70 protein-coding genes, 1 tRNA gene, 1 rRNA gene and 2 other annotated features are annotated in these 55,981 nt (G+C 43.6%); all 72 genes read left to right on the top strand.

What is annotated here, in order from left to right:
• Positions 1-76: transfer RNA gene (locus tag CYL18_RS15620), tRNA-Ala, on the top strand.
• Positions 77-82: 6 nt separating this feature from the next.
• Positions 83-199 (top strand): 5S ribosomal RNA (gene rrf / locus CYL18_RS15625).
• Positions 200-660: 461 nt separating this feature from the next.
• Positions 661-1,122 carry a CtsR family transcriptional regulator gene (locus CYL18_RS15630; protein WP_104850462.1) on the top strand — a complete coding sequence of 154 codons (462 nt, stop codon included), beginning with the start codon at positions 661-663 and terminating at the stop codon, positions 1,120-1,122.
• 24 nt (positions 1,123-1,146) lie between these two features.
• Positions 1,147-1,704 (top strand): UvrB/UvrC motif-containing protein, encoded by a 558-nt coding sequence (locus CYL18_RS15635; RefSeq protein WP_104850463.1) that lies wholly within the window; start codon positions 1,147-1,149, stop codon positions 1,702-1,704.
• Positions 1,701-2,780: a protein arginine kinase gene (locus CYL18_RS15640; RefSeq protein ID WP_104850464.1), complete on the top strand. Its 1,080-nt coding sequence runs from the start codon at positions 1,701-1,703 to the stop codon at positions 2,778-2,780. Before CYL18_RS15635 ends, CYL18_RS15640 begins: the two co-directional genes overlap by 4 nt.
• Before the next feature lie 12 nt (positions 2,781-2,792).
• Complete coding sequence (clpC, locus tag CYL18_RS15645) at positions 2,793-5,234, top strand: ATP-dependent protease ATP-binding subunit ClpC (protein ID WP_104850465.1); 2,442 nt, start codon at positions 2,793-2,795, stop codon at positions 5,232-5,234.
• A gap of 278 nt (positions 5,235-5,512) precedes the next feature.
• Positions 5,513-6,892, top strand: coding sequence for a DNA repair protein RadA (radA, locus tag CYL18_RS15650; RefSeq protein ID WP_104850466.1), 1,380 nt, complete (start codon positions 5,513-5,515; stop codon positions 6,890-6,892).
• 4 nt (positions 6,893-6,896) lie between these two features.
• Positions 6,897-7,958 carry a DNA integrity scanning diadenylate cyclase DisA gene (gene disA / locus CYL18_RS15655; RefSeq protein ID WP_104850467.1) on the top strand — a complete coding sequence of 354 codons (1,062 nt, stop codon included), beginning with the start codon at positions 6,897-6,899 and terminating at the stop codon, positions 7,956-7,958.
• A gap of 203 nt (positions 7,959-8,161) precedes the next feature.
• Complete coding sequence (locus CYL18_RS15660; protein ID WP_104850468.1) at positions 8,162-9,256, top strand: PIN/TRAM domain-containing protein; 1,095 nt, start codon at positions 8,162-8,164, stop codon at positions 9,254-9,256.
• 24 nt (positions 9,257-9,280) lie between these two features.
• Positions 9,281-9,979, top strand: a complete 699-nt coding sequence (gene ispD / locus CYL18_RS15665) for a 2-C-methyl-D-erythritol 4-phosphate cytidylyltransferase (protein ID WP_104850469.1) — start codon at positions 9,281-9,283, stop codon at positions 9,977-9,979.
• The gene (gene ispF, locus CYL18_RS15670) at positions 9,972-10,448 is read left to right on the top strand and encodes a 2-C-methyl-D-erythritol 2,4-cyclodiphosphate synthase (protein ID WP_104850470.1); all 477 of its coding nucleotides are present in this window, start codon (positions 9,972-9,974) and stop codon (positions 10,446-10,448) included. Before ispD ends, ispF begins: the two co-directional genes overlap by 8 nt.
• 82 nt (positions 10,449-10,530) lie before the next feature.
• Complete coding sequence (gene gltX, locus CYL18_RS15675; protein WP_104850471.1) at positions 10,531-11,988, top strand: glutamate--tRNA ligase; 1,458 nt, start codon at positions 10,531-10,533, stop codon at positions 11,986-11,988.
• Between the two features lie 42 nt (positions 11,989-12,030).
• Positions 12,031-12,276: a binding site (T-box leader), on the top strand.
• A gap of 98 nt (positions 12,277-12,374) precedes the next feature.
• Complete coding sequence (gene cysE, locus CYL18_RS15680; protein ID WP_104850472.1) at positions 12,375-13,040, top strand: serine O-acetyltransferase; 666 nt, start codon at positions 12,375-12,377, stop codon at positions 13,038-13,040.
• Positions 13,021-14,418: a cysteine--tRNA ligase gene (gene cysS / locus CYL18_RS15685; RefSeq protein WP_104850473.1), complete on the top strand. Its 1,398-nt coding sequence runs from the start codon at positions 13,021-13,023 to the stop codon at positions 14,416-14,418. The genes cysE and cysS overlap by 20 nt, the downstream gene beginning before the upstream one ends.
• Before the next feature lie 4 nt (positions 14,419-14,422).
• Positions 14,423-14,827, top strand: a complete 405-nt coding sequence (locus CYL18_RS15690; protein WP_104850474.1) for a Mini-ribonuclease 3 — start codon at positions 14,423-14,425, stop codon at positions 14,825-14,827.
• Positions 14,828-14,832: 5 nt separating this feature from the next.
• On the top strand, positions 14,833-15,576 hold the full coding sequence (gene rlmB, locus CYL18_RS15695) for a 23S rRNA (guanosine(2251)-2'-O)-methyltransferase RlmB (protein ID WP_104850475.1): 744 nt from the start codon (positions 14,833-14,835) through the stop codon (positions 15,574-15,576).
• Position 15,577: 1 nt separating this feature from the next.
• Positions 15,578-16,090, top strand: coding sequence for an NYN domain-containing protein (locus CYL18_RS15700; RefSeq protein ID WP_104850476.1), 513 nt, complete (start codon positions 15,578-15,580; stop codon positions 16,088-16,090).
• Positions 16,091-16,159: 69 nt separating this feature from the next.
• On the top strand, positions 16,160-16,795 hold the full coding sequence (gene sigH, locus CYL18_RS15705; protein WP_104850477.1) for an RNA polymerase sporulation sigma factor SigH: 636 nt from the start codon (positions 16,160-16,162) through the stop codon (positions 16,793-16,795).
• Positions 16,796-16,898: 103 nt separating this feature from the next.
• Positions 16,899-17,051 (top strand): 50S ribosomal protein L33, encoded by a 153-nt coding sequence (rpmG, locus tag CYL18_RS15710; RefSeq protein WP_104850478.1) that lies wholly within the window; start codon positions 16,899-16,901, stop codon positions 17,049-17,051.
• 45 nt (positions 17,052-17,096) lie between these two features.
• Positions 17,097-17,279, top strand: coding sequence for a preprotein translocase subunit SecE (secE, locus tag CYL18_RS15715; protein WP_104850479.1), 183 nt, complete (start codon positions 17,097-17,099; stop codon positions 17,277-17,279).
• Positions 17,280-17,470: 191 nt separating this feature from the next.
• Positions 17,471-18,004 carry a transcription termination/antitermination protein NusG gene (nusG, locus tag CYL18_RS15720; RefSeq protein WP_104850480.1) on the top strand — a complete coding sequence of 178 codons (534 nt, stop codon included), beginning with the start codon at positions 17,471-17,473 and terminating at the stop codon, positions 18,002-18,004.
• A gap of 178 nt (positions 18,005-18,182) precedes the next feature.
• Positions 18,183-18,608 carry a 50S ribosomal protein L11 gene (gene rplK / locus CYL18_RS15725; RefSeq protein ID WP_146102855.1) on the top strand — a complete coding sequence of 142 codons (426 nt, stop codon included), beginning with the start codon at positions 18,183-18,185 and terminating at the stop codon, positions 18,606-18,608.
• Between the two features lie 96 nt (positions 18,609-18,704).
• Positions 18,705-19,394, top strand: a complete 690-nt coding sequence (gene rplA, locus CYL18_RS15730; RefSeq protein ID WP_104850482.1) for a 50S ribosomal protein L1 — start codon at positions 18,705-18,707, stop codon at positions 19,392-19,394.
• A 62-nt stretch (positions 19,395-19,456) separates the two neighbouring features.
• Positions 19,457-19,601 (top strand) — a sequence feature (ribosomal protein L10 leader region).
• 29 nt (positions 19,602-19,630) lie between these two features.
• Positions 19,631-20,131, top strand: coding sequence for a 50S ribosomal protein L10 (gene rplJ / locus CYL18_RS15735; RefSeq protein WP_104850483.1), 501 nt, complete (start codon positions 19,631-19,633; stop codon positions 20,129-20,131).
• 60 nt (positions 20,132-20,191) lie between these two features.
• Positions 20,192-20,554 (top strand): 50S ribosomal protein L7/L12, encoded by a 363-nt coding sequence (rplL, locus tag CYL18_RS15740; protein ID WP_049672557.1) that lies wholly within the window; start codon positions 20,192-20,194, stop codon positions 20,552-20,554.
• A gap of 159 nt (positions 20,555-20,713) precedes the next feature.
• Positions 20,714-21,319 (top strand): class I SAM-dependent methyltransferase, encoded by a 606-nt coding sequence (locus CYL18_RS15745; RefSeq protein WP_104850484.1) that lies wholly within the window; start codon positions 20,714-20,716, stop codon positions 21,317-21,319.
• 244 nt (positions 21,320-21,563) lie between these two features.
• Complete coding sequence (gene rpoB / locus CYL18_RS15750) at positions 21,564-25,127, top strand: DNA-directed RNA polymerase subunit beta (protein ID WP_104850485.1); 3,564 nt, start codon at positions 21,564-21,566, stop codon at positions 25,125-25,127.
• A 39-nt stretch (positions 25,128-25,166) separates the two neighbouring features.
• On the top strand, positions 25,167-28,760 hold the full coding sequence (gene rpoC / locus CYL18_RS15755) for a DNA-directed RNA polymerase subunit beta' (protein ID WP_104850486.1): 3,594 nt from the start codon (positions 25,167-25,169) through the stop codon (positions 28,758-28,760).
• A 170-nt stretch (positions 28,761-28,930) separates the two neighbouring features.
• Positions 28,931-29,179 carry a 50S ribosomal protein L7ae-like protein gene (locus tag CYL18_RS15760; protein WP_104850487.1) on the top strand — a complete coding sequence of 83 codons (249 nt, stop codon included), beginning with the start codon at positions 28,931-28,933 and terminating at the stop codon, positions 29,177-29,179.
• A gap of 102 nt (positions 29,180-29,281) precedes the next feature.
• Positions 29,282-29,704 carry a 30S ribosomal protein S12 gene (rpsL, locus tag CYL18_RS15765; protein ID WP_049672552.1) on the top strand — a complete coding sequence of 141 codons (423 nt, stop codon included), beginning with the start codon at positions 29,282-29,284 and terminating at the stop codon, positions 29,702-29,704.
• 41 nt (positions 29,705-29,745) lie between these two features.
• Positions 29,746-30,216 carry a 30S ribosomal protein S7 gene (rpsG, locus tag CYL18_RS15770; RefSeq protein WP_049672551.1) on the top strand — a complete coding sequence of 157 codons (471 nt, stop codon included), beginning with the start codon at positions 29,746-29,748 and terminating at the stop codon, positions 30,214-30,216.
• 49 nt (positions 30,217-30,265) lie between these two features.
• Entirely contained in the window at positions 30,266-32,344 is a 2,079-nt protein-coding gene (fusA, locus tag CYL18_RS15775) for an elongation factor G (protein WP_104850488.1), read from the top strand.
• Between the two features lie 123 nt (positions 32,345-32,467).
• Positions 32,468-33,655, top strand: a complete 1,188-nt coding sequence (tuf, locus tag CYL18_RS15780) for an elongation factor Tu (RefSeq protein ID WP_104850489.1) — start codon at positions 32,468-32,470, stop codon at positions 33,653-33,655.
• Between the two features lie 157 nt (positions 33,656-33,812).
• Positions 33,813-34,475 (top strand): hypothetical protein, encoded by a 663-nt coding sequence (locus CYL18_RS15785; RefSeq protein WP_104850490.1) that lies wholly within the window; start codon positions 33,813-33,815, stop codon positions 34,473-34,475.
• Entirely contained in the window at positions 34,472-35,869 is a 1,398-nt protein-coding gene (locus tag CYL18_RS15790) for an efflux RND transporter periplasmic adaptor subunit (RefSeq protein ID WP_104850491.1), read from the top strand. Before CYL18_RS15785 ends, CYL18_RS15790 begins: the two co-directional genes overlap by 4 nt.
• Positions 35,870-36,261: 392 nt before the next feature.
• Positions 36,262-36,570 carry a 30S ribosomal protein S10 gene (rpsJ, locus tag CYL18_RS15795; RefSeq protein WP_049672546.1) on the top strand — a complete coding sequence of 103 codons (309 nt, stop codon included), beginning with the start codon at positions 36,262-36,264 and terminating at the stop codon, positions 36,568-36,570.
• Between the two features lie 46 nt (positions 36,571-36,616).
• Positions 36,617-37,246, top strand: a complete 630-nt coding sequence (rplC, locus tag CYL18_RS15800) for a 50S ribosomal protein L3 (RefSeq protein ID WP_104850492.1) — start codon at positions 36,617-36,619, stop codon at positions 37,244-37,246.
• A gap of 26 nt (positions 37,247-37,272) precedes the next feature.
• Entirely contained in the window at positions 37,273-37,899 is a 627-nt protein-coding gene (rplD, locus tag CYL18_RS15805) for a 50S ribosomal protein L4 (protein ID WP_104850493.1), read from the top strand.
• Positions 37,899-38,183: a 50S ribosomal protein L23 gene (rplW, locus tag CYL18_RS15810; RefSeq protein ID WP_104850494.1), complete on the top strand. Its 285-nt coding sequence runs from the start codon at positions 37,899-37,901 to the stop codon at positions 38,181-38,183. The genes rplD and rplW overlap by 1 nt, the downstream gene beginning before the upstream one ends.
• Positions 38,184-38,210: 27 nt before the next feature.
• Positions 38,211-39,041, top strand: a complete 831-nt coding sequence (gene rplB / locus CYL18_RS15815; protein ID WP_104850495.1) for a 50S ribosomal protein L2 — start codon at positions 38,211-38,213, stop codon at positions 39,039-39,041.
• 60 nt (positions 39,042-39,101) lie between these two features.
• Positions 39,102-39,380 carry a 30S ribosomal protein S19 gene (gene rpsS, locus CYL18_RS15820; protein WP_104850496.1) on the top strand — a complete coding sequence of 93 codons (279 nt, stop codon included), beginning with the start codon at positions 39,102-39,104 and terminating at the stop codon, positions 39,378-39,380.
• A gap of 21 nt (positions 39,381-39,401) precedes the next feature.
• The gene (gene rplV, locus CYL18_RS15825) at positions 39,402-39,743 is read left to right on the top strand and encodes a 50S ribosomal protein L22 (protein ID WP_104850497.1); all 342 of its coding nucleotides are present in this window, start codon (positions 39,402-39,404) and stop codon (positions 39,741-39,743) included.
• A gap of 3 nt (positions 39,744-39,746) precedes the next feature.
• On the top strand, positions 39,747-40,403 hold the full coding sequence (gene rpsC / locus CYL18_RS15830; RefSeq protein ID WP_049672539.1) for a 30S ribosomal protein S3: 657 nt from the start codon (positions 39,747-39,749) through the stop codon (positions 40,401-40,403).
• Position 40,404: 1 nt separating this feature from the next.
• Positions 40,405-40,833 (top strand): 50S ribosomal protein L16, encoded by a 429-nt coding sequence (gene rplP, locus CYL18_RS15835; protein WP_049672538.1) that lies wholly within the window; start codon positions 40,405-40,407, stop codon positions 40,831-40,833.
• Positions 40,830-41,030, top strand: a complete 201-nt coding sequence (rpmC, locus tag CYL18_RS15840; protein ID WP_049672537.1) for a 50S ribosomal protein L29 — start codon at positions 40,830-40,832, stop codon at positions 41,028-41,030. Before rplP ends, rpmC begins: the two co-directional genes overlap by 4 nt.
• Before the next feature lie 18 nt (positions 41,031-41,048).
• A complete protein-coding gene (gene rpsQ / locus CYL18_RS15845) occupies positions 41,049-41,312 on the top strand; it encodes a 30S ribosomal protein S17 (protein ID WP_049672536.1) in 264 nt (87 codons plus the stop codon).
• 44 nt (positions 41,313-41,356) lie between these two features.
• Positions 41,357-41,725, top strand: coding sequence for a 50S ribosomal protein L14 (gene rplN / locus CYL18_RS15850; protein ID WP_049672535.1), 369 nt, complete (start codon positions 41,357-41,359; stop codon positions 41,723-41,725).
• Positions 41,726-41,765: 40 nt separating this feature from the next.
• Positions 41,766-42,077, top strand: a complete 312-nt coding sequence (gene rplX / locus CYL18_RS15855; protein ID WP_049672534.1) for a 50S ribosomal protein L24 — start codon at positions 41,766-41,768, stop codon at positions 42,075-42,077.
• A 26-nt stretch (positions 42,078-42,103) separates the two neighbouring features.
• Positions 42,104-42,643, top strand: a complete 540-nt coding sequence (gene rplE, locus CYL18_RS15860; RefSeq protein ID WP_104850498.1) for a 50S ribosomal protein L5 — start codon at positions 42,104-42,106, stop codon at positions 42,641-42,643.
• A gap of 24 nt (positions 42,644-42,667) precedes the next feature.
• Complete coding sequence (rpsN, locus tag CYL18_RS15865) at positions 42,668-42,853, top strand: 30S ribosomal protein S14 (RefSeq protein WP_008406949.1); 186 nt, start codon at positions 42,668-42,670, stop codon at positions 42,851-42,853.
• 29 nt (positions 42,854-42,882) lie between these two features.
• On the top strand, positions 42,883-43,281 hold the full coding sequence (gene rpsH / locus CYL18_RS15870) for a 30S ribosomal protein S8 (protein ID WP_104850499.1): 399 nt from the start codon (positions 42,883-42,885) through the stop codon (positions 43,279-43,281).
• Between the two features lie 33 nt (positions 43,282-43,314).
• The gene (rplF, locus tag CYL18_RS15875) at positions 43,315-43,851 is read left to right on the top strand and encodes a 50S ribosomal protein L6 (RefSeq protein ID WP_104850500.1); all 537 of its coding nucleotides are present in this window, start codon (positions 43,315-43,317) and stop codon (positions 43,849-43,851) included.
• A gap of 31 nt (positions 43,852-43,882) precedes the next feature.
• Positions 43,883-44,245 carry a 50S ribosomal protein L18 gene (gene rplR / locus CYL18_RS15880; protein WP_104850501.1) on the top strand — a complete coding sequence of 121 codons (363 nt, stop codon included), beginning with the start codon at positions 43,883-43,885 and terminating at the stop codon, positions 44,243-44,245.
• 23 nt (positions 44,246-44,268) lie between these two features.
• Positions 44,269-44,769, top strand: a complete 501-nt coding sequence (rpsE, locus tag CYL18_RS15885; RefSeq protein WP_049672529.1) for a 30S ribosomal protein S5 — start codon at positions 44,269-44,271, stop codon at positions 44,767-44,769.
• A 13-nt stretch (positions 44,770-44,782) separates the two neighbouring features.
• Positions 44,783-44,965: a 50S ribosomal protein L30 gene (gene rpmD / locus CYL18_RS15890; protein ID WP_104850502.1), complete on the top strand. Its 183-nt coding sequence runs from the start codon at positions 44,783-44,785 to the stop codon at positions 44,963-44,965.
• 33 nt (positions 44,966-44,998) lie between these two features.
• Positions 44,999-45,439: a 50S ribosomal protein L15 gene (gene rplO / locus CYL18_RS15895; protein WP_049672527.1), complete on the top strand. Its 441-nt coding sequence runs from the start codon at positions 44,999-45,001 to the stop codon at positions 45,437-45,439.
• Positions 45,439-46,731, top strand: a complete 1,293-nt coding sequence (gene secY, locus CYL18_RS15900) for a preprotein translocase subunit SecY (protein ID WP_104850503.1) — start codon at positions 45,439-45,441, stop codon at positions 46,729-46,731. Before rplO ends, secY begins: the two co-directional genes overlap by 1 nt.
• Positions 46,732-46,787: 56 nt before the next feature.
• Positions 46,788-47,441 (top strand): adenylate kinase, encoded by a 654-nt coding sequence (locus CYL18_RS15905; RefSeq protein WP_104850504.1) that lies wholly within the window; start codon positions 46,788-46,790, stop codon positions 47,439-47,441.
• Positions 47,438-48,184 carry a type I methionyl aminopeptidase gene (gene map, locus CYL18_RS15910; RefSeq protein WP_104850505.1) on the top strand — a complete coding sequence of 249 codons (747 nt, stop codon included), beginning with the start codon at positions 47,438-47,440 and terminating at the stop codon, positions 48,182-48,184. Before CYL18_RS15905 ends, map begins: the two co-directional genes overlap by 4 nt.
• 16 nt (positions 48,185-48,200) lie before the next feature.
• The gene (locus CYL18_RS15915) at positions 48,201-48,506 is read left to right on the top strand and encodes a KOW domain-containing RNA-binding protein (protein ID WP_104850506.1); all 306 of its coding nucleotides are present in this window, start codon (positions 48,201-48,203) and stop codon (positions 48,504-48,506) included.
• The gene (infA, locus tag CYL18_RS15920) at positions 48,506-48,724 is read left to right on the top strand and encodes a translation initiation factor IF-1 (RefSeq protein WP_040372572.1); all 219 of its coding nucleotides are present in this window, start codon (positions 48,506-48,508) and stop codon (positions 48,722-48,724) included. The genes CYL18_RS15915 and infA overlap by 1 nt, the downstream gene beginning before the upstream one ends.
• Positions 48,725-48,762: 38 nt before the next feature.
• Positions 48,763-48,876, top strand: a complete 114-nt coding sequence (gene rpmJ / locus CYL18_RS15925) for a 50S ribosomal protein L36 (protein WP_017473641.1) — start codon at positions 48,763-48,765, stop codon at positions 48,874-48,876.
• A gap of 23 nt (positions 48,877-48,899) precedes the next feature.
• Positions 48,900-49,265, top strand: coding sequence for a 30S ribosomal protein S13 (gene rpsM, locus CYL18_RS15930; protein ID WP_104850507.1), 366 nt, complete (start codon positions 48,900-48,902; stop codon positions 49,263-49,265).
• A gap of 22 nt (positions 49,266-49,287) precedes the next feature.
• The gene (gene rpsK, locus CYL18_RS15935; RefSeq protein ID WP_104850508.1) at positions 49,288-49,677 is read left to right on the top strand and encodes a 30S ribosomal protein S11; all 390 of its coding nucleotides are present in this window, start codon (positions 49,288-49,290) and stop codon (positions 49,675-49,677) included.
• A 182-nt stretch (positions 49,678-49,859) separates the two neighbouring features.
• Positions 49,860-50,804 carry a DNA-directed RNA polymerase subunit alpha gene (locus CYL18_RS15940; RefSeq protein ID WP_104850509.1) on the top strand — a complete coding sequence of 315 codons (945 nt, stop codon included), beginning with the start codon at positions 49,860-49,862 and terminating at the stop codon, positions 50,802-50,804.
• A gap of 48 nt (positions 50,805-50,852) precedes the next feature.
• A complete protein-coding gene (gene rplQ, locus CYL18_RS15945) occupies positions 50,853-51,215 on the top strand; it encodes a 50S ribosomal protein L17 (protein ID WP_049672519.1) in 363 nt (120 codons plus the stop codon).
• A 384-nt stretch (positions 51,216-51,599) separates the two neighbouring features.
• Positions 51,600-52,436 (top strand): energy-coupling factor ABC transporter ATP-binding protein, encoded by an 837-nt coding sequence (locus CYL18_RS15950; protein WP_104850510.1) that lies wholly within the window; start codon positions 51,600-51,602, stop codon positions 52,434-52,436.
• Positions 52,412-53,278, top strand: a complete 867-nt coding sequence (locus CYL18_RS15955; protein WP_104850511.1) for an energy-coupling factor ABC transporter ATP-binding protein — start codon at positions 52,412-52,414, stop codon at positions 53,276-53,278. The genes CYL18_RS15950 and CYL18_RS15955 overlap by 25 nt, the downstream gene beginning before the upstream one ends.
• The gene (locus CYL18_RS15960; protein ID WP_104850512.1) at positions 53,275-54,072 is read left to right on the top strand and encodes an energy-coupling factor transporter transmembrane component T family protein; all 798 of its coding nucleotides are present in this window, start codon (positions 53,275-53,277) and stop codon (positions 54,070-54,072) included. The genes CYL18_RS15955 and CYL18_RS15960 overlap by 4 nt, the downstream gene beginning before the upstream one ends.
• 12 nt (positions 54,073-54,084) lie before the next feature.
• Positions 54,085-54,825 carry a tRNA pseudouridine(38-40) synthase TruA gene (gene truA / locus CYL18_RS15965; RefSeq protein ID WP_104850513.1) on the top strand — a complete coding sequence of 247 codons (741 nt, stop codon included), beginning with the start codon at positions 54,085-54,087 and terminating at the stop codon, positions 54,823-54,825.
• Positions 54,826-54,994: 169 nt separating this feature from the next.
• Positions 54,995-55,432, top strand: a complete 438-nt coding sequence (rplM, locus tag CYL18_RS15970; RefSeq protein ID WP_049672515.1) for a 50S ribosomal protein L13 — start codon at positions 54,995-54,997, stop codon at positions 55,430-55,432.
• Positions 55,433-55,452: 20 nt separating this feature from the next.
• Positions 55,453-55,845 carry a 30S ribosomal protein S9 gene (rpsI, locus tag CYL18_RS15975; protein WP_049672514.1) on the top strand — a complete coding sequence of 131 codons (393 nt, stop codon included), beginning with the start codon at positions 55,453-55,455 and terminating at the stop codon, positions 55,843-55,845.
• Positions 55,846-55,981: the final 136 nt, after the last annotated feature.

The following is a 55,981-nucleotide window of genomic DNA, read 5'->3' on the forward strand; positions in this document are numbered from 1 at the left end:
GGGGCCTTAGCTCAGCTGGGAGAGCGCCTGCTTTGCACGCAGGAGGTCAGCGGTTCGATCCCGCTAGGCTCCACCATATAAGTCCGGTAATGATGGCGAAGAGGCCACACCCGTTCCCATTCCGAACACGGAAGTTAAGCTCTTCAGCGCCGATGGTAGTTGGGGCTCACGCCCCTGTGAGAGTAGGACGTTGCCGGGCACAAAGAGACCAGTTCATTATATGAGCTGGTTTTTTTGTGTTTTATTTACATAGAGAGAAATTCAGAAATGAACTGTACCTTATCTATAAAATGCTCTGGGATTATCTCTTTGGTTAATATGGCATAAGAAGGGGACGTCGTCAGAGAAGGTCTGCTAAAGGCCGTGCAAGGGGTATAAAGCGTGGACAAAGTGGAGTGCTTCATTTGGCATCCCCATACACAAGTGTATAGTTATCTCAACATTAGTTTTCTTGTGAAGATGCCCAGAAATGTTAGGAATGTAGGTTTCTAATCCTGCTAATGTGGGTAAAATTTTATTATTGGCTTTCTGTCTGTCTGCAAAAATTTGTATATACATAAAATTAATGTGTGGAGTAATTCGTTGTCAAAATGAGAAAACTTTTTTATAATTAAAGTCAAATATAGTCAAAGTCAAGGCAGCGAGAGGGGGAGTCAAGCGATGAAAAATATTTCAGATATTATTGAGGGTTATTTGAAGAATGTTTTAGAAATGAGCGAAAAGGAATTGGTCGAAATTAAGCGAAGCGAAATTGCTGACAAGTTTCAATGTGTCCCCTCTCAAATCAACTATGTTATTAACACCCGCTTTACTATTGAACGAGGCTATCTTGTGGAAAGCAAACGTGGCGGAGGCGGATATATTCGAATTATGCGGGTTCAGTCTCATGATAGGGCGCATCTTATCGAACAGATCAGCAATCTCGTTGGCGATCGGATTTCACAGAGTAATTCCGAGGCGCTGATAGGCCGTCTTGTTGAAGAAGAAGTAGTCTCTCTTAGGGAAGCGAAGATCATGATGAGCGTTATGGACCGATCGGTTTTGCATTATGATCTGCCTGAGCGTGATGAGCTCAGAGCAAGAATTTTGAAAGCCATGTTTATGACTTTACGATATAAGTAAGTGATCAGCAAATGAGGTGGAGAGATGCTTTGTCAGGAATGTAATGAGCGGCCGGCTACGCTTCAATTCACGAAGGTCATTAATGGGAAGAAGACGGAAGTGAATCTTTGTGAGCATTGTGCGGCGGAGAAGGGAGATATTTTTATGCTCCACGATGGCGGCAATTTGTCTTTCAATAATTTACTTTCAGGTCTTTTAAATATGGGACTTGGCATGACGTCGGCGAAGGCGAACCCTGGTTTTGGGGGAGATCAGCTGAAATGTCCTCATTGCCAGTTGACGTATCGCGAGTTCGTGAATAGCGGCCGTTTTGGTTGCCGGCATTGTTATGAAACATTTGCTTCTTATTTGGAGCCTGTAATAGGCAGGCTTCATGGAGGTAATGTAAATCATGTGGGCAAGATCCCAAAACGAGCTGGGGGTACCCTTCATATCAGAAAGCAGATTAATGATTTGAAGGCAGATTTGCAAGGATTGATTGAAAAAGAGGACTTTGAAAAGGCAGTCCATGTCCGTGATCAAATTCGTCTGCTTGAGAAGGAGATTGAGGAAGAGTCTCAAGAAGGAGGCAGCGAAGGATGACAATTGAGAACTTCATGAACAAGGCGATTAGCCCTTGGATGAATCAAGAAGGCCCCGCATCAGATATCGTAATGAGTTCAAGAGTCCGTCTGGCGCGAAATGTCAGGGATCTTTCTTTCCCAACTGTTTTTACTGAGGAAGAAGCGGGTAAGATGCTTCGAAAGGTAGAAAATCGACTTGGCGGCCAGTACTTGCCGGGACTTGGCACATTAGAGATGGTGAGGCTCAAAGAGCTTCAGCCGCTTGAGAGGCAAGTTCTTGTGGAGAAGCATTTAATCAGTCCGCTTCTAGCAAAGGAGTTTGAGATGGGAGGAGTCCTTATCACCGAGAATGAAGAGGTTAGTATCATGGTGAATGAGGAGGATCATATTCGTATCCAATGCTTGTTTCCTGGTCTCCAGCTGAGGGAGGCATTGGATGTGGCAAGCCGTATAGACGATTTGCTAGAAAATGAGCTTGATTATGCGTTCGATGAGAAGCTTGGCTATTTGACAAGCTGCCCAACTAATGTCGGCACAGGCTTACGTGCTTCGGTTATGTTGCATTTGCCTGGGCTGGTACTGACGAGACAAATAGATCGAATCATCTCCGCAATTAATCAGCTTGGACTTGTCGTGCGAGGCATGTATGGAGAAGGCAGCGAGGCGCTCGGAAATATTTTTCAAATTTCAAACCAAATGACACTTGGAAAGACAGAAGAGACTATCGCTGAGGACTTGGACAGTGTAGTAAAACAAATAATTATGCAGGAAAAGGTTGCACGTGACACATTGGTGCAATCTTCAAACATACAATTGGAAGATAGGGTATTCCGCTCATTAGGAATATTATCAAATGCCCGCATCCTCGAATCTAAGGAAGCGGCGAAGTGTTTATCAGATGTCCGCCTGGGAATTGATTTGGGCTTCATCCCTAATATAACGAAACATATATTAAATGAATTAATGGTCGTAACGCAGCCTGGTTTTTTGCAGCGCTATGCAGGAGGGCCGCTGAATCCAAAAGAAAGAGATATCCGAAGAGCTTCTCTCATTCGGGAAAGGCTAGCATTGGAAGATAAACCAAATGAAGAATAGGAGGAACTTATCATGATGTTTGGTCGATTCACAGAAAGAGCGCAAAAGGTGCTCGCACTTGCACAGGAAGAAGCTATCAGGCTCGGTCATAATAATATCGGCACGGAACATATCTTGCTTGGATTGGTAAGAGAGGGAGACGGAATTGCTGCTAAGGCCCTCTATGCCCTTGGGCTAAGTCCTGAGAAAATTCAGGAAGAGGTAGAAAATCTCATTGGAAAGGGTTCAGAAACCGTTCAAACGATTCATTATACACCGCGGGCGAAAAAAGTCATTGAGCTTTCCATGGATGAAGCAAGGAAACTTGGCCATTCCTATGTAGGAACAGAGCATGTTCTCCTAGGATTGATTCGAGAAGGTGAAGGTGTTGCAGCAAGAGTGCTGAATAACTTAGGTGTAAGCCTCAATAAAGCAAGACAGCAAGTATTGCAATTGCTAGGCAGCAATGAATCCGGGATTAATCAAGGCGGAGCCTCCTCTGCTGCAAGCACGCCTACACTCGATAGCCTTGCGCGTGATTTAACAGCCATTGCTAGAGAGGGAAGCCTTGATCCTGTTATCGGGAGAGGAAAAGAAATTCAGCGTGTTATCGAAGTGCTAAGCCGCCGCACGAAGAATAACCCGGTTTTGATTGGGGAGCCTGGTGTGGGTAAAACAGCCATAGCTGAAGGATTGGCTCAACAAATCGTCAATAATGAGGTGCCGGAGATCTTGCGTGATAAACGGGTGATGACGCTTGATATGGGTACGGTTGTTGCCGGCACAAAGTACCGGGGTGAATTTGAGGACCGACTCAAGAAGGTTATGGATGAAATCCGCGCTGCCGGCAATGTCATTCTCTTTATTGATGAGCTTCATACCTTAATTGGTGCTGGAGGAGCTGAGGGTGCCATTGATGCATCAAATATCCTGAAGCCATCACTCGCGCGCGGTGAGCTGCAATGTATTGGTGCGACAACACTTGATGAATACCGCAAATATATCGAGAAGGACGCAGCTCTTGAGCGCCGGTTCCAGCCGATCCAAGTAGATGAGCCGACCATTGAGGAGTCCATCCAAATCTTAAAAGGTCTTCGTGATCGTTATGAGGCTCATCACCGCGTCTCCATAACCGATGAGGCGATTGATGCAGCTGTGAAGCTTTCTGACCGCTATATTTCAGATAGATTCCTGCCGGATAAGGCGATTGACTTAATTGATGAATCTGGGTCAAAGGTTCGCCTTCGCTCTTATACTACACCACCTAATTTGAAGGAGCTTGAGGTGCGACTTGAGGAAGCCCGCAAGGAAAAGGATGCCGCTGTTCAAAGCCAAGAATTCGAGAAGGCTGCATCTTTACGTGATATGGAACAAAAATTGCGCGAAGAGCTTGAGAATACAAAGCGCAATTGGAAAGAAAAGCAGGGCAAGGAAAACAGCGAGGTTACGGTTAATGATATTGCCGATGTTGTCTCCAGCTGGACAGGAATTCCGGTTACGAAGCTTGCCCAAACGGAATCTGATAAATTATTGAATATGGAGGAAATCCTCCATAACCGTGTCATTGGCCAAGAGGAGGCTGTCAAAGCCATTTCGAAGGCAGTCCGCAGGGCGAGAGCGGGACTTAAGGATCCGAAGCGTCCAATTGGATCATTCATCTTCTTAGGGCCTACAGGTGTTGGTAAAACAGAGCTTGCAAGAGCGCTTGCTGAGTCCATGTTCGGAGATGAGGATGCCATGATCCGGATTGATATGTCTGAATATATGGAGAAACATTCAACTTCCCGTCTCGTCGGTTCGCCTCCGGGTTATGTCGGCTATGAGGAAGGCGGTCAATTAACGGAAAAAGTCCGACGCAAGCCTTATTCTGTTGTATTGCTCGATGAGATTGAGAAGGCGCATCCGGATGTATTCAACATTCTTTTGCAAGTATTAGAAGATGGAAGGCTGACAGATTCAAAAGGCCGAACAGTGGACTTCCGAAACACCATTCTGATCATGACCTCAAACGTTGGGGCTCATAGCCTTAAGAAGAACCGCTATGTTGGTTTCAATATGCAGGATCAAGGCCAGGATTACAAGGATATGAAAGGCCAAGTCATGGATGAGCTCAAACGGGCTTTCCGTCCAGAGTTCTTGAACAGGATTGATGAGATTATTGTCTTCCATGCTCTTGAGAAAAAACACTTAAAAGAAATCGTAACACTGCTTGGAGACCAATTAATTAAGCGCCTGAAGGAACAGGAAATTGAATTGGAGCTTTCAGAAGCTGCCAAGGAGAAAATTGCAGAAGAGGGCTATGATCCGGATTATGGAGCTCGCCCGCTTAGAAGAGCCTTGCAAAAACATGTAGAGGACTTCTTGTCTGAAGAGCTTTTAAGAGGCAATATAGATAAAGGAAAGCGAATTATCATTGATGTGGAAAATGGCGAATTCGCCGCGAAGGCTGGTGAAAAGAGCCTGGCAAGTAAGTAAGGCAAAATAAGAAGGGCACTTCCTGTATTTGGATTGTGCCCTTTCCTTTCATTGAAAAATAACTACCCTGTATGGATTAGAGGATGGTGCTTTTAGCTTTTGATAAGCGGGTATAATCTTTCTATCTCACCATACGGATCCGCACATAGCCAATTAGGGTCCTCATCTATATTTACTTCTAACACATATCATTGAGAAGACATTTCCATACGAGTATATGAATTGAAAAAGGGAGCGGGTAAAGCCTGCCTGCACCGTAAGAGAGGATACGTACATTTATGGCAAAGAAAAAAACGAAGTTCATTTGTCAGTCTTGCGGCTACGAATCTCCTAAATGGATGGGGAGATGCCCGGGGTGTAACGGCTGGAATACGATGACAGAGGAAGTTGAAATCACAGCTTCAAAAAATCAGCGCAGGACAGCTTTTGCCCATACAGATCAGCCGATGTCCAAACCAGTATCAATTATGACGGTTGGTACTGAGCAAGAACCAAGAGTCATGACAGATTCACGTGAGCTAAACCGTGTACTTGGGGGCGGCATCGTCCCAGGGTCATTATTGCTAATAGGGGGAGACCCAGGGATTGGAAAATCTACCTTGCTTCTTCAAGTGTCAGCTCAATTAGCGAGGAAAGATTATGATGTCTTATACATATCCGGAGAAGAATCTGTCAAGCAGACAAAGCTGCGTGCCGTCCGCTTGGGTGTCACATCTGACCACTTATTCGTTTATTCAGAAACTGATATGTCGATGATTGAACAATCGATTGAGGAGATCGACCCAGATTTCGTGATTATCGACTCCATTCAAACTGTCTTCCATCCAGATGTCACCTCCGCACCGGGTAGCGTATCCCAAGTGCGTGAATGTACAGCTGAACTGATGAGGCTGGCGAAGACGAAGGGCATTGCCATTTTTATTGTTGGTCATGTGACGAAAGAGGGCAATATAGCGGGTCCGCGTCTTTTGGAGCATATGGTGGATACCGTTTTATATTTTGAGGGAGAAAGGCATCACACATTCCGCATTCTACGGGCGGTCAAGAATCGTTTCGGCTCAACCAATGAGATGGGAATTTTCGAAATGAAGGAAGAAGGACTGGAAGAAGTCATGAATCCCTCCGAAATATTCCTTGAGGAACGCTCTCAGGGAGCGGCTGGGTCTACCGTCGTAGCCTCAATGGAAGGAACAAGACCCATTTTGGTTGAGATTCAAGCATTGATTTCCCCGTCAATTTTTCCAAATCCAAGGCGGATGGCAACCGGCATTGATCACAATCGCGTTTCCTTGCTGATGGCTGTTCTTGAGAAGAGAGTCGGACTGCTATTGCAAAACCAAGATGCTTACTTGAAGGTCACAGGAGGGGTAAAGCTTGGAGAACCAGCAGTTGACCTTGCTGTTATTGTCAGTATTGCTTCTGGGTTTCGTGATGTGCCGACCAAAGCAACGGATTGCATTGTCGGTGAGGTAGGACTTACAGGTGAGGTTCGCAGGGTTTCGCGAATAGAGCAACGAGTGAAAGAAGCGGCTAAACTCGGATTTGAACGTATTATCATACCAGCCAATAATTTGAGCGGCTGGACACCGCCTTCTGATATTGAGGTTATTGGTGTAAGTACAGTGAGTGAAGCATTGAAATATGCATTAGGAGGTTAAATAGATGGATAAAAAGGTAGTCGAACGGGATAAATCTCAGATTATACAGCTTGTAGCCCCGGGGACGCCGCTGAGAGAAGGCTTGGACAATGTATTGCGGGCCAATACAGGAGGCCTGATTGTTGTAGGCTATAATGATAAGGTGAAAGGCCTTGTCGACGGAGGGTTTAAGATTGGCTGCCCGTTTTCACCAAGCTATTTGTATGAGCTTGCGAAAATGGACGGGGCCATTATCTTGAATGATAAGATTGATACCATTATGTTCGCGAATGCGCATTTGGTCCCGGACAAGACGATTCCTTCTATGGAGACAGGTATGCGTCACCGGACGGCTGAGCGAATTGCAAAGGAAACAAAATCACTTGTAATTGCTATTTCACAGCGTCGCAATATCATTACTCTGTATCAAGGGAATTTCCGCTATGCGCTGAAAGAGCTGTCAGTCATTTTGACGAAAGCGAATCAGGCGATGCAAACGCTGGAAAAATATCGTTCTGTTCTGGAGGAAAGTATCCAAAACTTAACGAAGCTTGAGTTCGAGGAGCTTGTCACGTTTGGTGATCTCACACATGTGTTAAATCGCCTAATTATGGTGATTCGCATTAAAACAGAGTTATTATCTTATATGAATGAGTTAGGAGTAGAAGGAAGGTTGCTGCGTCTTCAACTGAAGGAAATGCTGAGCAGCGTTGAGCAAGAAGCGCTTCATATTCTTAAAGACTATCATCAGGACCCAGATGCCTGCTCTCCTGAGAAGGTGTTTGAGCTGTTAGGAGAAATGTCACAGTCTGAGGTCATTGAGGATACAGCCCTGATGAAGGCGCTGGGTTATCCGGGAGCTATGCCGCCTGAACAATCAGTAGCGCCATGCGGCTATCGTGCCTTGCATAAGATTCCTAGGCTGCCTCTTTCCATAATCCAAAATCTTGTTAAGACCTTTGAAACATTGCCTGGTTTAATGAAGGCCAGCGTTGAGAATCTAGATGAAGTAGAGGGAATTGGCGAAGTACGGGCGAAGAAGATTCATCAAGGGTTAAAAAATCTTAAAAGTGTCAATAAATTATAAAAGAGAGAATTGAGAGGTTTCTGACATATCACTGACATACAAGAGGGTATAATGAAAGAATATAAGCGGGAAAATATCAGTAACATCATGGATTCGGAAAATGTTACAGGCTGTTTACAAGACGTTTACAGGTTCGCTTTTCCAGGGAAATAAGTATGATGGGTATTACTGCTCGTTTATAATTAATATAGGAGGTGAAAAGAATGTTGAAAAGAATACTGCAAATCTGTTTCATATTCATAGGCGGGGCACTAGGTATGGCCACTTTTCCGGAGTTATTACCATTAATCAATGTCGATAATGAGTTTTTAACAAATCCGATCTCTTCTGCTATTTTAGGTGCAATTATATTCTATCTCATTACTTTTTGGTTGGTTGACTATGTTGCCCATTTTATTAAATGGATTGAGGAGCAATTATTGATTGCCCCTATAACAGATATTATTTTTGGAAGCCTCGGTTTATTAGTTGGGCTTTTGCTGGCATTTTTAATTACATTGCCGCTGAATTCCGTGCCTATTCCAATCTTAAATACCGTTTCACCAATTCTTTTGACATTAATATGCGGCTATTTAGGATTTCAGGTCGGATTTAAGAAAAGGGATGAGCTAACGAGACTTGTTACGAATCCTGTAAAGGCGAAGAAAAAAGGCTCTGAGCGAGATGGAGACAGCTTAGAAGAAACTCCGGTCAAGAGAAAGGTTCTTGACACGAGTGTCATTATTGACGGTCGTATCGCCGATATTTGTAAGACGGGTTTTCTAGAGGGACCGATTGTCATTCCGCAGTTTGTGCTTGGAGAGCTGCAGCATATTGCAGATTCGTCTGATGCACTGAAGCGGACTCGCGGGCGCAGAGGCTTGGATATCTTGAACAAGATTCAAAAGGAACTCCCAATCGAAGTGGAAATGTATGAGGGAGACTTTGAGGAAATCCCTGAAGTGGATAGCAAGCTTGTTAAATTGGCAAAAACGATTGATGGGATTGTGGTCACAAACGATTTCAATTTAAATAAGGTATGTGAATTTCAGAATGTCCAAGTATTGAATATCAATGAATTGGCCAACGCTGTTAAGCCGGTCGTCATCCCAGGCGAGGAGATGAATGTCCAGGTCATTAAGGACGGCAAGGAGCAGAATCAAGGAGTTGCCTACTTAGATGATGGTACAATGATTGTAGTCGAGGATGGACGGAATTATATTGGCAAGAGGATTGACGTTATCGTGACTTCGGTGCTGCAGACATCTGCTGGACGGATGATATTCGCGAAACCGAAATTATTAGAAAGAGCTCTTTGAGCAGAATCAAGGGGTAGAATCAGAATGAAGTATGAAGTTATTATTCCAGCCGCTGGGCAGGGGAAGAGGATGAAGGCGGGCCGAAATAAGCTCTGGATTGAGCTTGAGGGAGAGCCCATCATATCTCATACATTGCGCCGTTTTAGCACAGACGAAAACTGTCTGCGAATCCTTCTTGTTGTGAATTCTTCTGAAGAGAATGACTTTCGGGAGCTGATAGAGCAATTAGAACTGCCCGTTCCAATTGAGCTTATCCATGGAGGGAGCGAGAGACAATACAGCGTAAAGAATGCAGTTGATTCCCTAACGGAAGATACCGGGATTGTCCTAGTCCATGATGGAGCAAGACCATTCATTTCACGGGAGTTGATTACAGAGCTTACGAAGGATGCCGCTCTTCATGGAGCAAGCGTGCTCGCCGTTCCGGTAAAGGATACCATTAAACAGGCAGGCGGAGCATTTATTACGCAAACAATTGAGCGTTCAAGCTTGTGGGCTATTCAAACCCCACAGGCTTTTCGTGTGTCATTGCTAAAACATGCTCACAGGCAAGCCGAAGAAGAGAGGTTCCTTGGGACAGATGATGCGAGTCTTTTAGAGCGGCTAGGTATGCCGGTGGCAATCACAGAAGGAAATTACGATAATATCAAAATTACAACTCCAGAGGATTTATATTTTGCAAAGGCTATTCTGGAGAAGGATAAAGGAGTCCAACATGATTAGAATAGGGCAAGGTTTTGATGTACATCAATTAGTGGAAGGCCGTCCATTAATCATCGGAGGTATAACGATTCCTTATGAAAAAGGGCTGCTTGGCCATTCAGATGCAGATGTTTTGTTACATACTGTAGCAGATGCTGTGTTAGGAGCACTGGCAGAGGGGGATATCGGCAAGCATTTCCCTGATACGGATATGGCGTTTAAGGATGCTGATTCAAAGGTACTCCTCAAAGAGGTGTGGAAGATTGCCAAGGAAAAAGGCTATAAGCTTGGCAATATTGATTGTACGATTATTGCCGAGCGTCCGAAAATGCGTCCGTACATTGATCAGATGAGAGAAGTGATCGCAGGGCTGCTAGAGGCTTCTGTTGAACAGGTGAATGTGAAGGCGACAACAACAGAAAAACTCGGTTTTCCGGGAAGAGGAGAGGGAATTGCCTCGCAGGCGGCTGTCCTTTTAGTAAAAGAATGAGGTCGAGCGGTTTTCTTCCTTTATGAATTAGTGTTAAAATGAACCCACATTAGTTACTTTATCTTTTTGGGAGGAAAAAAGAATGACAAGCAGTATTCGTGTTCGGTATGCGCCAAGTCCAACCGGGCATCTTCATATCGGTAATGCCAGAACGGCATTATTCAATTATTTATTTGCGAGAAGCCAAGGCGGAAGCTTCATCATCCGCATTGAAGATACAGATCAAAAGAGAAATATCGAAGGCGGCGAAGAGAGTCAATTAAAATATTTAAAATGGCTCGGCATGGACTGGGATGAAAGTGTTGACCGCGAGGGAGCTTATGGCCCTTACCGTCAGTCTGAACGTCTCGATATTTATAAACAATATTATACAGACCTCATCGACAGAGATATGGCTTACAAATGCTATTGTACAGAAGAGGAATTAGAGCAGGAGCGTGCCGCTCAAATGGAACGCGGCGAAACACCGGCTTATTCGGGAAAATGCCGCCATTTGACAAAAGAGCAGCAGGAAGCTCTTGAAGGTGAAGGCAGAAAGCCGAGCGTCCGTTTCGTTGTTCCTAAAGGGAAAGTGTATACGTTCAATGATATGGTTAAAGGCGAAGTTTCCTTTGAGTCAGACGGTATCGGTGACTTTGTCATCATCAAGAAGGATGGCATCGCGACGTATAACTTTGCAGTAGCCATTGACGATCATCTTATGGAAATCTCCCATGTTCTTCGTGGAGACGATCATATTACGAATACACCGAAACAATTAATGGTTTATGAGGCATTTGATTGGGAACCGCCTGTATTTGGTCATATGACATTAATCGTTAACGAAAGCCGCAAGAAACTAAGCAAGCGTGATGAATCGATTATTCAATTTATTGAACAATACGAGGAATTGGGCTACTTGCCAGAGGCGCTGTTTAACTTTATTGCATTGCTTGGATGGTCCCCAAGCGGTGAAGAAGAGCTCTTCACGAAAGATGAGTTCATCTCTATCTTCGATGCTGATCGTTTATCTAAATCTCCAGCATTGTTCGATAAGCAAAAGCTTACATGGATGAATAACCAGTACATGAAGAAGGTTGAAACTGAACGTGTCCTTGAGCTTGCTCTTCCGCATCTTGTGAAATCAGGCCTTGTGTCTGAGAGCATGACGGATGAAGAACGACAATGGGTGTATAAGCTTGTTGAGCTTTACCAAGAACAAATGAGCTTCGGAGCGGAAATTGTGGAGCTTTCTGGATTATTCTTTAAAGACGAGCTTGTTTACGATGAAGAAGCGAAGGAAATACTAGCAGATGAAACAGTTCCTGAAGTTCTTAGTGCATTCCTCAGTGAAGTAAACAATTTGCCTGAGTTTACGGACACAGAGATTAAGGCTGCTATCAAGCGCGTTCAGAAGGAAACAGGTCATAAGGGCAAGAAGCTGTTCATGCCAATCCGTGTTGCGGTGACAGGGCAAGCTCATGGTCCGGACCTTCCAAAAGCGATAGCTCTTCTCGGTCATGAGAAAGTGAAGATGCGTTTAGAGGGACTTTTACGTTAACAATTGAGCCAAAATATAATATAGTATAGATAAACCTAATAGGATAAAGCGTTGAGCGGGGAAAAGTAAGATTAAGGCTTGAGGTTTGACAGAGAATAACCATCATTGGCTGAAAGTGGTTAAAACCGTCATCTAATCTGAATGCGCCCCTGAGTCCTTCTTTGAACACCGCAAAAGGCGGATTAGTAGGAGAAGGCGGCATACCAATGTCGTTATAAAAAGGAAAGTTGGGGTTCTGCAGTTAAGAGCCCAAACAGAGTGGAACCGCGCCATAATAGCGTCTCTGTCCTTCGATGACAGAGGCGCTTTTTTATTTGGAAAAGATGGGGGAAGGTTCAAAGTGGCTTTAGGCGTATGCCGTAGTCATATAAAAGGGGGTTAAGTACATGTGGAAGCGAATGAAAGAGGATATAGAGGTCATATTTGAGCAAGATCCGGCTGCGCGTTCTGCGTTTGAAATTATTTTAACGTATTCAGGCTTGCATGCGATTTGGAATCATCGCATCGCTCATGCCTTATATAAACGCGGGTTTAAGTTTCTCGCGCGGGCTGTATCCCAGATGAGCCGCTTTTTCACAGGCATTGAGATTCATCCGGCGGCGAAGATTGGGCGGCGCTTTTTCATCGATCATGGTATGGGTGTCGTGATAGGGGAAACTTGTGAAATCGGAGATAATGTCATTGTCTATCAGGGTGTCACCTTAGGAGGAACCGGCAAGGAGGGCGGCAAGCGCCATCCGACAATAGAGGATAATGTGTTAATTGCTACCGGAGCGAAGGTTCTCGGCTCCATTGTCATTGGGGAGAATTCAAAGGTTGGAGCAGGGTCAGTTGTCTTAAAGGATGTGCCGGCTAATTCAACGGTTGTCGGTATTCCGGGCAAGGTCGTCATAAAGGATGGAGTTCGGCTGAAGCAGGACTTGAATCATCGTGACTTGCCCGATCCAGTCGAGGATCAATGTCAGCAAATGCAGCAGCAGATTGATGAGTTGAAGCTAGAATTAGCGGTATTACGAAAGGAGCTTAAAAAGCATGAGCATTCAAATTTATAACACGCTTACGAGAAAAAAGGAGCTTTTCCGGCCAATAGAGGAAGGAAAAGTGAAGATGTATGTATGCGGTCCGACTGTATATAATTATATCCATATAGGAAATGCGCGTCCGGCCATCGTTTTTGATACGGTTCGGAACTACTTGAAATATAAGGGGTATGACGTTAAGTATGTATCCAATTTTACAGATGTAGATGATAAATTAATCCGGGCTGCACGTGAGCTGCAAGAAGATGTACCAGCCACAGCGGACCGATTCATTCAAGCTTATTTCGAGGATGTAGGTGCCTTAGGCTGCCAAAAGGCAGATGTTCATCCGAGGGTCATGGAAAATATGGATTTGATTATTGAATTCATTCAAGCCTTGATTGATAAGGGGATGGCATATGAATCAGGCGGGGATGTCTACTTCCGTACAAGAGAGTTTGACGGATATGGCAAGCTTTCTCACCAGTCCATTGATGAGCTCCGTGTGGGCGCACGTATTGAGGTTGATGAAAGAAAGCAGGATGCACTTGACTTTACTTTATGGAAGGCGGCAAAAGAAGGGGAGATTTCCTGGGATAGCCCATGGGGCAAAGGACGACCTGGCTGGCATATTGAATGCTCCGCTATGGCGAAAAAGTATTTAGGCGATACCATTGATATCCATGCTGGCGGTCAGGACTTGGCATTCCCTCACCATGAGAATGAAATCGCTCAGTCAGAGGCGTTAACAGGCAAGCCGTTTGCAAACTATTGGATGCATAATGGTTATATCAATATAGATAATGAGAAGATGTCCAAGTCATTGGGCAATTTTGTTACTGTTCACGATATCATCAAGCATCATGACCCAATTGTCTTGCGATTCTTTATCCTTTCTGTCCATTACCGCAACCCGATTAATTATAGCGAAGAATTGCTAGAGGCGACGAAATTATCATTCGATCGTTTGAGAACCACTTATGAGAACTTGAAGCATCGTCAAAGCGCAAGCACAAATATCACTGCTAATGACGATGAATGGGTGGAGAAAATTAAGGGACTTCATATGGCATTTGAAGAGGCGATGGATGATGACTTTAACACAGCAAACGCGATTTCCGTCCTATTCGAGCTTTCTAAGCTAGGCAATCATTATTTGCTTGAGAAGGTAACTTCTGCTGACGTAATTGAAGCCTTCTTAAATGAATTCAGAGTGTTATTCGGTGTTCTTGGAATGCCGATTGAAGTGGAAGAGACGCTGGATGAAAAAGTTGAAAAATTAATTGAGGAGCGCAACCGCGCGAGAAAAGAACGCAACTTCGCCCGGTCAGATGAAATCAGGGATCAATTAAAAGAGATGAACATCATTTTGGAGGACACTCCTCAAGGCACGCGCTGGAAACGGGGATAAGAGAATGTTTGATTTAAAGGAGTTAGATGTAAAAGGATTGGGAAGCTTGGCCCTGGCTTATATGGGTGATGCCATCTATGAGGTGCATATTCGGCATCATCTCTTGCTTTCAGGGCAGGTCAAGCCTAATAAGCTTCATAAGGAAGCAACGAATTATGTATCGGCGAAAGCCCAAAGCGCGGTGCTTCATTATTTGCTTGATGAGAAGCTGTTGAGCGAGGAAGAGGAGGCGGTTGTGCGCCGGGGAAGGAATGCGAAATCGGGAACTGTTCCCAAAAATACGGACGTTCAGACCTATCGCTATTCGACTGCCTTTGAAGCGCTGCTTGGCTATTTGTATGGGAGTAAACAGGAGGAACGTTTGAATGAGCTTATCAGGATATCTATTCAATACAGAGAAGGGAAGTGAAAAAGATGAGCAATGATTTAATTATGGGACGCAACACAGTGCTTGAGGCATTGCGCTCGGAGCGGGATATTCATAAAATTTGGATTGCCGAAGGGGCGACAAAGGGACAGATTCAGCAAGTGGTTGCCGTGGCAAAAGAGAATAAAGTCATGATCCAGGTCGTACCGAAGAAGAAGCTCGACCAAATGGTGGAAGGAAATCATCAAGGGGTCATCGCCCAAGTAGCCGCTTATCAATATGCAGAGCTTGACGATATCTTCCGGAAGGCTGAAAAGAAGCAGGAGGACCCGTTTATCCTCTTGCTTGATGAGCTAGAAGATCCCCACAATCTCGGGTCGATTCTGCGTACGGCAGATGCATCTGGTGTACATGGTATCATCATACCGAAGAGGAGATCGGTTGGGCTAACGGCAACCGTAGCAAAATCATCTACTGGAGCGATTGAGCATGTGCCGGTCGTGCGTGTGACCAATCTTTCCCGGACAATCGAGGAATTGAAAGAACGCGGTGTATGGATTGCGGGAACGGATGCAAAAGGAAGCCAGGATTACCGTAGAATGGACGGGTCCATGCCGCTTGGAATTGTTATCGGAAGTGAAGGTCGCGGGATGAGCCGCATCATCAAAGAAAAATGTGATTTCCTCTTCCATTTGCCAATGGTCGGTCATGTAACCTCCCTTAATGCCAGTGTTGCGGCAAGTCTGCTTATGTATGAAGTTTACCGTAAGCGCCATCCTCTAGGGGAATAACATGAAAACCATACTGGTTGTGGATGGTTATAATATCATTGGCGCCTGGCCTGACCTAAAAAGACTGAGAGACCTTGACTTAGCTGCCGCTAGAGATCGGCTAATTGACATGATGGCTGAGTATCAAGGTTTCTCAGGCCATCAGGTCATCATTGTTTTTGACGCCTACTTTGTCCAAGGGACAGAAAAAAAGTACAACAATTCAAAGGTTGAGGTTATTTTCACAAAAGAAAATGAGACGGCGGATGAGCGGATTGAACGCTTGGCTTCAGAATTAATCAAAATAAATACAAGGGTATATGTCGCGACTTCTGATTATACGGAACAAAGGACAATATTCGCGCAAGGCGCGTACAGAAAATCTGCAAGAGAATTATTGCAGGAAATGGGCTATATACAAAAAGAAATCGACAAAAAGCTAAATGAAAAAATAGAAAAACGCCCTAGTTCGCGCATTCAGCTAAGTAGAGAAGTGTCGGAAATATTCGAAAAATGGCGACGAGGAAATCTGTGAGGACATTGACGCTATAAAAACGCTTACTGTATAATATTTCTATCTTTGGTATCCTACGGAGGGATCGATGTGGCAATTTCTATCGGGGTAAGCTTGAGTGGCGACTATGGTCTTTTGGATGATGAATTGTTGGTTGACCGTGTGCATAAGGGAGATAGCGAAGCCCTGGATTATTTGATCCACAAATATAGAAACTTTGTTAGGGCTAAAGCAAGAACGTACTTTTTGATTGGTGCAGATAAAGAGGATATTGTTCAAGAAGGAATGATTGGCTTATTTAAGGCCATTAGGGACTACAGGGAAGATAAGCTTACTTCTTTTAAGGCATTTGCCGAGCTGTGCATCACAAGGCAGATTATCACAGCGATTAAGACAGCGACAAGGCAGAAGCATATTCCGCTTAATTCCTATGTTTCTTTGGACAAGCCTATTTATGATGAGGAATCGGACCGTACGCTGATGGATGTCATAACCGGAGTGAAGGCTATGGACCCGGAGGAGCTGTTTATTAATCAGGAAGAGTTTGATTATATAGAGCTTAAGATGAGCGAGCTGCTAAGTGACCTTGAAAGAAAGGTTCTCTCACTGTATCTGGATGGACAATCTTATCAGGAAATATCAGAAGAGCTGAATCGGCATGTGAAGTCGATTGACAATGCTTTGCAGCGGGTCAAACGTAAGCTTGAGCGATATTTAGAAGTCTGATAGTAAAATATAAGCTGATGAACAGGCTGTCAATAGTTTTATTGACAGACAATTTTCTACATGATAAATTTGTTAGTGAATTGTCATGAATATAGGTGTAATTATGAATAAAAAAGTTATAATTGCTTGTACGAAGTGTGGCTCGAGGAATTATTCTACAAATTACAAACAAGCTGAGGAGAAGGCGCTCAGACTTGAACTGAATAAATTTTGTAAAACCTGTAATACTCACACACCTCATAAACAAACAATCTAATGTTTAGGTTCCTGAGAATACTGTAGGTTGGAGGTTTCATATTAAATGCGACGCATTCTAGAGTTCTTCCGAGGCGTATCACGTGAAATGAAAAAAGTTAGCTGGCCTAAGAGAAAAGAGCTAACAACGTACACGATTACAGTTATCGCAACTGTCGTTATTATGTCCGTATTTTTTGCAGTAGTTGATTTAGGTTTATCAGAACTTATTCGTCTTATTCTTGGATAGTGAATAAAGAGAGTAAAACATGGTATAATGGAAATTAGCATAAACAAACGTTACTAAGAAGCCCGGAGACGGGTTTTTTAATTTGTCTAAAAAACGCCCTATGTTAAGAAATGGTTTTGATGATTTATATAATAGTTATTTCCATGAAATAACCGTTTACAAGGAGGGAAGGACATTAAGTCCTAAAGAAAATGGAGAAAAATTGGTATGTTGTTCATACGTATTCCGGTTACGAGAACAAGGTAAAAGCAAATTTGGAAAAACGCGTTGAATCAATGGGGATGCAAGATAAAATCTTCCGTGTCATTGTGCCGGAAGAGGAAGAGACTGATATCAAAAACGGCAAGAAAAAGGTCGTAAAGAAAAAAGTATTCCCTGGTTATGTTCTCGTTGAGATCGTTATGACAGACGATTCCTGGTACGTTGTTCGTAATACGCCGGGTGTAACTGGATTCGTCGGGTCAACCGGCTCAGGCTCCAAGCCAATCCCGTTGATGCCAGAGGAAGCAGCTGTCATCCTCAAACGGATGGGCATGGATGAAAAACGAATTGAAATTGATTTGTTCATTGGAGATGCCGTGAAGGTTAAGGAAGGTCCTTTTGCAGAATTTGCAGGTTCGATAGAAGAGCTTGATAAAGCGAAGGGTAAATTAAAGGTGCTTGTTAATATGTTTGGCAGGGATACGCCGGTAGAATTGGATTTCGATCAGGTGGAAAAATTATAATCCCGAAAAACTTGCCTTTCAAATTAAAAAGTGATAAGATTTCAAAGGTCAGTATGTCTCAATAAGAGACCTGAACTAATGGTATATTCTTTATGGACGAATAAAGAATGATTGTATATTTGAGTGGGAGGGCAAAATGCCCATTTACCACATCACGGACGATAAGGAGGTGTGTCTCGTGGCTAAAAAAGTAATTAAAATCGTGAAATTGCAGATTCCTGCAGCAAAAGCTAATCCAGCTCCACCAGTTGGTCCTGCACTAGGTCAAGCCGGTGTTAACATCATGGGCTTCTGTAAAGAGTTCAACGCTCGTACAGCAGAACAAGCAGGTCTAATCATCCCTGTTGAAATCACAGTATTTGAAGACCGTTCTTTCACTTTTATTACGAAAACTCCTCCAGCAGCTGTTCTTCTTAAGAAAGCGGCAGGAATCGAGTCTGGTTCTGGTGAACCTAACCGTAATAAAGTTGCAACAGTTAAACGTGACAAAGTACGTGAAATCGCTGAATCAAAAATGCCTGACTTAAACGCAGCAAACGTTGAAGCAGCTATGCGTATGGTAGAAGGTACTGCCCGCAGCATGGGTATTGTCATCGAAGACTAATTGTTGTATGAAGGTTGCGAATGTACGGTACACTCGCAACCTTTTTCGTGGGAGGTCAAATTCCGTTATAACCACAATATTAGGAGGAAATAAATAATGGCTAAGAAAAGCAAAAAATATGCTGAAGCACTTCAGCTTATCGATCGTACAAAAGCATATTCCGTAACAGAAGCAGTAGAATTAGCTAAGAAAACAAACTTCGCTAAATTCGACGCAACTGTAGAAGTAGCATTCCGTCTTGGGGTTGACCCTAAGAAAGCGGACCAACAAATCCGCGGTGCGGTTGTTCTTCCAAACGGTACTGGTAAAACACAACGCGTATTAGTATTTGCAAAAGGCGAAAAGCTTAAAGAAGCTGAAGCTGCAGGTGCTGATTTCGTTGGCGATACTGACTACATCAACAAAATCCAACAAGGTTGGTTTGATTTTGATGTTATCGTTGCAACTCCTGACATGATGGGTGAAGTTGGTAAATTAGGCCGTGTCCTTGGACCAAAAGGTTTAATGCCAAACCCTAAAACAGGTACAGTTACATTCGATGTTACAAAAGCAATCAATGAAATCAAAGCTGGTAAAGTTGAATACCGTGTAGATAAAGCTGGTAACATTCACGTGCCAATCGGAAAAGTTTCTTTCGAAGACAGCAAGCTAGTTGAAAACTTCACAACTATTTTTGAAACACTTCAAAAAGCGAAGCCAGCAGCTGCTAAAGGCACATACATGAAAAATGTTGCTATCACTACTACTATGGGACCTGGCGTTAAAGTAGACCCATCTTCTTTCTAAGCTTGATAAAATATATTTGACAACCCGATGATTATTTTATATAATTTGTCAGGTGTTATTAATAAAACTTAACATTTATGCCATAGACAGCAGGTGCTAATAAGCTTAATTTCCTGCCGAGGTATTCGATCATAATAGAACTATTTTGTTCGGACTATCATCGTACCTCCATGTCTAGTTTAGATATGGAGGTTTTTTACGGGTGTGAATGGTAACATTCTACAGGAGGTGTTAATATGAGCAGTGCGATTAACGCAAAGAAACAAATTGTTGACGAAATTGCTGGCAAACTGAAAGACAGTGTTTCCACAGTCGTTGTTGACTACCGTGGATTAAACGTTGCAGAAGTGACAGAACTTCGTAAACAACTACGTGAAGCAGGCATCGAGTTCAAAGTTTACAAAAACTCCATGACTCGCCGTGCAGCAGATCAAGTTGAACTTTCTGGCCTTAACGAAGCTCTTACTGGTCCAAATGCGATTGCATTCAGTAACGAGGACGTTGTAGCTCCGGCTAAAATCTTGAATGACTTCGCGAAAAAACACGAAGCTCTAGAAATCAAAGCAGGTGTTATCGAAGGTAACGTTGCATCTGTTGAAGAAGTCAAAGCACTTGCAGAACTTCCATCTCGCGAAGGTTTGCTTTCCATGTTGCTCAGCGTGCTTCAAGCACCTATCCGCAACTTGGCGCTTGCTACAAAAGCTGTGGCAGATCAAAAAGAAGAACAAGGAGCTTAATCGCTTCTTGATAAGCAATGCGTATATCATGATTTACTAAAATTAAGGAGGAACTTTATAATGACTAAAGAACAAATCATTGAAGCAGTCAAAAATATGACTGTTTTAGAACTTAACGATCTTGTAAAAGCAATTGAAGAAGAATTCGGCGTAACTGCAGCTGCTCCTGTAGCTATGGTTGGTGCTGCTGGCGGAGAAGCTGCAGCTGAAAAAACTGAATTTGATGTAATCCTAGCTTCTGCTGGCGATCAAAAAATCAAAGTTATCAAAGTGGTACGTGAAATCACAGGTCTTGGTCTTAAAGAAGCGAAAGAACTTGTTGACAACACTCCAAAAGCTCTTAAAGAAGGCGCTTCTAAAGAAGAAGCTGAAGAAATCAAAGCTAAACTTGAAGAAGTTGGCGCTGGCGTAGAAGTTAAGTAATTTAACCTTTGCCATCAGAAAGCTCGCTGTATTTGCAGCGGGCTTTTTTTATCCTTTATGAGTATAAGGCGCGCTTGGGCGTGCATACTATAATGATTTGACGTTTTGGAATAAGCAAGAAGAGAATTTGAAAATGTGGTTGCTTAGGAGGAGATATGTATGACGAATCATTATTACTCCCGTAATCCTGAGGTCGAAAGCAAGCCGGATCAATGGAGCTTCACGCTTAGAGGAAAGGAATATCGCTTTAAGACGGATGCTGGTGTCTTTTCCAAACGAGAGGTTGATTTTGGTTCAAGATTATTGATTGAGGCATTTGAATGCGAACTGCAGGATGACCGGCCGATGATTGATATCGGCTGCGGATATGGCCCAATTGGTTTATCGATCGCAAGCCTGAACCCGAACAGAACAATTCATATGGTGGACGTGAATGCGAGAGCTATTGACCTATCAAAAGAAAATGCACAAGTAAACGGAATTCGTAATGTGAAGGTTTATGAGAGTTCTGTATTCAGTGAAGTGAAGGAAACGGATTTTGCGGCTGTCATTTCAAACCCTCCGATTCGTGCCGGGAAGAAAGTTGTGCATGAAATCCTGGAGGAAAGCAAAAAATTCTTAGGTCTTGGCGGTGAGCTTTGGATTGTCATCCAGAAGAAGCAAGGTGCGCCAAGTGCCATGGCGAAAATGGAAGAAGTATTTGGAAATGTAGAGGTCATTTTGAAGAAAAAAGGCTACTATATTCTCAAATCTAAAAAAGTTTGACTTGACAATATGCCTATGTTAATATTATAAAATGCAAATATATAATTTGGGACACCCTGCACATTTTCAAGTATGAATAAATTTATGTGTATATGTTCTGGATAATATGGAAAAAATAAACCAATACTATGCGTTTTTGAGATTGTGGTTTTCAGTGTGAAACCCTTTTTCTTTTTTGTTCAACCGTCGATTTTTGGCGGAGTGATAAATTAATTATAAACGCTTTATATGAGGGGTGAATCAGTTGACAGGTCAACTTGTTCAGTATGGACGACATCGCCAACGCCGGAGCTATGCGCGTATTAGCGAAGTGCTCGAATTGCCGAATTTAATTGAAATTCAAACCTCTTCCTATCAATGGTTTCTTGATGAGGGCTTAAGAGAAATGTTCCAGGACATTTCCCCTATCGAGGATTTTACAGGAAATCTGTCTCTGGAATTTATCGATTACAGTCTCGGAGATCCGAAATACCCTGTGGAAGAATCTAAGGAGAGGGACGTAACCTACTCCGCCCCATTACGGGTTAAAGTAAGGCTTGTAAACAAAGAGACGGGTGAAGTTAAAGACCAAGATGTCTTTATGGGTGATTTCCCTCTCATGACAGAAACGGGAACGTTTATCATAAACGGTGCCGAACGCGTTATTGTATCGCAATTGGTGCGCTCCCCAAGCGTGTACTACAGCGGAAAAGTAGATAAGAACGGTAAGCAAGGCTTCACTGCGACCGTTATTCCGAACCGTGGTGCATGGCTGGAGTATGAAACGGATGCGAAGGATGTCGTATACGTCAGAATCGATCGTACAAGAAAGCTGCCGGTAACGGTTCTTTTGCGTGCCCTTGGATTCGGCTCTGATCAAGAAATCATCGATTTAGTCGGTGATAACGAATATATCCGCAATACGCTTGAAAAAGATAATACAGAAAGCACAGAAAAGGCTTTACTTGAGATTTATGAGCGTCTTCGCCCAGGTGAACCGCCTACGGTTGAAAATGCGAAGAGTTTGCTTGTTTCACGTTTCTTCGATCCGAAGAGATATGACCTTGCTAATGTTGGACGCTATAAAATCAACAAAAAGCTTCATATAAAAAATCGTTTATTCAACCAGCGTGTAGCTGAAACTTTGGTAGACCCAGAGACAGGCGAAATCCTTGTTGAAAAAGATGCTATTCTAGATCGCCGTACGCTTGATAAGATCATCCCTTACCTTGAAAACGGGATTGGCTTTAAAACGTACAACCCTGCAGGCGGAGTGGTAGAGGAAGAAGTTCTTATTCAGAACGTAAAGATTTACGCTCCGAATGATGCAGAAGGCGAGAAGGTCATCAATGTTATCGGCAATGCCTATGTTGAGAAGAAAGTGAAAAATATCACGCCTGCAGATATCGTGGCATCAATCAGTTATTTCTTTAACTTATTGCATGGTGTCGGCGATACGGATGATATTGACCACTTAGGAAACCGCCGTCTGCGTTCTGTCGGCGAGCTTCTACAAAACCAATTCAGAATCGGTCTTTCCCGTATGGAACGGGTTGTGCGCGAGAGAATGTCTATTCAAGATACGAATACAATCACACCGCAGCAGCTCATCAATATCCGTCCGGTGATTGCGTCCATTAAAGAGTTCTTCGGTAGCTCTCAATTGTCTCAGTTCATGGACCAAACAAACCCGCTTGCTGAATTGACGCATAAGCGCCGTTTATCTGCTCTTGGACCTGGTGGTTTGACAAGGGAACGTGCCGGAATGGAAGTGCGTGACGTTCACTACTCTCACTATGGCCGTATGTGTCCAATCGAAACACCAGAGGGTCCGAATATCGGGCTAATCAACTCCTTGTCTACATTCGCGAAGGTTAATCCGTATGGCTTCATTGAAACGCCATACCGCCGTGTTGATCCTGCGACAGGAAGAGTAACCGACCAAATCGATTACTTGACTGCTGACGAGGAAGATCTATATGTAGTAGCACAAGCGAATGCCCCATTAACCGAAGATCGCGCGTTCCAAAATGAGGAAGTTGTTGCGCGTTTCCGTGGTGAGAACACGGCTGTTAAACGCGATCGCGTCGATTATATGGACGTATCGCCTAAACAAGTTGTGTCAGCGGCGACAGCTTGTATCCCGTTCTTAGAAAACGATGACTCCAACCGTGCACTTATGGGAGCGAACATGCAGCGTCAAGCTGTCCCTCTCATCAGACCGCAAGCACCGCTTGTCGGAACAGGGATGGAATACGTGTCCGGCAAAGACTCCGGGGCGGCTGTCATCTGTAAACATCCGGGTATTGTTGAACATGTTGAAGCAAGAGAAATCTGGGTAAGACGCATCAGCGAAGTGGATGGCCAAGAGGTTAAAGGTAATCTTGATAAATACCGTACCCTTAAATTCATCCGTTCTAACCAAGGTACTTGCTACAATCAACGCCCAATCGTTAAAGCCGGAGACCGTGTTGTCAAAGGCGAAATCCTTGCAGATGGACCTTCCATGGAACTTGGCGAATTAGCACTTGGTCAAAACGTGCTTGTTGCCTTCATGACATGGGATGGTTATAACTATGAGGATGCCATCATTATGAGTGAACGTCTTGTAAAAGACGATGTCTATACATCTATTCATATTGAAGAATATGAATCCGAAGCCCGTGATACGAAACTAGGGCCTGAGGAAATCACACGCGACATTCCGAACGTTGGGGAAGATGCTCTTCGCAACCTCGATGAGCGCGGCATTATCCGCATTGGTGCGGAAGTAAAAGACGGTGACCTTCTTGTTGGTAAAGTAACGCCTAAAGGTGTAACAGAACTGACTGCCGAGGAAAGACTGCTTCATGCAATCTTCGGCGAGAAAGCCCGTGAAGTTCGTGATACATCCCTTCGCGTGCCACATGGCGGCGGCGGTATTGTCCACGACGTAAAAGTCTTCACACGTGAAGACGGCGATGAACTGCCACCAGGCGTTAATCAATTGGTGCGTGTGTACATCGTACAAAAACGTAAAATCCATGAAGGAGATAAAATGGCCGGCCGTCACGGTAACAAAGGGGTAATTTCCCGTATCTTGCCGGAAGAGGATATGCCATTCCTTCCAGATGGAACACCTGTAGATATCATGTTGAACCCATTAGGGGTACCATCACGTATGAATATCGGTCAGGTATTAGAGCTTCACCTCGGTATGGCTGCCAGAAAACTTGGTATCCATGTAGCAACACCTGTATTTGACGGTGCGAGGGAAGAAGATGTTTGGGATACTATCGAAGAAGCAGGTATGGCTCGTGATGCCAAAACGATTCTTTACGATGGAAGAACAGGAGAACCATTCGACAACCGCGTTTCTGTTGGTGTCATGTACATGATCAAACTGGCGCACATGGTTGATGATAAACTCCATGCCCGTTCAACTGGGCCATACTCACTTGTTACGCAGCAGCCTCTTGGCGGTAAAGCTCAATTCGGCGGTCAGCGTTTCGGTGAGATGGAGGTTTGGGCGCTTGAAGCTTATGGTGCTGCATACACTCTTCAAGAGATTCTTACAGTTAAATCCGATGATGTTGTCGGCCGTGTGAAAACATACGAAGCTATCGTCAAAGGCGACAATGTTCCAGAGCCTGGTGTTCCTGAATCCTTCAAAGTATTGATCAAGGAACTTCAAAGCTTAGGTATGGATGTGAAGATTCTTTCTGGTGACGATCAAGAAATCGAGATGCGTGATCTAGAAGATGATGAGGATATCCACCAAGCAGACACATTAACCATTGATCCAGATGTGAAAAGCCCTGAATCAGAGACGGTTGGAACGATAGAGTAACCAGAGTGAGATTGGGATACAGAAAGGGAGGTAGGCCCCTTGTTGGATGTAAATAATTTTGAGTATATGAAAATAGGCCTTGCTTCACCGGATAAGATTCGCTCTTGGTCTTTCGGAGAAGTGAAAAAGCCAGAAACAATTAACTACCGTACACTAAAACCTGAAAAAGATGGTTTGTTCTGTGAGCGCATTTTCGGTCCTACAAAGGACTGGGAATGCCACTGCGGTAAATATAAAAGAGTACGTTACAAAGGTGTTGTATGTGACCGCTGTGGCGTAGAGGTAACTAGAGCAAAGGTGAGACGTGAGCGCATGGGTCATATTGAATTGGCCGCTCCTGTCTCCCATATCTGGTACTTCAAAGGTATTCCTAGCCGTATGGGCCTTGTTTTAGATATGTCCCCGCGTGCGCTTGAAGAGGTTATCTACTTCGCTTCTTACGTTGTAACAGAAGCAGGCGATACTGCTCTTGAGAAGAAACAGCTTCTTTCTGAGAAAGAATACCGTGCTTACCGCGATAAATACGGCAGCAAATTCCAAGCTGGAATGGGTGCTGAATCCATTAAAAAGCTTCTTCAAGACGTAGACCTCAACAAAGAAGTAGACGCATTGAAAGAGGAATTGAAAACAGCTCAAGGACAGCGTCGTACACGTGCAATCAAACGCCTTGAAGTATTGGAAGCATTCCGTAACTCAGGAAATGAGCCTTCTTGGATGATTCTTGACGTGCTTCCGGTTATTCCGCCGGAGCTTCGTCCAATGGTTCAGCTTGACGGCGGTCGTTTTGCGACAAGTGACTTGAACGATCTATATCGTCGTGTCATCAACCGTAACAACCGTTTGAAACGCCTTCTTGACTTAGGCGCTCCTAGCATCATCGTTCAAAACGAAAAACGTATGCTGCAGGAAGCAGTTGATGCCTTAATCGACAATGGACGCCGCGGCCGTCCGGTAACAGGACCAGGTAACCGTCCGCTTAAGTCTCTTTCCCACATGCTTAAAGGGAAACAAGGCCGTTTCCGTCAGAACTTACTTGGTAAACGTGTTGACTACTCCGGACGTTCCGTTATCGTCGTAGGTCCGAACCTTAAAATGTATCAATGCGGTCTGCCTAAAGAAATGGCGATTGAGCTATTCAAGCCTTTCGTAATGAAAGAGCTAGTTGAAAAAGGATTGGCACACAACATTAAATCCGCTAAGAGAAAGATCGAAAGACATTCTCCGGATATTTGGGATGTGCTTGAAGAGGTTATTAAGGAGCATCCAGTTCTTTTAAACCGTGCCCCTACGCTTCACCGTTTGGGTATCCAAGCGTTTGAGCCAACATTGGTTGAAGGTCGTGCGATCCGTCTGCATCCGCTCGTATGTACAGCGTACAACGCTGACTTCGACGGTGACCAAATGGCCGTTCACGTACCTTTATCTGCAGAAGCTCAAGCTGAAGCTCGCCTTCTTATGCTAGCAGCCCAAAACATCCTTAACCCTAAGGATGGAAAACCGGTTGTTACGCCATCTCAGGATATGGTTCTTGGTAACTACTATCTAACGATGGAAAGACCAGGCGCAGTGGGCGAGGGTATGATCTTCAATGATACAAATGAAGCCATCCTTGCTTACCAAAATGGATATGTTCACTTGCATACACGTGTAGCTGTACATGCAAGTTCTTTAAATAACCAAACATTCACGGAAGAACAAAACAAACAATTATTGCTGACAACTGTCGGTAAATTGATTTTCAATGAAATTCTTCCTGAAACATTCCCGTATATCAACGAGCCGACTCGCTCCAATCTGGAAGAAAAAACGCCAGAGAAGTACTTCGTTGAAAAGGGTGCAAACGTGAAGGAAATCTTCGCAGAGCGCGAAAGAATCCAACCGTTCAAGAAGAAAATTCTCGGAAACATCATCGCGGAAGTATTCAAGCGTTTCAAAATCACTGAAACGTCCAAAATGCTTGACCGCATGAAGGACCTAGGATTTAAATACTCTACTCGTGCCGGTATTACGGTAGGGGTTGCAGATATCGTCGTATTACCAGAGAAACAAGAGATTCTTGATAAAGCTCAAACAAAGGTTGACGGTGTCATGAAGCAATTCAGACGTGGTCTTATCACGGAAGAAGAGCGTTATGATCGTGTTATCTCCATCTGGAGTGAAGCGAAGGATGATATCCAAAGCAAGCTGATGGCATCCTTGCACCACTTGAACCCAATCTTTATGATGAGTGACTCCGGTGCCCGTGGTAACGCGTCTAACTTCACGCAGCTTGCTGGTATGCGTGGTTTGATGGCCAACCCGGCTGGTCGTATCATCGAGCTCCCTATCAAGTCAAGTTTCCGTGAAGGCTTAACCGTATTGGAATACTTCATCTCCACTCACGGTGCGCGTAAAGGTCTTGCCGATACAGCGCTGAAAACAGCTGACTCCGGTTACTTAACAAGACGTTTGGTTGACGTTGCACAGGATGTTATCGTTCGCGAGGATGACTGTGGAACAGACCGCGGCTTGGTTGTTAAAGCCTTGAAAGATGGCACAGAGGTTATTGAACGCCTTGAAGAGCGTCTAGTCGGACGTTATGCAAGGAAGAAAGTTAAACATCCTGAAACAGGTGAAGTGCTCATCAATGAGAATGAAATCTTTACAGAAGATCTCGCTCAGAAGATTGAAGAGCTTGGCATTGAAGAAGTGTCCATCCGCTCTGCCTTCACATGTAATACGCGCCACGGCGTATGTAAGAAATGTTATGGACGCAATCTTGCAACTGGCCAAGAGGTTGAAGTTGGAGAAGCTGTTGGTATCATCGCGGCTCAATCCATCGGTGAACCAGGTACACAGTTGACAATGCGTACATTCCATACGGGCGGGGTTGCCGGAGACGATATCACACAAGGTCTTCCGCGTATTCAGGAGTTGTTTGAAGCACGTAATCCTAAAGGGCAAGCTGTTATCTCCGAAATTGAAGGAACAGTTGTTTCTATTAATGAGATTCGTGACAAACAACAAGAAATCACGATTCAGGGTGCAGTGGAAAGCCGTTCATACACAGCTCCATACTCTGCCCGCTTGAAAGTGAATGTCAACGATATGGTTGTTCCGGGTCAAGAGCTTACAGAAGGTTCAATTGATCCGAAAGAGCTTCTCAAAGTGACAAATGTACGTTCTGTACAAGAGTACCTCTTGAAAGAAGTTCAAAAAGTATACCGCATGCAAGGGGTAGAAATCGGCGACAAACACGTAGAGGTAATGGTTCGTCAAATGCTTAAGAAAATCCGTGTCATCGATGCAGGTGAAACGGATGTGCTTCCAGGCACGCTGCTAGATATTCATCAATTCACGCAAGCAAACCGGGATGCGCTTCTTAAAGGCAAGAACCCAGCTACTGCTCGTCCAGTATTGCTCGGTATTACAAAAGCATCTCTTGAAACTGATTCCTTCTTGTCTGCTGCATCCTTCCAAGAAACAACTCGTGTTCTTACAGATGCTGCAATCAAAGGAAAACGTGATGAGTTGCTCGGTCTCAAAGAGAACGTTATTATCGGTAAGCTGATCCCTGCTGGTACAGGTATGCAACGCTATCGCAAAGCAGTTCCTGTATTAACAGAGAAAGAAGAAACCGTTACGGCTGAATAAGTCATATGACTGGAGATCAGCAGCCAGATTTTCGAATCTGGCTGCTTTTATTCCAGCCAACAATCAAAAACATCAAGTTTTTTTGGTGCGGTTGTTGACATGAACGATTTGAAAGTGTTACTATAGCAAAGGTGCTCCTATTAACCTGTTACTTTGGAGGATATACATCAATGTCTTATGAAAAAGTATCTCAGGCCCAAAACCTGATAATAGGGACGAAACAAACAGTGAAAGCTCTGCGCACAGGTAATGCAGAAGCAGTCGTGATCGCGCTTGATGCGGATTCACGTGTCACAGCAAAAGTCATCGATACTGCTAATGAGTACTCAGTGCCAGTCGAATATGTAGACTCAATGAGGTTGCTCGGAAAAGCATGCAAAATTGATGTTGGAGCAGCAGCTGTTGTCATTATGAAATAGAAAACTGTTTTTGCAGTTGATGCAAAAACTTTGTTTTTACCCTTTTATGAACCACCTGGATGTGTGGGACTAGGGGAACCAATTTTGAAGGGAGGAAACATCATGCCAACTATTAACCAATTGGTACGTAAGCCACGTAAATCTAAAGAAGAAAAATCAAAGTCTCCAGCTTTGAATAAAGGCTACAACAGCTTCAAAAAATCCCAAACTAACGTATCATCTCCACAAAAACGTGGGGTATGTACTCGTGTGGGTACTATGACTCCAAAGAAACCGAACTCCGCGCTTCGTAAATATGCGCGTGTACGTTTGACTAATGGAATCGAGGTTACTGCTTACATTCCTGGTATCGGCCACAACTTGCAAGAACACAGCGTTGTACTTATCCGCGGAGGACGTGTAAAAGACCTTCCGGGTGTACGTTACCATATCGTACGTGGTGCTCTTGATACTGCTGGTGTTAACAACCGTATGCAAGGTCGTTCTAAATACGGTACTAAAAAACCTAAAGCAGCGAAAAAATAATTCACAAAAAATAACCACTTCTTTGAAAGGAGGAACAAAATATGCCTCGTAAAGGACCTGTTTCAAAAAGAGATGTATTACCTGATCCGATTTATAATTCCAAGCTTGTAACTAAATTGATCAACAAAATGATGATCGATGGAAAAAGAGGAACTTCCCAAAAAATCCTTTATGCTGCTTTCGATATCGTAAGCGAGCGTACTGGTAAAGAGCCAATGGAAGTTTTCGACCAAGCGCTTAAAAATATCATGCCAGTTCTAGAAGTTAGAGCACGCCGTGTGGGTGGCGCTAACTACCAAGTACCAGTTGAGGTTCGCCCTGACCGCCGTACGACTCTAGGACTTCGCTGGTTAGTAAACTATGCTCGTCTTCGTGGTGAAAAAACGATGGAAGAGCGTTTAGCTAACGAAATCATGGATGCAGCTAACAACACTGGCGCTTCTGTGAAAAAACGCGAAGATACACACAAAATGGCTGAAGCTAACAAAGCTTTCGCTCATTACCGTTGGTAATTTTTAATCTACTAAAAATCTATATATCAGAAGGAAGGAGAAAGACCCAATGGCTAGAGAGTTCTCCTTAGAAAATACTCGTAATATCGGTATCATGGCACACATTGATGCCGGTAAAACGACTACTACTGAGCGTGTATTGTATTACACTGGTCGTATCCACAAAATTGGTGAAACACACGAAGGTGCTTCCCAAATGGACTGGATGGAACAAGAACAAGAACGCGGTATCACAATTACATCTGCTGCAACAACTGCACAATGGAAAGGTCACCGCGTAAACATCATCGACACTCCAGGACACGTAGACTTCACAGTTGAAGTTGAACGTTCCCTTCGTGTACTTGATGGTGCAGTAGCTGTACTTGATGCGCAATCCGGTGTTGAGCCGCAAACTGAAACAGTTTGGCGCCAAGCTACTACTTACGGAGTACCACGTGTTGTTTTCGTCAACAAAATGGACAAAATCGGTGCTGATTTCTTATACTCCGTAAAAACTTTGCATGAGCGTCTTCAAGCGAATGCACACCCAATTCAGCTTCCAATTGGTGCTGAAGATGACTTCGAAGCGATCATCGACCTTGTTGAGATGAACGCAGTATTCTACGGCAATGACCTTGGAACAGACATCGAAGTTCGTGAAATTCCTGAAGAACATATGCCACTAGCTGAAGAATACCGTGAAAAGTTAATCGAAGCAGTTGCAGAAATTGACGAAGAATTAATGGAAAAATACCTTGGCGGTGAAGAAATCACTAAAGAGGAATTGAAAGCAGCTATCCGTAAAGGTACTGTTAACGTTGAATTCTACCCAGTTATCTGTGGTTCTGCCTTCAAAAACAAAGGTGTTCAATTAATGCTAGATGCAGTTATCGACTATCTTCCATCTCCATTAGATGTACCTGCAATCAAAGGTACTCTTCCGGATTCAGATGAAGTAGTGGAACGTCATTCTGATGACAGCGAGCCTTTCTCAGCGCTTGCTTTCAAAGTTATGACTGACCCTTATGTCGGTAAATTGACATTCTTCCGTGTATACTCTGGTACTTTGAACGCAGGTTCTTATGTACAAAACTCTACGAAGGGTAAACGTGAACGTGTAGGTCGTATCCTGCAAATGCACGCTAACTCTCGTCAAGAGATCAGCCAAGTATACGCTGGAGATATCGCGGCTGCTGTAGGTCTAAAAGATACTACAACTGGAGATACTTTATGTGAAGAGAAGAACCTAGTTATCTTGGAATCCATGGAGTTCCCAGAGCCAGTTATCTCCCTTTCAATCGAGCCAAAATCTAAAGCAGACCAAGACAAAATGTCTACTGCTCTTCAAAAACTTCAAGAGGAAGATCCTACTTTCCGTGCTCACACTGACCAGGAAACTGGCCAAACGATCATCGAAGGTATGGGTGAGCTTCACTTAGATATCTTAGTAGACCGTATGCGTCGTGAGTTCAAAGTAGAAGCAAACGTTGGTGCTCCTCAAGTTGCTTACCGTGAAACATTCCGCGGTACTGCACAAGTTGAAGGTAAGTTTGCTCGCCAATCTGGTGGTCGTGGACAATACGGTCACGTTTGGATTGAGTTCTCACCTAATGAAGAAGGAAAAGGCTTCGAATTCGAAAACGCAATCGTTGGTGGGGTTGTCCCTCGTGAATACATCCCAGCTGTACAAGCAGGTCTTGAAGACGCGCTTGATCGTGGTGTAGTAGCAGGATACCCATTAATCGACATCAAAGCGAAACTATTCGATGGTTCTTACCATGACGTTGACTCCTCTGAGATGGCGTTTAAAGTTGCTGCATCCATGGCTCTTAAAAATGCAGCTTCTAAATGTAACCCAGTTATCCTTGAGCCGATGATGAGTGTAGAAGTTGTAATCCCTGAAGAGTACATGGGTGACATCATGGGTAACATCACTGCTCGTCGCGGACGTGTAGAAGGTATGGAAGCACGCGGTAACGCACAAGTTGTTCGTGCAATGGTACCTCTATCTGAAATGTTCGGTTACGCAACTACATTGCGTTCCAACACTCAAGGTCGCGGTGTATTCTCTATGACTTTCGATCACTACGAAGAAGTTCCTAAGAGCATCGCTGAAGAAATCATCAAAAAAAATAAAGGTGAATAATTGATTTTCACGCTTTATTAAAGTATAACTACTTATGTAAGCCAAGATAACGACTGCGGTCGTCATCTTGGCACACATAGTATTAATAATCAATTTTCTTATACTAAAGGAGGAAATCCTAAAATGGCAAAAGCTAAATTTGATCGTTCTAAACCACACGTTAATATCGGAACTATCGGTCACGTTGACCATGGTAAAACTACTCTTACAGCTGCAATCACTTCTGTACTTGCTAAATCTGGCCAAGCAGAAGCACGTGCATATGACCAAATCGACGGTGCTCCAGAAGAAAGAGAACGTGGTATCACAATCTCTACTGCACACGTTGAGTACGAAACTGACAACCGTCACTACGCACACGTTGACTGCCCAGGACACGCTGACTATGTTAAAAACATGATCACTGGTGCAGCTCAAATGGACGGCGGTATCCTTGTTGTATCCGCTGCTGACGGCCCAATGCCACAAACTCGTGAGCACATCCTTCTTTCTCGTCAAGTAGGTGTACCTTACCTTGTTGTATTCATGAACAAATGTGACATGGTAGACGACGAAGAACTTCTTGAACTAGTAGAAATGGAAATCCGTGACCTTCTTTCTGAATACGATTTCCCTGGCGATGACATCCCTGTTATCAAAGGTTCTGCTCTTAAAGCTCTTGAAGGTGAAGCTGAGTGGGAAGAAAAAATCAAAGAACTTATGAGCGCTGTTGATGAGTACATCCCAACTCCAACTCGTGACACTGAAAAACCATTCATGATGCCAGTAGAGGACGTATTCTCTATCACTGGTCGTGGTACAGTTGCAACTGGCCGTGTAGAACGTGGTCAAGTTAAAGTTGGTGACGTTGTTGAAATCATCGGTCTTGCTGAAGAACCAAAATCTACAACTGTAACAGGTGTAGAAATGTTCCGTAAGCTTCTTGATTACGCTGAAGCTGGTGACAACATTGGTGCCCTTCTTCGTGGTGTATCCCGTGAAGAAATCCAACGTGGTCAAGTACTTGCTAAACCAGGTACTATCAACCCACACACTAAATTCAAAGCAGAAGTTTACGTATTGTCTAAAGAAGAAGGCGGACGTCACACTCCATTCTTCTCTAACTACCGTCCACAATTCTACTTCCGTACAACTGACGTAACTGGTGTTGTTAACCTTCCAGAAGGAACTGAAATGGTTATGCCTGGCGACAACATCGAAATGTCTGTTGAACTTATCGCTCCAGTTGCGATCGAAGAAGGAACTAAGTTCTCTATTCGTGAAGGCGGACGTACTGTAGGCGCTGGCGTAGTTTCTACAATCACTGAATAATAATAGCTAACGCTATTAAAGCAGGCAGTCATTATGACTGCCTGCTTTTTTTTATGCTCAAAACAAACTAAGGCTGTCAATAAGCTATAGCTTTCTCCAATCTAAAAATTGAGATACAATAACATAGAAGGATAATTTTGGATTATGGAGGATCGCAATGTTAGAGACGATTCGATCAGCAATTACCCCGTATGAATATAAACGGGAAATAAGACAACCAATGTCCATACGTCAATACAGTACTTATTTTACTTCCCTTATCCTCTACAGCCTTCTTCTTGCTGGTTTCAGCGGTTATTTAGGGGTGGGGAGCGAATCTTTTTCAGCTGTGATGGAGCAGACTGCTGAGGGCAGATGGGAAACGGCCAAGGGAATATTTCTGCTGGGAAAGGCAACAGCTGGTATCCTTGCACCGCTGTGCTTCACGCTTTTTTTCTCAATCCTCATCTGGCTTGTTTTTGAAGAGCTGAATTATGGGGCGGTGTGGCGTATGCAATTGATGCCGCTTGTGATCATGCTGCTTGGGAAGACCGTCGAGTTAATTATGATGATTCTGCTTCGTGTGCCCGAGCATTCATCACCACTTGGCCTGGGTGTAATCGCCCAATCACTGATAGGGCAGACATTTTGGATTATGCTAGGTGCAGAAATGACAGTATTCGTCATCTGGGCCGCGTGGAGTCAATACAGGCTTCTTTATAAAGGAATGGGCTTTAATAGGAGGAAAGTATTCGCGGCAATTAGCCTCTCCTGGATTATTTACATACTATTCACAACTGCTACAAGTACACTTATTCATACGTTGAAGGTGAGCCTATGAAACGTAAACATTACTTATTGATTACCTTACTAATTATTCTGTTCCTGACCGTCAACATTGTTTTGCTTGAGAGGGATAGCGATGTAGACCGCACTGTTCTTATTTCTGAGCCAATATCTCCAAAGGAGAAGACCTTAAAGACCACTTTTGGGACAGATGGAGTTATTGAGCCATCTTCTGTTAGCTATGTATACGCAGAGAATGAGAGAGGCGAGATTAAATCAGTCCTTGTAGAGGAGGGCCAGCATATTGAGGAGGGCACACCGCTTGTTGAGTATGTGAACGAGTCATCACAAGCAGAAGCGGACGCCCTGAAACATGCAAACGATGAATTAGAGTTAAAAAAGGAAAAGCTTCTTGAGGATAAAGCTGTGCTGGAAGAGGAGATGAGCGAGACTGAGTCATTGCCTGATATTGATGGGCAAGATGAGGACGATCAGCATGTCCATCCTTCTTATGACCAAACACGCCCTATCCAATATGAAATTAATAATATAGAGTACAGTGTGAAGCAGATTGAATTAGAGCAAGCCAATAATCAGGCAAAGATTGATGCTCTAACGGAAGCCTCTTCGGAAACAGTTGTTGAAAGTGAAGTTGCTGGAATCGTTACAAAGGTGCATGGCACAAGCCGTTCTGACGGAGAACCGATATTGACGATTGCCTCAATCAATCCTTTATGGGCGATTGCCTATGTTGGGGAAGAGCATATCCATCAGGTGGAGGCAGGACAATCTGTTATGCTTTACCCTGAATATCTGAGGTCTAACAGCGTTCTTGGAACCGTTATTGACGTGGGTACATACCCGGAAGACCTGGCTGATAGCGATGGACAAAGTCAATATCCAGTGACCATTGAGATTGATGAAGGGGCAGCTGCTGGTGAGGACGGGACCTTAGATGAACCAACAGATGAAGATGATACAGGTCAATCAGCGGAAGGTTCGAATGAGGATGGAAATGAAGAACCGAGTGGGGAATTGAAAGCGGAGGGAGAGGTCCCTGAGTCTGCCCCTAATGAAGAAGCAGCAAGGGCTGAGACTGAGACTGTGCCCATCCGTATTGGTGCTCATATGAACGCAGATATAACCTTAAAGGAAATGACAGGTCCAACGATTCTTGACAAGGCGGTAAAGCATAACAAGGCAATCGTACTCGAAAAGGGTATGCTTAAACAGCAAAAAGTTGCGATTGGTCTTCATGCAGATGAACAATATGTCATCGCAAAAGGATTGAAAGCAAAGCAGCTGTTGTTGCGAGAGGCTGACCTCACAATACATACAGGGACAAGCTATATTACGAGGGCAGATTGGAACGCGCTCACAAAGAAACGAATTAAGCAATTCTCAGGCAAAGAGTTCTCTCTTTTATACCTTCATGGCTTCCTCCAATAAATATACTTTATTATAGAAGGAACTCGTATTTCTGTCAGTTATATATGAGAGTATTCATAGCCGTATCTAAGCGATGCGGTTCTTTTTTTGAAGGCCTCTAGCTAAAGGGAATTATCCTTATTTCGCCCTCTCTTAGTAGAATGTTGGAAAGCATACAGAAAACTTGATTATGAAGATATGAGCATGTATACTTATAAAAGTGTTGAGACCGAAATTGATATTTAGCTATTGCATAATTGATATACATTAGGTATAATAGACAATGTTGGTCTTTTCATTGCGATGATGTGGAAGGTTGCTGACACACCCGGCCGCTTTGCCATGGCGAGTGTGTGAGGAGATTTCCGCGGAGAATGTCTATTACAAAAATAGGCGATAAAGGAGGGAAAATAATGGCAAAACAAAAGATTCGCATCCGTTTAAAAGCTTACGATCACAGGATTCTTGATCAATCCGCTGAGAAAATTGTAGAAACTGCAAAACGTTCTGGTGCAGCCGTTTCTGGTCCGATTCCACTTCCGACTGAAAGAAACGTATACACGATCCTACGTGCGGTTCATAAATACAAAGATTCTCGTGAGCAATTCGAAATGCGTACGCACAAACGTCTAATCGACATTGTGAACCCTACACCACAAACTGTAGATTCTCTAATGCGTTTAGATTTGCCGTCTGGCGTCGATATCGAAATCAAATTATAATCGCTTGATCAAATAAAACAAACATACTTACAGGAGGTGTGACGAAATGACCAAAGGAATCTTAGGAAGAAAAATTGGTATGACTCAAGTATTTGCTGAGAACGGTGAACTTATCCCGGTAACAGTTGTTGAAGCAGTACCTAACGTTGTTCTTCAAAAGAAAACTGTCGAAAACGACGGTTACGAAGCAATCCAGCTTGGTTTCGAAGATCTTCGTGAGAAGCTTGCGAACAAGCCGGAAAAAGGACACGCTGAAAAAGCAAACACTGCTCCTAAGCGCTTCACTCGCGAATTCCGCGATGCAGACCTCAACACTTATGAGGTAGGTCAGGAAGTCAAAGTTGATATTTTCGCTGAAGGCGAAATCGTAGATGTAACAGGAATCTCGAAAGGTAAAGGTTTCCAAGGACCAATCAAACGTCACGGCCAAGCTCGTGGACCAATGGCTCACGGATCTCGTTACCATCGTCGTCCTGGTTCAATGGGACCAGTTGCTCCAAACCGTGTATTCAAAGGTAAAAAACTTGCTGGACGCATGGGTGGAACTCAAATCACTGTACAAAACCTTCAAATCGTTAAGGTTGATGCAGAACGTAACGTAATCCTTATCAAAGGTAACGTTCCTGGACCTAAAAAAGCTTTGCTAAAAATCAAAAGTGCGGTAAAAGCGAACTAATCTAACGAGAAAGGAGGAAAATTGCAATGCCGAAAATTGCTCTTTTAAACCAAAGCGGCGCTCAAGTTGGCGATATCGAGCTTAACGAGTCCGTATTTGGCATCGAACCAAATGAGAACGTAGTAACTGAAGCAATCCTTATGCAAAGAGCTTCTTTGCGTCAAGGTACACATAAAGTTAAAAACCGCTCTGAAGTAAGCGGCGGTGGCCGTAAACCATGGCGTCAAAAAGGAACTGGTCGTGCTCGTCAAGGCTCTATCCGTTCACCACAATGGCGCGGCGGTGGTGTTGTTTTCGGACCTACACCAAGAGGCTATGCTTACAAACTTCCTAAGAAAGTACGTCGTTTAGCGATTAAATCCGTTCTTTCTGCGAAAGTTAACGAAGAAAACATGATCGTTCTTGATGCTTTGAGCTTCGAAGCACCAAAAACTAAAGAATTCACAGCTGTATTAAAAGGCTTGAATACTGAAAGCAAAAAAGCGTTGATCGTTACTGCTGATGTAGACGAAAACGTAGCATTATCTGGCCGCAACATTCCTGGAGTAACTGTTGTTGATGCAAACTCAATCAACGTACTAGAGGTTGTTGGACATGAGAAATTAATCATGACTAAAGCAGCTGTTGAAAAAATAGAGGAGGTGCTTGGATAATGGAAGCACGCGATATTATTAAGCGCCCCGTGATCACAGAATTCTCAGCTGACATCATGGCTGATAAGAAATACACTTTCGAAGTTGACGTTAGAGCTAACAAAACTCAAATCAAAGATGCTGTTGAAGAAATCTTTGACGTAAAAGTTGAAAAAGTTAACGTTATGAACTACAAAGGTAAATTCAAACGCATGGGTAGACATGCTGGATATACAAACAAACGCCGTAAAGCGATTGTTAAGCTAACTGCTGATAGCAAAGAAATCGAATTCTTCGAAGCATAATTTTAAAAGAAAAGGAGGGAACACAACATGGCGATTAAACATTACAAACCTACCACTAATGGTCGTCGCGGAATGACTACTTCCGATTTCGCTGAGATCACTACAGACAGACCGGAAAAATCATTGCTTGCACCTTTACACAAAAAGGGCGGCCGCAACAACCAAGGTAAGTTAACTGTTCGTCATCAAGGTGGCGGTCACAAGCGCCAATACCGTATCATCGACTTCAAACGTGATAAAGATGGCATTCCAGGACGCGTTGCTACTATCGAGTACGATCCAAACCGTTCTGCTAACATTGCATTAATCAACTATGTTGACGGGGAAAAACGTTACATTATTGCTCCGAAAAACTTGGAAGTGGGCATGGAAATCATGTCTGGTTCTGAAGCGGACATCAAAGTAGGTAACGCTCTTCCATTAATAAACATTCCAGTGGGTACTGTTATCCACAATATCGAGTTGAAACCTGGCAAAGGTGGACAATTAGTCCGTTCTGCAGGAACTTCCGCTCAAGTATTAGGTAAAGAGGGACGCTACGTTCTTGTACGTCTTAACTCTGGAGAGGTTCGTATGATTCTTTCTACTTGCCGTGCGACTATCGGTCAAGTAGGTAACGAGCAACACGAACTAATCAACATCGGTAAAGCCGGTCGTTCTCGTTGGTTAGGCAAACGCCCTACTGTACGTGGTTCTGTAATGAACCCAGTTGATCACCCACACGGTGGTGGTGAAGGTAGAGCACCTATCGGACGTAAATCTCCAATGACACCTTGGGGCAAACCTGCTCTTGGTCTTAAAACTCGTAAGAAAAAGAACAAAACAGACAAGTTTATCGTTCGTCGTCGTAAAAAATAACGCGGTTGTACTACGGTTCGATAACAGAACCGTAGGGCAATCACGAAGGGAGGCACAATCATGGGTCGCAGCCTAAAAAAAGGACCATTTGTTGACGATCATCTCATGAAGAAGGTTGAAGCATTGAACGAAGCTGACAAGAAACAAGTTATCAAAACTTGGTCAAGACGTTCTACAATCTTCCCACAATTCATCGGACATACAGTTGCTGTATACGATGGACGCAAACACGTACCAGTTTATGTTACGGAAGACATGGTAGGCCACAAGTTCGGTGAATTCGCACCAACTCGCGCTTACAAAGGTCATGCCGGAGACGATAAGAAAACAAGACGTTAATCCAGAGAGGAGGCATAAATTATGCAAGCAAAAGCTGTTGCAAGAACAGTTCGTATTGCTCCTCGTAAAGCTCGTTTAGTACTAGATCTAATCCGAGGTAAGCAAGTAGGTGAAGCAATTGCTATTCTTAACTACACTCCGAAAGCAGCTTCTCCAATCATCGAAAAAGTATTGAAATCTGCTATGGCAAACGCAGAACACAACTACGATATGGACGTTAATACACTTGTTGTTTCTGAAGCATACGCAAACGAAGGACCAACACTTAAACGTTTCCGTCCTCGTGCTATGGGTCGCGCAAGCGCAATTAACAAACGCACAAGCCACATCACAATCGTTGTATCAGAAAAGAAGGAGGGATAATCCGTGGGTCAAAAGGTAAATCCGGTCGGTATGCGTATCGGGATCATCCGTGATTGGGAATCCAAATGGTTCGCAGACAAAGACTACGCAAAACTTTTGCATGAAGACCTTAAAGTACGTGAGTACATTATGAAGCGTCTTAACGATGCATCTGTTTCTAAAATCGAAATCGAACGTGCTGCAAACCGCGTGAACATTTCTATCCACACTGCGAAGCCTGGTATGGTTATCGGTAAAGGTGGTACAGAAGTTGAAGCGCTTCGTAAAGCACTTAACCAATTAACTGAAAAACGTGTTCACATCAACATCATCGAAATCAAGAGAGCTGATTTGGACGCTAAACTAGTAGCGGAAAACATCGCGCGTCAATTAGAAAACCGTGTATCTTTCCGTCGTGCACAAAAACAAACAATCCAACGTGCAATGCGCGCTGGTGCAAAAGGTATCAAAACTCAAGTATCTGGACGTTTAGGCGGAGCAGACATCGCCCGTGCTGAACACTACAGTGAAGGAACTGTTCCACTTCATACTCTTCGTGCTGACATTGACTATGCAACAGCAGAAGCGGACACAACTTACGGAAAGCTTGGAGTAAAAGTATGGATCTATCGTGGAGAAGTCCTTCCTGCTAAGAAGAAGTCTGTGGAAGGAGGAAAATAATATGTTATTGCCTAAACGCGTAAAACATCGCCGTGAACACCGCGGAAAGATGAGAGGCCGTGCTAAAGGCGGTACTGAAGTTGCATTCGGTGAATTCGGTTTACAAGCTCTTGAAGCTTCTTGGATTACAAACCGTCAAATCGAAGCTGCACGTATCGCGATGACTCGTTATATGAAACGTGGCGGTAAAGTTTGGATTAAAATTTTCCCTCACAAACCTTACACTGCAAAACCTTTAGAAGTACGTATGGGTTCCGGTAAAGGGGCACCAGAAGGCTGGGTTGCAGTAGTAAAACCAGGTAAAATTATGTTCGAAATTGCTGGAGTATCTGAAGAGGTAGCTCGTGAAGCACTTCGACTAGCATCACACAAACTTCCTGTAAAATGTAAGTTTGTAAAACGTGAAGAAATTGGTGGTGAAGCAGAATGAAATCTAATGAAATCCGTGATTTAACCACTGCCGAAATAGAACAAAAACTTAAAGCACTCAAAGAAGAGCTTTTCAACCTTCGCTTCCAGCTTGCTACTGGACAATTGGAAAACCCAGCGCGCATTCGTGAAGTTCGCAAAGCGATTGCTCGTATGAAAACAGTTGTACGTGAAAGAGAGCTCGGCGTAAACAATTAATGAGAGGAGGTTCACATGATGAGTGAACGCAACCAGCGCAAAGTATACACTGGCCGTGTTGTATCCGACAAAATGGATAAAACGATCACAGTAGTGGTTGAAACAAAGAAAACACATCCTTTGTATGGCAAACGCGTGAAATACTCCAAAAAATACAAAGCTCATGATGAAATGAATGAAGCAAAAGTTGGCGATATCGTTAAGATTATGGAAACTCGCCCATTGTCCGCGACTAAACGTTTCCGTTTAGTGGAAGTTGTAGAAAAAGCGGTTATCATTTAATATAAATGTTTCGGATTAAGTAATTCCGAAGGGAGGTTACGCAGATGATTCAACAGGAATCTCGTTTGAAAGTAGCTGACAACTCTGGTGCTCGTGAAGTACTTACTATTAAAGTTCTCGGTGGTTCTGGCAGAAAAACAGCTAATATTGGTGATGTAATCGTATGTACGGTCAAACAAGCAACACCAGGAGGCGTTGTTAAAAAAGGTGACGTTGTGAAGGCAGTTGTTGTTCGTACTAAACGCGGCGTTCGTCGTACAGATGGTTCATACATTCGCTTCGACGAAAATGCATGCGTGATTATTCGTGATGACAAGAGCCCTCGTGGAACACGTATTTTCGGACCTGTTGCTCGTGAACTACGCGACAACAACTTCATGAAAATCGTTTCATTAGCTCCTGAAGTTCTTTAATAAACGTTGTATAGAGAAAGATCAAGGAGGTGCGAATCTCGTGCATGTAAAAAAAGGTGATAAAGTTATCGTCATCTCTGGCAAGGATAAAGGTAAACAAGGTGTAGTGCTTGAAGCATACCCTAAAAAAGACCGCGTTCTTGTTGAAGGTGTAAACATTGTTAAGAAACACGCTAAACCTTCCCAAGCGAACCCACAAGGTGGAATTTTCGATCAGGAAGCAGCGATTCATGTTTCCAACGTTATGATTATTGACCCTAAAACTGGGAACCCTACCCGCGTAGGATACCAAACAGTTGACGGCAAAAAAGTACGTGTTGCAAAAAAATCAGGTGAATCCTTAGATAAATAAGTCATAAACGAAGGGAGGTACACGAAATGAACCGCCTTAAGGAAAAATATCAAAAAGAAATTACTCCTGCTCTTATGAGCAAGTTCAACTATAGTTCTATCATGCAAGCTCCTAAGCTTGAAAAAATCGTTGTAAACATGGGTGTCGGCGATGCCGTTCAAAATGCGAAAGCTCTAGACACAGCTGTAGAAGAATTGGCTACGATCACTGGTCAAAAACCAGTAATCACTAAAGCGAAAAAATCTATCGCTGGTTTCCGTCTTCGTGAAGGCATGGCAATCGGTTGTAAAGTAACTCTTCGCGGTGAGCGCATGTATGAGTTCCTTGACAAACTAATTTCCGTATCCTTACCACGTGTACGCGACTTCCGTGGAATCTCTAAAAAAGCATTCGACGGCCGCGGAAACTACACTTTAGGTGTAAAGGAACAGCTGATTTTCCCTGAAATCGACTACGATAAAGTAAACAAAGTTCGAGGCATGGACATTGTTATCGTAACGACTGCTAATACTGACGAAGAAGCACGTGAGCTTCTAGGTCAATTCGGAATGCCATTCCAAAAGTAATCGCTAAATAAGGGAGGCGAAAAAGTGGCTAAGAAATCAATGATCGTGAAACAACAACGTACACAAAAGTTTAAAGTACAAGAGTACACACGTTGCGAACGTTGTGGTCGTCCGCATTCTGTATACCGCAAATTTAAACTTTGCCGTATTTGTTTCCGTGAACTAGCATATAAAGGACAAATTCCAGGCGTTAAAAAAGCTAGCTGGTAAAACCCGAAAACGGGAAGGAGGTTATCATTGTGGTAATGACAGATCCAATTGCAGATTTGCTAACTCGCATTCGTAATGCGAACATGGTTCGTCACGAGAAATTGGAAGTTCCAGCTTCCAAAATGAAAAAGGATGTAGCTGATATCTTAAAACGTGAAGGTTTCATCCGTGACGTAGAATTCATCGAGGATAATAAGCAAGGTATCTTGCGTATCTTCTTAAAATACGGCGCTAACAATGAGCGCGTAATCACTGGTATTAAACGTATCAGTAAACCAGGTCTTCGTGTATACGCTAAAGCAGATGATGTTCCACGCGTATTAAACGGACTAGGTATTGCAATCGTGTCTACTTCTCAAGGTGTTATTTCTGACAAAGAAGCACGCGCTAAGAAAATTGGCGGAGAAGTAATCGCGTACGTATGGTAATAAACATTTCACTTATGAATGGAGGTGCACGAAATGTCCCGCGTAGGTAGAAAACCTGTAGAAATTCCAGCTGGAGTTACAGTTACTTTGAACGGAAATACAGTAACTGTTAAAGGACCAAAAGGTGAATTGACTCGTACTTTTCACTCTGATATCGAAATTAAAGTAGAAGATAATATCGTAGTTGTAAACCGTCCAAGCGATGAGAAGCTTCATCGTTCATTGCACGGAACTACACGCGCTATTATCGCAAACATGGTTGAAGGTGTCTCTAAAGGATTCGAAAGAAACCTTGAGTTGATCGGTGTCGGATATCGTGCTCAAAAACAAGGCAAAAAGCTTGTATTGAATGTAGGATATTCTCATCCGGTAGAGATCGAACCAGAAGAAGGAATCGAAATCGAAGTTCCTGCTAACACAAAAATTAGCATCAAAGGTACTGACAAAGAGCGTGTTGGCGCATTAGCTGCTAACATCCGCGATGTACGTCCACCAGAACCTTACAAAGGTAAAGGTATTCGTTACGAAGGCGAACATGTTCGTCGTAAAGAAGGTAAAACAGGTAAGTAAGGCCCTAAAGCTTAGGAAAGGAGTGTCGTAAATGATCACGAAGGCTAACAAAAACGCTACTCGTAAGAAAAGACATGCACGTGTTCGCGCTAAGCTCGCTGGCACTGCAACTCGTCCGCGTTTGAATGTTTTCCGATCCAATAAGCACATTTACGCACAGCTTATTGATGATGCTAATGGTGTTACATTGGCTAGTGCATCAACTCTTGATAAAGAAATTAGCCTTGACGCCACAAGCAATGTGGACGCAGCTAAAGCAGTTGGCGCACTAATCGCTAAACGCGCTGTAGAAAAAGGCGTTTCCGAAGTAGTTTTTGACCGTGGAGGATACTTATACCACGGACGCATACAAGCACTTGCAGATGCTGCACGTGAAAACGGATTACAATTCTAATAGATAAAGGAGGGACATATTAGATGCGTCGCATTGATCCAAATAAATTAGAACTAGAAGAACGCGTTGTTACGGTTAACCGCGTTGCGAAAGTAGTAAAAGGCGGACGTCGTTTCCGTTTCACTGCCCTAGTAGTAGTAGGAGATAAGAACGGTCATGTAGGATTTGGTACAGGTAAAGCACAAGAGGTACCTGATGCTATCCGCAAGGCTATCGAGGATGCGAAGAAAAACTTGGTGACTGTACCAATGGTTGGAGTTACAATTCCTCACGAAGTTATCGGACGTTTCGGATCTGGTGAAATCCTAATGAAGCCAGCTTCTGAAGGTACTGGAGTTATCGCTGGTGGCCCAGTTCGTGCGGTACTTGAATTAGCAGGTATTGCTGATATCCTTTCCAAGTCTCTTGGCTCTAACACACCAATCAATATGGTTCGTGCTACTATCGATGGTATCAAGCAATTGAAATCTGCTGAAGAAGTGGCAAAATTGCGTGGTAAGTCAGTAGAGGAACTGTTAGGATAAGGAGGGAAATCAAATGGCTAAAAAATTGGAAATTACCCTCACGCGTAGTTTAATCGGCCGTCCCGATGACCAACGCGTAACAGTGAATACTCTTGGTCTTAAAAAAATGCACCAAACTGTAGTGCATAACGACAATGATGCTATTCGCGGTATGATCAACAAGGTTTCACACCTTGTAACTGTTAAAGAAATTTAATGCTAACTAACGTTGATATAAGGAGGTGCCAGCATGAAACTTCACGAATTAAAACCTGCTGAAGGTTCTCGTAAAGCGCGCAAACGTGTAGGCCGCGGTATTGGTTCTGGTCACGGTAAAACTGCGACTAAAGGTCACAAAGGTCAAAACGCTCGCTCTGGTGGCGGTGTTCGACTTGGATTTGAAGGGGGTCAAACTCCTTTATTCAGACGTTTACCAAAACGTGGATTCACTAACATTCATCGTAAAGAATTTGCAGCAGTAAACTTAGAAAAACTTAATCGCTTTGAAGATGGTACGGAAGTAACACCTGAATTGTTAATCGAAACAGGCGTTGTTAAAAGCGAAAAAGCAGGAATCAAAATTCTTGCTAAAGGTAATGTAGAGAAAAAGTTAACTGTAAAAGCTCATAAATTCTCTGCTGCTGCAAAAGAAGCGATTGAAGCCGCAGGCGGTAAAACTGAGGTGATTTAATGTTCCGTACATTACGTAATTTCATGCGAGTGAAAGATATCAGGAACAAAATTCTCTTCACTCTTGCAATGCTTGTCATTTATCGCATCGGAACCTTCATACCGGTTCCGGGTGTGAATGCTGACATTCTCGCTTTAAACGATCAGTTAAGCGTTTTTGGAGTTCTTAACTTCTTCGGAGGCGGGGCTCTTAGTAACTTTTCCATTTTAGCGATGGGTATCATGCCGTACATTACGGCATCAATCATCATTCAGCTCTTGCAGATGGATGTTGTACCTAAATTCGCTGAATGGTCTAAGCAAGGTGAAGTTGGACGGCGTAAATTAGCTCAGTTTACCCGCTATGGAACGATTGTGCTTGGATTTATCCAAGCTCTCGGTATGTCATACGGTTTTAACAACATGGCTAATGGAGCTTTGATAGAAAACCCAGGAATTACGACGTATCTGTTGATCGCGACAGTATTAACAGCCGGAACCGCATTCCTATTGTGGCTCGGTGAACAAATCACATCTAATGGTGTAGGAAATGGGATTTCGATCATTATCTTCGCAGGTATTGTTTCTGCAATCCCTTCTACACTTAACCAAGTATATGCAACAATGTTCGAAGATGCTGGTGATGCACTATTCCTTAACATTGTCATTGCGGCCTTGATTGTTCTCGCAATCATCGCAATCATTGTTGGAGTTATCTTCATTCAGCAAGCAAACAGAAAAGTACCTATCCAATATGCGAAGCAGGTTGCTGGCAAGGGCCCGGTTGGTGGACATAACACACACCTGCCTTTGAAAGTTAACTCTGCTGGTGTTATACCGGTAATCTTTGCTGTTTCCTTCATCATCACTCCACCGACGATCGCATCTTTCTTTGGTGAGAATAGCGTGACTACGTGGATTACGAATACATTTGATTACACTCGCCCGGTTGGGATGATTCTCTACATTGCTTTGATCATTGCTTTCTCCTATTTCTACGCTTTCATTCAAGTCAATCCGGAACAGCTGTCCGAGAACTTGAAGAAGCAAGGGGGATATGTACCAGGAATTCGTCCGGGTAATGCCACTCGCGAATACTTTACTCGAGTATTATACCGTTTGACATTTGTCGGGGCGTTGTTCCTTGCATTTATTGCTATACTTCCGGTACTATTTACTAAGTTGGCTGACCTTCCGTCCTCTGCCCAAATTGGCGGAACAAGTCTTCTGATTGTAGTAGGTGTCGCCTTAGATACAATGAAGCAATTAGAATCGCAGCTAGTGAAGAGACATTACAAAGGTTTTATTAAATAAAAGGTTTCGGGGACATTTTTGCTCCCCAAGCCTATTATTGTTTAGGGGGAAAAAGTGTGAATCTTGTATTAATGGGACTGCCAGGAGCTGGAAAAGGCACTCAAGCAGAAAGAATAGTAGAAGAATACCATATCCCTCATATCTCTACTGGAGATATGTTTCGGGCAGCAATGAAGGATGAAACTCCTTTAGGGCTTGAAGCAAAATCATACATGGACAAAGGAGAGCTCGTTCCGGATGAAGTAACAATCGGAATCGTACGTGATCGTTTAGCCAAGGATGACTGCCAAAAAGGCTTTTTGCTTGATGGATTCCCTCGTACTGTTGCTCAAGCTGAAGCACTTGAAGCGCTTCTAGCTGAGATGGATCGGCAATTAGACTATGTCATTAATATAGAAGTAGATAAAAGCATACTGATGGAGCGCTTAACTGGCCGACGCATTTGCAAGGCTTGCGGTGCTACTTACCATCTAGTATTCAATCCTCCAGCCAATGAAGGCGTGTGCGACCGCTGTGGGGGAGAGTTGTATCAAAGAGCGGATGACAACGAGGCAACGGTTCAGACCCGTCTCGATGTAAACATTCAACAGTCGCAGCCACTGATTACCTTCTATGAAGGAAAAGGTTATTTACGAAATCTTGACGGACAGCAACCGATTGATAAAGTCTTCGCGGATATAGAAGAGCTGCTCGGGAGCTTGTCTCGATGATCATTTGTAAAACCCCGCGCGAGATCGCAATCATGCGCGAAGCCGGCCGTATCGTTGCACTCACACACCAAGAGCTGCAAAAATACATCCAGCCAGGCATTACAACAAAGGAATTGGATGCAATCGCAGATGAGTTTATCTGCAAACATGGTGCAATTCCGTCCTTTAAAGGGTATAATGGTTTTCGTGGCAGCATTTGTACATCCGTTAATAACGAGCTTGTACATGGCATTCCTGGTAAAAAGACATTGAAGAATGGTGATATTATCAGTATTGATATAGGCGCCAAACTCAATGGTTATCATGGTGATTCAGCATGGACCTATTCTGTTGGTGAGATCGATGATAATACTAGGAAATTGCTTCAAGTAACAGAAACGTCCCTTTTTAAGGGGATTTCGGAAATAAAGCCAGGCCAACGTCTCTCTAATATCTCACATGCTATTCAAACATATGTCGAGGAAAACGGCTTTTCTATAGTAAGAGAGTATGTCGGACACGGAATCGGTCAAGACTTACATGAAGAACCGCAGCTGCCGCACTTTGGTCCACCTAATAAAGGTCCAAGACTGAAGCCAGGCATGGTGATTTGTGTAGAGCCAATGGTCAATGCCGGCAGCCGCTACGTCCAGACGTTGTCGGATAACTGGACGGTGGTCACGGTTGATGGCAGGAATTGTGCTCATTTCGAGCATACCATTGCGATTACCGAAGAAGGCTATGAAATCTTAACGTTAGTATAATTGTAGGTGATCCTGATTGATCCATGAGGATAGATCTCCCCGACTGGGACAATTTGTGCGTGTCACTCAAGGCAGGGACACAGACCAATATGCCATCGTTGTGAGAATCGCTGATGATAAGTTTGTTTGGATTGCCGATGGCGACAGACGCAAGTTTGATCGTGCGAAGCGTAAAAACATACTTCATTTGCATTTTTACGAAGCTTATTCACCTGAGGTGGAGAATAGCTTAGGGGAAACAGGTCGCGTCACGAACGGGAAACTCCGTTACGCATTGACATATTTCTTGAAAAGCTTAGAGAAGAAGGGAGAAGAACTGTAATGGCAAAAGATGATGTTATTGAAGTAGAGGGTACAGTTACTGAGACTTTACCAAACGCTATGTTTAAAGTGGAATTAGAGAATGGCCATACTGTCCTTGCTCATGTTTCTGGCAAAATCAGAATGCACTTTATTCGTATTCTGCCAGGTGATAAAGTGACGGTTGAGCTATCTCCTTATGACTTAACCCGCGGAAGAATAACGTATCGTTTTAAATAATCTCGGTTGCACTCCGCATTTTATAAGGAGGGAAAACAATGAAAGTCAGACCATCAGTAAAACCAATCTGCGAAAAATGTAAAGTTATCCGTAGAAACGGTAAAGTAATGGTTATTTGTGAAAACCCAAAACATAAGCAAAAACAAGGGTAATAATAAAGGAGGTGCGCATATAAATGGCACGTATTGCTGGAGTAGATATTCCTCGTGACAAACGAGTTGTTATTTCTTTAACTTATATTTTCGGTATCGGCAGACCAACTGCTCAAAAAGTTCTTGCAGAAGCTGGTGTTTCTGAAGAAACTCGCGTTCGCGATCTTACTGAAGACGAGTTGAACAAAATCCGTGAAATCATCGACGGTTACAAAGTTGAAGGTGACCTTCGCCGTGAAGTATCCCTTAACATCAAACGTCTAATGGAAATCGGATGCTACCGTGGACTTCGCCACAGAAGAGGACTTCCTGTTCGTGGACAAAACACGAAAAACAACGCTCGTACTCGTAAAGGCCCACGTAAAACTGTAGCTAACAAGAAAAAATAATAAGTAAGGAGGTTTTGTCGACATGGCACGCAAAACGAATACACGCAAACGTCGCGTGAAAAAGAATGTAGAAGCTGGTATCGCCCACATTCGTTCTACTTTTAACAACACTATCGTTACTATTACTGACTCACACGGAAATGCGATTTCTTGGTCTAGTGCTGGTGCACTTGGCTTCAGAGGTTCCCGTAAGTCAACTCCGTTCGCAGCTCAAATGGCAGCAGAAACTGCAGCTAAAGCTTCAATGGAACATGGTATGAAAACTTTAGAAGTAACTGTAAAAGGACCTGGTTCTGGTCGTGAAGCAGCTATCCGTGCTTTACAAGCAGCTGGTCTTGAAGTTACTGCAATTAAAGATGTAACTCCAGTTCCTCATAACGGATGCCGCCCACCAAAACGCCGCCGTGTGTAATTTTGTTTGAATAGATTTCATATCCCTGTCTATAATGGGATAATAGAAAGGTTTTCTTTGTACAAGAAAGTCATCAGTAAGTTGCGCACATTCGGGAGTTTATATTGGGGAATTTCGGTTAGATCGAAACCACTACCTTCTTCTAGCCGGGGTTTCGACGTTTTGAAGGAGGGTATTGTTGAATGATCGAGATAGAAAAACCAAAAATTGAAACGGTTCAAATCAGCGAGGACGGAAAATATGGGAAGTTTATCGTTGAACCACTTGAGCGTGGATATGGAACAACTTTGGGTAACTCCTTACGTCGTATCCTACTATCCTCATTGCCTGGTGCTGCCGTTACATCTATTCAAATTGATGGTGTACTCCATGAGTTCTCTACTATTGAGGGTGTAGAAGAAGATGTAACAGCTATTATCCTAAATATTAAGAAACTCGCATTAAAGATTTATTCCGATGAGGAAAAAACCCTTGAAATTGATGTTCAAGGTGAAGGAGCTGTAACGGCTGCTGATATTACACATGATAGTGACGTAGAGATCCTTAATCCGGACCTTCTCATTGCTCATCTTTCCAAGAAAGCACACTTGCGCATGCGCCTAGTGGCTAAACGCGGAAGAGGCTACACGCCGGCTGATCAAAACAAACGTGAAGATCAACCAATCGGTGTAATACCAATTGACTCTATTTACACTCCAGTATCTCGCATGACTTATCAAGTAGAAAATACACGTGTTGGCCAATTGACTAACTACGATAAATTGACTCTTGATGTATGGACTGATGGAAGCACTGGTCCGAAAGAAGCGATTGCGCTCGGCGCAAAGATTGTTACTGAGCATTTAAATATCTTTGTTGGTTTAACGGATGAAGCTCAAAATGCTGAAATCATGGTTGAAAAAGAAGAGGATCAAAAAGAAAAAGTACTTGAGATGACTATCGAAGAGCTTGATCTTTCTGTTCGTTCTTACAACTGCTTGAAGCGTGCTGGCATCAACACGGTGCAAGAGCTTGCCAATAAAACAGAAGAAGATATGATGAAGGTTCGTAACCTTGGCCGTAAATCACTTGAAGAAGTGAAAGCTAAGCTTGAAGAATTAGGTCTTTCCCTGCGTAAAGACGACTAATAAAAGACAAGATACTATCCGTATTTCACCTAAAGGAGGGAAACTTTCATGGCATACAGAAAGTTAGGACGTACAAGTGCACAGCGTAAAGCTATGCTACGTGACTTGGCTACTGATTTAATCATCAACGAACGTATCGAAACGACTGAAACTCGTGCGAAAGAATTGCGTTCAGTAGTTGAGAAAATGATCACTCTAGGCAAACGTGGAGATTTACACGCTCGTCGTCAAGCGGCTGCTTACATTCGTAACGAAGTTGCTAACGAAGAGTCTGGCCAAGATGCTGTTCAAAAATTATTCGCTGAAATCGCACCTCGTTATGAAGAGCGTCAAGGCGGTTACACTCGTATCATGAAAATTGGTCCACGTCGCGGTGACGCTGCGCCAATGGTTATCATCGAGTTGGTATAATCATCAAATGAATCAAAGGGAGAAGCAATTCTCTCTTCTGGTTCCTTTTTGACAAGCCGATAGCAAGAAGCGCAGCAATAAGTTGCGCTTATGCTTTTAAGCTTATTTACTGAATAATCCAAAAAACGATGGAGCGCTACGATATGTCTTACTTTCAGGTGACGATCTGAACTTTTACATGTCTAGCTCTTGCACCCCTAATTATGGGCAAAACGTATGTTGTCCATGCTTGTTTAAGATAAGGTAAATGCTGTTCTTAATTCCGAGGGCCTTATGTCCCAGCGGAAGGGGGTGCAGCGTTTTTTTATACCTAAAATTAAGCAAAATGGGAAGAAAGCTTTATAATGAGAAGAGCAGAGAATAGAGGAGCATAGGGAGGAAGCTATGAGGAAACCGTTGGCAGAAGTAAGCAATGTATCCTTTCAATATGAAACGAGTACAAAAAAAGCGCTTGATAGTGTCTCCTTCACCGTTTTTGAGGGAGAATGGCTAGCTATTGTCGGGCATAATGGCTCTGGCAAATCGACCTTAGCAAAACTATTAATAGGCCTCAATTTTCCTGATGAGGGGATTATCAAGGTTAGAGATATGGAAATGGGCGAAAAGCATTTATGGGAGATCAGACGCCAAATTGGTATGGTCTTTCAAAATCCCGATAATCAATTTGTCGGCACGACAGTTGTGGATGATGTGGCTTTTGGTTTGGAAAACGCCGGCATCAAGAGGGAAGAAATGATTGGCCGGGTAAAGGATGCGCTCGTAAAAGTGCGCATGGATGGCTTTCTCAATCAAGAGCCGCACCATTTATCAGGGGGCCAGAAGCAACGGGTTGCGCTTGCTGGTGTGCTAGCGCTAGGCCCCTCCATCATCATCTTGGATGAGGCTACCTCTATGCTTGACCCGATGGGAAGAGCAGAGGTGCTGGAGACAATCCGCCAGCTGAAAGCGGACAAAAACTTAACAGTCATCTCCATTACGCATGACTTGGACGAGGCTGCACGAGCAGATCGGATGATTGTGCTGAATCAAGGCAGAGTTTTTGCTGAAGGTACACCAAAGGAGATCTTTGCCTTGGATGAAGAGCTTATTAAGCTCGGTCTTGATATCCCCTTCGCCGTGAAGATGGGTAAGCTCTTACGTGAACAAGGGCTAGAGGTCGCCAATCACATCACAGAGGAAGGGCTGGTGGATGAACTATGCAAATTTCGCTCAAACAAGTAGCTCATCTTTATCAGGAGGGTACTCCTTTTGAGTTTCGGGCTATCTATGACATCAATGTAGAGTTTCCCTCCGGTTCCTTTATTGGGGTAATTGGTCATACGGGTTCAGGGAAGTCCACCCTGCTTCAGCATCTGAATGCCTTGCTAAAGCCTTCTGAAGGGCTGGTGACCATTGGGGAGAGAACCATTACTTCCGATAAGAAGGTCAAGAACTTGAAGCCCATTCGCAAGCAGGTTGGAATCGTCTTTCAATTCCCAGAACACCAGCTTTTTGAAGAGACGGTCGAAAAGGATATATGCTTTGGTCCAATGAATTTTGGCGTAAGTGAGGAAGAAGCAAAGACAAGGGCACGAGCTGCTCTTGAGCTCGTAGGTCTGCATGAGTCCGTTCTGAAGGTATCCCCATTTGATTTATCAGGAGGACAAATGCGGAGGGTGGCAATTGCTGGCGTTCTTGCAATGGAGCCAGAGGTTATTGTGCTTGATGAACCAACTGCAGGGCTTGATCCGAGAGGGCGTAAGGAGATTATGGAGATGTTTTATAAGCTTCATAAGGAAAAAGGCATCACAACGATTCTCGTAACCCATAGCATGGAGGATGCAGCCCGCTATGCCGATGAACTTGTCATTATGAACAAGGGGACAATTGTAAAGAAGGCCCCGCCTGCTGATATCTTTGCCGAGCCAGAGGAATTGATGAATCTTGGACTTGCCGTTCCGGATACAGTCCAGTTTCAGCTGAGGTTCGAAGAGAAGACAGGCATCCAATTGGCGAAGAGACATTTGTCCATGGAAGAGCTGGCAAGAGAAATCAAAGCTGTGCTCGGAGGTGATCCGATATGATGGACAAGTTTATTATCGGACGCTATGTCCCTGCTGAATCTGTTGTTCATCGGATGGATCCACGGACAAAGCTGCTTATGGTCCTGATTTATATCTGTATCGTCTTTCTTGCGAATAATTGGCTGACCTATGGATTATTAATCATTTATACACTCGTATTGATTGCCCTAACCAAGATTAAGCCATCATTCATCATACAGGGCTTGAAGCCGGTCATCCTGCTCATTATCCTCACATTGATCATCCAGCTGTTCTTTACAAAAAGAGGAGAGATTGTATTTACACTCTTTGGCATGGATATCTATGACGAAGGGATCAAGATGGGGGTTTTCATATCCTTGCGCTTCACCTTGCTTATCCTCATCACAAGTGTCATGACTTTGACAACGACACCGATAGAGATTACCGATGGAATGGAAACCTTGCTGAATCCGTTGAAGAAAATCAAGTTTCCTGTTCATGAGCTTGCATTGATGATGTCTATTTCCTTGCGCTTTATTCCGACGTTACTCGAGGAGACGGATAAAATCGTCAAGGCGCAGACCTCAAGAGGTGTTGATTTCTCTAGCGGTCCTCTTAAGGAAAGGTTCCGGGCGGTCGTTCCATTGCTGGTGCCGCTATTTGTCGGCTCATTTAAGCGTGCTGAGGAGCTGGCTGTCGCGATGGAGGCAAGGGGCTATCGCGGCGGAGAAGGGCGTACGAAGTATAAAGCCCTCTCCTGGCATTTGAGGGACAGCCTTTTAATCGGATCCCTGGTCATCTTGACGATATTACTAGTTTGGACGCGATCATAAATGGAGAACAATATGCAACGGTATAAATGTATAGTAGCTTATGACGGGACAGGCTTTGCCGGTTACCAAGTACAGCCGGGAAAGCGGACCGTTCAGCTTGAGATTGAACAAGCCTTAAGCAAAATTCATAAGGGCGATTCTGTCCGGATAGCTGCATCCGGACGGACGGATGCAGGCGTACATGCCCGCGGGCAAGTCGTTCATTTTGACTCTAAGCTTCAGATTCCTGGCGAGCGCTTTAAGAAGGCTTTAAATGCGATGCTCCCGAGGGATATCTCTATCCTCGATGCTTCACCAGTTGATATGGATTTTCACGCCCGGTTTACAAGCGTTCGTAAGGAATACCGCTATAGAATCAGCCTTAGTGAAGAGAGGGATCCCTTCCTGCGTGACTATGCTTATCATTATCCATATCCACTTAATCTTGAAGCAATGAAGGAGGCTGCCCAATATCTAAAGGGCACGCATGACTTCACGAGCTTTTGCTCGGCGAAAACCGAGGTAGTGGATAAGGTTAGAACGGTTGAGGAAATTATTTTCAATACATCAGATGATGAATTGGTGATACAATTCATAGGCAATGGCTTTTTGTACAATATGGTTCGAATCATGACAGGAACTCTTCTTGAAGTGGGGAGCGGCAAAAAGGCTCCTGCCGAGATGGAGACAATCCTTGCAGCAAGGGACCGTATACAGGCAGGAAAGACAGCGCCGGGGCATGGATTATATCTTTGGAAAGTGGATTACGCATAACAACTAATCCAGGCGTAACATTTCCTTGACATTAGGGTCGAAACGGTATATCATATCATTTGGTATGTTAAAACCACGAGAATAGCCCCGGAAACTATTTCGTGTTTAGATAGAGCCACAAGGATTTTTGAAATGTAAAACAAGGAATTATTTTTAGGAGGGTAAATTAATGCGTACGACGTATATGGCGAAAGCTAGTGATGTAGAACGTAAATGGTACGTTGTCGATGCTGAAGGTCAAACTTTGGGTCGTCTTGCATCAGAAGTAGCCTCAATTCTTAGAGGTAAACACAAACCAACTTATACTCCACATGTTGACACTGGTGATCATGTGATTATTATCAATGCATCTAAAATTGAATTGACTGGTAAGAAATTGACTGACAAAATTTACTACCGTCACAGCATGCACCCAGGTGGATTGAAAACAAGAACTGCTCTTGAAATGAGAACTAACTACCCTGAGAAAATGTTGGAGCAAGCAATCAAAGGCATGCTTCCAAAAGGATCTCTTGGTCGCCAAATGGGCAAAAAATTAAACGTTTATGCTGGAGCTGAACATCCGCACCAAGCACAAAAACCAGAAGTTCTAGAACTTCGCGGTTAATTTAAAAGGAGGATATAACATTGGCACAAGTACAATATTACGGTACTGGTCGACGTAAGAGCTCCGTTGCTCGTGTGCGTTTGATTCCAGGTGAAGGCCGCATCATTATCAACGATCGTAAAATCGAAGAATACATTCCATTTGAAGCACTTCGCGAAGTTGTGAAGCAGCCTCTAGTGGTAACTGAAACTACAAACAGCTATGACGTTTTAGTAAACGTTAAAGGCGGTGGCTACACAGGCCAAGCAGGCGCAATCCGTCACGGTATTGCTCGTGCGTTGCTTGAAGTAGACCCAGAAAACCGTCCAGGACTTAAACGTGCTGGATTGTTAACTCGTGACTCTCGCATGAAAGAACGTAAAAAATACGGTCTTAAAGGCGCGCGTCGTGCACCACAATTCTCAAAACGTTAATCATTGGCGTTTACAAAGGCTCTCAAACCTTATTGGTTTGGGGGTCTTTTTTACTTGGTATCATCATAAAGATGAGCATCAGGTGTGTGATATTAAAACTCTTGATATAGGGTGAGAGTAATTTTTATTACATCAT

It is taken from the genome of Pradoshia eiseniae (assembly GCF_002946355.1).
GTDB classification, from domain to species: Bacteria; Bacillota; Bacilli; order Bacillales; family Pradoshiaceae; genus Pradoshia; species Pradoshia eiseniae.

Bases quoted from the DNA above. Each gene is read 5' to 3' on its own strand.
- CYL18_RS15630 (WP_104850462.1), top strand. From the start codon at position 661: ATGAAAAATATTTCAGATATTATTGAGGGTTATTTGAAGAATGTTTTA.
- CYL18_RS15635 (WP_104850463.1), top strand. From the start codon at position 1,147: ATGCTTTGTCAGGAATGTAATGAGCGGCCGGCTACGCTTCAATTCACG.
- CYL18_RS15640 (WP_104850464.1), top strand. From the start codon at position 1,701: ATGACAATTGAGAACTTCATGAACAAGGCGATTAGCCCTTGGATGAAT.
- clpC (WP_104850465.1), top strand. From the start codon at position 2,793: ATGATGTTTGGTCGATTCACAGAAAGAGCGCAAAAGGTGCTCGCACTT.
- radA (WP_104850466.1), top strand. From the start codon at position 5,513: ATGGCAAAGAAAAAAACGAAGTTCATTTGTCAGTCTTGCGGCTACGAA.
- disA (WP_104850467.1), top strand. From the start codon at position 6,897: ATGGATAAAAAGGTAGTCGAACGGGATAAATCTCAGATTATACAGCTT.
- CYL18_RS15660 (WP_104850468.1), top strand. From the start codon at position 8,162: ATGTTGAAAAGAATACTGCAAATCTGTTTCATATTCATAGGCGGGGCA.
- ispD (WP_104850469.1), top strand. From the start codon at position 9,281: ATGAAGTATGAAGTTATTATTCCAGCCGCTGGGCAGGGGAAGAGGATG.
- ispF (WP_104850470.1), top strand. From the start codon at position 9,972: ATGATTAGAATAGGGCAAGGTTTTGATGTACATCAATTAGTGGAAGGC.
- gltX (WP_104850471.1), top strand. From the start codon at position 10,531: ATGACAAGCAGTATTCGTGTTCGGTATGCGCCAAGTCCAACCGGGCAT.
- cysE (WP_104850472.1), top strand. From the start codon at position 12,375: ATGTGGAAGCGAATGAAAGAGGATATAGAGGTCATATTTGAGCAAGAT.
- cysS (WP_104850473.1), top strand. From the start codon at position 13,021: ATGAGCATTCAAATTTATAACACGCTTACGAGAAAAAAGGAGCTTTTC.
- CYL18_RS15690 (WP_104850474.1), top strand. From the start codon at position 14,423: ATGTTTGATTTAAAGGAGTTAGATGTAAAAGGATTGGGAAGCTTGGCC.
- rlmB (WP_104850475.1), top strand. From the start codon at position 14,833: ATGAGCAATGATTTAATTATGGGACGCAACACAGTGCTTGAGGCATTG.
- CYL18_RS15700 (WP_104850476.1), top strand. From the start codon at position 15,578: ATGAAAACCATACTGGTTGTGGATGGTTATAATATCATTGGCGCCTGG.
- rpmG (WP_104850478.1), top strand. From the start codon at position 16,899: ATGAATAAAAAAGTTATAATTGCTTGTACGAAGTGTGGCTCGAGGAAT.
- secE (WP_104850479.1), top strand. From the start codon at position 17,097: ATGCGACGCATTCTAGAGTTCTTCCGAGGCGTATCACGTGAAATGAAA.
- nusG (WP_104850480.1), top strand. From the start codon at position 17,471: ATGGAGAAAAATTGGTATGTTGTTCATACGTATTCCGGTTACGAGAAC.
- rplA (WP_104850482.1), top strand. From the start codon at position 18,705: ATGGCTAAGAAAAGCAAAAAATATGCTGAAGCACTTCAGCTTATCGAT.
- rplJ (WP_104850483.1), top strand. From the start codon at position 19,631: ATGAGCAGTGCGATTAACGCAAAGAAACAAATTGTTGACGAAATTGCT.
- rplL (WP_049672557.1), top strand. From the start codon at position 20,192: ATGACTAAAGAACAAATCATTGAAGCAGTCAAAAATATGACTGTTTTA.
- CYL18_RS15745 (WP_104850484.1), top strand. From the start codon at position 20,714: ATGACGAATCATTATTACTCCCGTAATCCTGAGGTCGAAAGCAAGCCG.
- CYL18_RS15760 (WP_104850487.1), top strand. From the start codon at position 28,931: ATGTCTTATGAAAAAGTATCTCAGGCCCAAAACCTGATAATAGGGACG.
- rpsL (WP_049672552.1), top strand. From the start codon at position 29,282: ATGCCAACTATTAACCAATTGGTACGTAAGCCACGTAAATCTAAAGAA.
- rpsG (WP_049672551.1), top strand. From the start codon at position 29,746: ATGCCTCGTAAAGGACCTGTTTCAAAAAGAGATGTATTACCTGATCCG.
- fusA (WP_104850488.1), top strand. From the start codon at position 30,266: ATGGCTAGAGAGTTCTCCTTAGAAAATACTCGTAATATCGGTATCATG.
- tuf (WP_104850489.1), top strand. From the start codon at position 32,468: ATGGCAAAAGCTAAATTTGATCGTTCTAAACCACACGTTAATATCGGA.
- CYL18_RS15785 (WP_104850490.1), top strand. From the start codon at position 33,813: ATGTTAGAGACGATTCGATCAGCAATTACCCCGTATGAATATAAACGG.
- CYL18_RS15790 (WP_104850491.1), top strand. From the start codon at position 34,472: ATGAAACGTAAACATTACTTATTGATTACCTTACTAATTATTCTGTTC.
- rpsJ (WP_049672546.1), top strand. From the start codon at position 36,262: ATGGCAAAACAAAAGATTCGCATCCGTTTAAAAGCTTACGATCACAGG.
- rplC (WP_104850492.1), top strand. From the start codon at position 36,617: ATGACCAAAGGAATCTTAGGAAGAAAAATTGGTATGACTCAAGTATTT.
- rplD (WP_104850493.1), top strand. From the start codon at position 37,273: ATGCCGAAAATTGCTCTTTTAAACCAAAGCGGCGCTCAAGTTGGCGAT.
- rplW (WP_104850494.1), top strand. From the start codon at position 37,899: ATGGAAGCACGCGATATTATTAAGCGCCCCGTGATCACAGAATTCTCA.
- rplB (WP_104850495.1), top strand. From the start codon at position 38,211: ATGGCGATTAAACATTACAAACCTACCACTAATGGTCGTCGCGGAATG.
- rpsS (WP_104850496.1), top strand. From the start codon at position 39,102: ATGGGTCGCAGCCTAAAAAAAGGACCATTTGTTGACGATCATCTCATG.
- rplV (WP_104850497.1), top strand. From the start codon at position 39,402: ATGCAAGCAAAAGCTGTTGCAAGAACAGTTCGTATTGCTCCTCGTAAA.
- rplP (WP_049672538.1), top strand. From the start codon at position 40,405: ATGTTATTGCCTAAACGCGTAAAACATCGCCGTGAACACCGCGGAAAG.
- rpmC (WP_049672537.1), top strand. From the start codon at position 40,830: ATGAAATCTAATGAAATCCGTGATTTAACCACTGCCGAAATAGAACAA.
- rpsQ (WP_049672536.1), top strand. From the start codon at position 41,049: ATGAGTGAACGCAACCAGCGCAAAGTATACACTGGCCGTGTTGTATCC.
- rplN (WP_049672535.1), top strand. From the start codon at position 41,357: ATGATTCAACAGGAATCTCGTTTGAAAGTAGCTGACAACTCTGGTGCT.
- rplE (WP_104850498.1), top strand. From the start codon at position 42,104: ATGAACCGCCTTAAGGAAAAATATCAAAAAGAAATTACTCCTGCTCTT.
- rplF (WP_104850500.1), top strand. From the start codon at position 43,315: ATGTCCCGCGTAGGTAGAAAACCTGTAGAAATTCCAGCTGGAGTTACA.
- rplR (WP_104850501.1), top strand. From the start codon at position 43,883: ATGATCACGAAGGCTAACAAAAACGCTACTCGTAAGAAAAGACATGCA.
- rpsE (WP_049672529.1), top strand. From the start codon at position 44,269: ATGCGTCGCATTGATCCAAATAAATTAGAACTAGAAGAACGCGTTGTT.
- rpmD (WP_104850502.1), top strand. From the start codon at position 44,783: ATGGCTAAAAAATTGGAAATTACCCTCACGCGTAGTTTAATCGGCCGT.
- rplO (WP_049672527.1), top strand. From the start codon at position 44,999: ATGAAACTTCACGAATTAAAACCTGCTGAAGGTTCTCGTAAAGCGCGC.
- secY (WP_104850503.1), top strand. From the start codon at position 45,439: ATGTTCCGTACATTACGTAATTTCATGCGAGTGAAAGATATCAGGAAC.
- map (WP_104850505.1), top strand. From the start codon at position 47,438: ATGATCATTTGTAAAACCCCGCGCGAGATCGCAATCATGCGCGAAGCC.
- infA (WP_040372572.1), top strand. From the start codon at position 48,506: ATGGCAAAAGATGATGTTATTGAAGTAGAGGGTACAGTTACTGAGACT.
- rpmJ (WP_017473641.1), top strand. From the start codon at position 48,763: ATGAAAGTCAGACCATCAGTAAAACCAATCTGCGAAAAATGTAAAGTT.
- rpsM (WP_104850507.1), top strand. From the start codon at position 48,900: ATGGCACGTATTGCTGGAGTAGATATTCCTCGTGACAAACGAGTTGTT.
- rpsK (WP_104850508.1), top strand. From the start codon at position 49,288: ATGGCACGCAAAACGAATACACGCAAACGTCGCGTGAAAAAGAATGTA.
- CYL18_RS15940 (WP_104850509.1), top strand. From the start codon at position 49,860: ATGATCGAGATAGAAAAACCAAAAATTGAAACGGTTCAAATCAGCGAG.
- rplQ (WP_049672519.1), top strand. From the start codon at position 50,853: ATGGCATACAGAAAGTTAGGACGTACAAGTGCACAGCGTAAAGCTATG.
- CYL18_RS15950 (WP_104850510.1), top strand. From the start codon at position 51,600: ATGAGGAAACCGTTGGCAGAAGTAAGCAATGTATCCTTTCAATATGAA.
- CYL18_RS15955 (WP_104850511.1), top strand. From the start codon at position 52,412: ATGCAAATTTCGCTCAAACAAGTAGCTCATCTTTATCAGGAGGGTACT.
- CYL18_RS15960 (WP_104850512.1), top strand. From the start codon at position 53,275: ATGATGGACAAGTTTATTATCGGACGCTATGTCCCTGCTGAATCTGTT.
- truA (WP_104850513.1), top strand. From the start codon at position 54,085: ATGCAACGGTATAAATGTATAGTAGCTTATGACGGGACAGGCTTTGCC.
- rplM (WP_049672515.1), top strand. From the start codon at position 54,995: ATGCGTACGACGTATATGGCGAAAGCTAGTGATGTAGAACGTAAATGG.